The following is a 57,671-nucleotide window of genomic DNA, read 5'->3' as shown; positions in this document are numbered from 1 at the left end:
GGATCCCGGTGGTCACAAGGTCTACGCCAAGGTGCTCGCCGAAACCTTCAGCGAGCTGTCGGGCGGCCGACTGAAATATCTGTTCCTCTCGCACCAGGACCCGGACATCGTCGCAGCCATCAACGGCTGGCTGATGACCACCGATGCCGACGCCTACATCTCCTCGCTGTGGACGCGCTTCGTCCCGCATTTCGGCTTCGACCATATCGTCGCCGACCGGCTGAAGCCGATTCCGGACGAGGGCATGGTGTTCGACCTCGCCGGTGCGAAGCTCTATGCGCTGCCGGCGCACTTCCTGCACAGCGAAGGCAATTTCCAGCTCTACGATCCGATCTCCAAGATTCTCTACAGCGGCGACCTCGGCGCATCGATCGGCATGGACTACATGGTGGTTCGCGATTTCAGGGCGCATCTGCACTACATGGAAGGGTTCCACCGGCGCTACATGGCCGCCAATCGCGTGATGAAGGCCTGGGCCGATATGGTCCGGCAGCTCGATATCGAGATCATCGCCCCGCAGCACGGCGCACTGTTCCCCGATGCGGCAATGAGCCGGCAGTTCATCGAATGGTGCGCGCGTCTGGAATGCGGCGTCGACCTGATCACGCCGACATTCAAGATTCCCGTTGGCTAGAGATGCTGGCTCCTCCTTCCCGAGCGACACCGCCGTCGCCTGACGGGCTGACCCAGCGCGTGCCGTTCCCCCGCCGGCACGCCGGCGGGATCAATCCCTGCGCGGTGGCCGGCGAGGACGCTCCGGCGTGGCTCGCCACGGCCTTTGCGATCGCCGGCACGATGATCGCGGTGGCATCCGCAGAGCTCTGGCTGCAAAGCGCAAGCGGGCCGATCCGAGCCGCCGCGGTCACGACCATGGCGGCCCAGCGGCCGCGCCCGCGTGTCGAGCGACCGGCTGAATCGCAGCCTGCGGCGGTGCCGCGCCAGGACAGTCAACCTTCCGAGCGCCCGCAGCCGCCGCAACCGGCGGACATCCGTCCCACACCTGCGCTTGCCATGTCAGCGGTCGCGATCGAGCCCCCCAAGCCGCCAGCGGCCTCGCCTGAGGCAAAGACAACCCAAGGTCCGGTCGAGCCGCCTGCCCCCAAGCCGACAGCGACGGAATGTTTCCAGCCGCTGACGATCGCCTTCGATCACAACAGTGCCCGGCCGAACCCGAGCGATGTCAGGCGATCGATCGAGATGCTGCATCGCTGGCTGCCCCGGCATGGCGATGCGACCGTGCTGATCGACGGCCATTCCGACACGACCGGGACCGAGGACTACAATCTGCTGCTCAGCTATGCGCGCGCCAAGGCCGTCGCGAGCGAGCTCAAGCGCGGCGGAGTTCCCGCGAAGCAGATCTCGGTTCGCGCCGCCGGAGCCGGCGAGACGCCGGCCGACGCCAGGAGCGTCGCAGGCGAGCGGAGCGCCGTGCTGCGCATTGCCGGCGTGGAGGATTGCGGCCGAATAGAAGCAGCGAAAAAACCATGACGATCTTTGCCATCGTGAGCGGCCTCGGGGCCGCCATTCTGCTCCTGAGCGCCGGATACCTGTTCGGCGCCCGCAGAGGCGCCTTGGCGCGCGACCTGTTGCGCCGGCAGGCGCAGCTGCAGGCGGCGAGCCTCGATCAACTGCGCGAGCAGAGCCGACAGAAGGTGACGGAGCAGGAAGCAAGCCTCCGAACCACGATCCAGGACGTGCTCGCGCCGCTGGTCGAACGCGAGCGCATCTCGCTCGACCTGGCGCAGCTCGCGAGCGAGGCCGGAGAGCGGCGCGAACTGGTGCCGCTGCTCGACAAGATCGCCGAGGTCGGCCGCTTCGAGACGGTGCTGCTGACCAACGAGGAAGGCTTGCCGCTGGCGGCCAATTCAGCCGCCCATCATCCGGAGCGGCTCGCTGCCGCAGCCACGCGCATGGCGCTGGCGGCGGAGAAGATCGCCGATGCGCATGGCGTCGCGCCGCTCTCGGTGATGCTGCGCGATTCCTCCGATGCCACCACGCTGTGCCGGATCTTCCGCGTGCAGGACCAGAAGCTGATGCTGACGGCACTGTCCAATGATTCTCGGCTCGCCTCGGTGGCGCTGGATCCCGCGGTGACGAAGATCGAACTGTCGCTGGCGACGCCGGCCTGACGCGCGCGAGGCGCCATCGATCATCGCAATCGGACCGGCGAGGCCGGGCCATCGAAGCAAAGCAAAGGGCGCGACGCCCCGGCCGAGGCGCCGCGCCCTTCACCCGACCTCATTGTCAGGGGATGAGGTCGTACTACACTCGCCTGCGTCCGCGGGCCACGCCGACCACGGCGGAAACCAGGAACAGCACGACGGCAATGAAGAAGATGATCTTGGCGATCTCGATCGAGGCGCCGGCGACGCCGCCGAAGCCGAGGATGCCAGCGATCAATGCGATCACCAGGAAGGTGACAACCCAACCTAACATGACACGACCTCTGTCTTGCGAATCTGTCTCTCGATAGCGGCCTGCTGCGATGAGCGCTGGCGCCGTTGCCAGAACAATCCGCCTCGGGAACATTGGTTCCGAAGTTGAAAAGGGCTAAAATTTACAAGGCGACAGGAACAAAATCGGCAATCGCGGGCGCCGTCCCGTGCCGGCGCCTTGATTTAGGGCTGTAAAACAGAATGAGCGGCCCCATATAGCCCTGAATCCCTGCTATGAGGCTCCCCTTTGCCCCTTCACGATGTCATCGTGGGGATGAGATTGATTCGCTGATGACCGAGCCGAACAGACTGAGCCCATTTCCCGCACCCGACCACCAGCCGCTCGCCGGCGGTATCGCGGCGCGTGCCCGCGCGGCTGCGACCGGCGGCGCGCGCTATCTCTCAGGCCTCAATCCGGAGCAGCGCGAGGCGGTAGAGACGCTGGATGGCCCGGTGCTGGTGCTGGCGGGCGCCGGCACCGGCAAGACGCGCGTGCTCACCACGCGCATCGCGCATATCCTCAGCACCGGGAGGGCGCGGCCGAGCGAGATCCTGTCGGTGACCTTCACCAACAAGGCCGCGCGCGAGATGAAGTCGCGCCTTGCCGAGATGCTGGGCCAGGCAGTCGAAGGCATGCCGTGGCTCGGCACCTTCCACTCGATCGCCGGCCGCATCCTGCGCAGCCATGCCGAGCTGGTGCAGCTGAAATCCAATTTCACCGTGCTCGACGTCGACGACCAGATCCGGCTGTTGAAGCAGCTGCTGCAGGCCGAGAACATCGACGACAAGCGCTGGCCGGCGCGCATGCTGGCCGGCCTGATCGACGGCTGGAAGAACCGCGGACTGATGCCCTCGCAGGTGCCCTCGGGTGAAGCCGCCGTGTTCGGCAACGGCAAGGGCGGCAAGCTCTATGCGAGCTATCAGGAGCGCCTGAAGATTCTCAACGCCGCCGATTTCGGCGATCTGCTGCTCGAGAACATCCGGCTGTTTCGTGAGAACCCGGATGTGCTCCGGCAGTATCAGAGCCGCTTCAAGTTCATCCTGGTCGACGAGTACCAGGACACCAACGTCGCGCAATATCTGTGGCTGCGGCTATTGGCGCAGGCGCCGAGCTCGTCGCGCGCGCCCACTACGCCCGCCGCCGTACCCTCTCCCCTTGTGGGAGAGGGTGGATCAGTTGAGCGAAGCGAAACTGAGCCGGGTGAGGGGTCTGTCTCCGCGGATCGAGACCCCTCACCCGCCTCGCTTCGCTCGGCCCCCTCTCCCACAAGGGGAGAGGGTGGAGACGTGCCCGCGGCTGTAACGCCTCCCAAGAACATCTGCTGCGTCGGCGACGACGACCAGTCGATCTATGGCTGGCGCGGCGCCGAGGTCGACAACATCCTGCGCTTCGATCATGACTTCCCGGGCGCCAAGGTGATCCGCCTGGAGCGCAACTACCGTTCGACCGGCCATATCCTCGCCGCCGCCTCGCATCTGATCACTCACAACGAAGGCCGGCTCGGCAAGACGCTGCGCACCGAAGATACCGAGGGCGAAAAGGTCACGGTCACCGGCGCGTGGGATTCGGAAGAAGAGGCGCGCGGCATCGGCGAGGAGATCGAGGATCTGCAGCGCAAGGGCGAGAAGCTGAACGAGATCGCGATCCTGGTGCGCGCCTCCTATCAGATGCGCGAGTTCGAAGATCGCTTCGTCACCCTCGGCCTGCCCTATCGCGTCATCGGCGGCCCGCGTTTCTACGAGCGCGCCGAGATCCGCGATGCGCTGGCTTATCTGCGCGTGATCAACTCGCCGGCCGACGATCTCGCCTTCGAGCGCATCGTCAATGTCCCGAAGCGCGGGCTTGGCGACGCCACCGTGCAGATGCTGCACGACCACGCCCGCAAGCGCCGCATCCCGCTGTTCGAGGCCGCGCGCGCCGTGGTCGAGACCGACGAGATGAAGCCGAAGGCGCGCGGCAGCCTGCGCCAGCTGCTTTTGCAGTTCGAGCGCTGGCGCAAGCAAAGCGAGGTCACCCCGCACACCGAGCTCGCCGAGATCGTGCTCGATGAGAGCGGCTATACCGAGATGTGGCAGAAGGACCGCTCGGCCGACGCCGCGGGCCGGCTCGACAACCTCAAAGAACTGATCCGCTCGATGGAGGAGTTCGAGAACCTGCACGGATTCCTCGAGCACATCTCCCTGGTGATGGACCGCGAGGGCAACGCCGATGAGGAAGCGGTGTCGTTGATGACGCTGCATTCGGCCAAGGGACTGGAATTCGATAACGTGTTCCTGCCGGGCTGGGAGGAAGGGCTGTTCCCAAGCCAGCGCACGCTCGACGAACAGGGCCGCGCGGGCCTGGAGGAAGAGCGTCGTCTGGCCCATGTCGGGCTGACGCGCGCACGCCGCCGCGCCAAGATCTATTTCGCCACCAACCGCCGCATCCACGGCACCTGGACCACGACGATCCCCTCGCGCTTTCTCGACGAATTGCCGGCAGCGAGCGTGGAGATCACCGAATCCAAAGGCGGCTCGGGCTGGGGCGGCGCCGGCGGCTATGGCCCGTCACGCTTCGACAATGTCGAGACGTTCGGCTCAAGCTATTCGACGCCCGGCTGGCAGCGCGCCCAGGCGCGCGGCCGCGGGCAAGGCGGGCCCGGTCAAGGCGGGCGCGGCCCCGGTCAGGGTCAAGGCGGCTTCAACGAGGAGCAGTCGCCCTTCGGCGGCCGCGGCGAGTTCGGCGGCTTCTCGTCGCGCAACCGGCGCGGTCCGCTGACGATCGAAGGCGAGCTGGTGGCAAAATCCACCGGCACCACGTCGGAATTTGCCCTCGACGACCGCGTCTTTCACCAGAAATTCGGCTACGGCCACGTGGTGAAGATCGACGGCAATAAGCTTACCATCGCCTTCGACAAGGCCGGCGAGAAGAAGGTCGTCGACAGTTTCGTGCAGCGGGCCTGAGCCGGCCTCGAGACACGTCGCGCAACATTCGCCCACAGCTCCGCCTTTGTTAGGCCTTGACCGTGGCGGCCGCCATCGTATGAGATGCGGCCATGGTCCGGGGAGGCACTCTCATTTTCGCGGTCGCGCTCATCGTGCCGTCGCTTGCGGCGGCCGAGACGATCAGCTTTGCCGACGCGGCCGCGACGATCGCGGCGAACTGCGCAGCAGACATCACCGCCAATTGCCGCGGCGTCAACCTCGACTCATCGCGTCTGAAGGAATGCCTCAGCCGTAACCAGGATGTGATCTCGCCACAGTGCAAGGCGACCTATTTCCAGGCCTTGGATGCGATCCAGAAACGAATTGCCGCCAGGGTGACGGTGGCCAATGCCTGCCAGCGCGAAATCGTCAAGCTTTGCGCGGGCTCGACCAAGGAGACCAGCAAATCGATTCCCTGTCTGGTGGCCAGCAACGGCGTCAGCGCGCGCTGTCAGCAGGCGATCGGGGACGCGGGGTATCGCTGATGCGTCATCCGGCGACAGCTTGGTTCGGCGCCGTCGCGGCTGCCCTTCTCGTCTGGCTCAGCTATGACGCGCCGGCGCGCGCTCAGGAAGCGACGCGCGACACCATCGTCAGCCAACTCGACCATCTTGACGCCGCGCCTGCGCTGGACCTGCCAGCCCTCAAGCAACAGATTCAGGAGCGATCGAAATCGCGCAGCCGCAACGAGCCGCCACCGCAGAAGCGCCCGCCGATCGCGCCGGAATTGATGAACCTGCCGACATTCAATGTCGACATCGCCTTCGACGTCGACACGCCGATCGTGAAGCCCGAATCCTACCAGAGCGTGGGGCGCATCGCGGATGCGATGGTGCATTCCTCGCTGCTGCCCTACGGCTTCCTGATCGTCGGCCATGTCGAGGCGAACGGCAAGCGCGAGGCGAATGTGATCTTGAGCCAGCGCCGGGCGGATGCGATCCGCGATATCCTGGTCAACACGTTCAAGATCTCGGCAAAGCGGCTGCAATCGATCGGGCTCGGCGAGGAGCAACTGCTCGATCCGGCGCGCCCGACCGCGCCGATCAACCAGCAGATCCAGATCATCACGATCGCCAAGGCCGAGGACACCGCACCGGCTGCGACCCCTGTCGTCGCGCAGCCCGCCGCCAAGAGCGAGGGCTTGAGAAAGCATCACAAATAAACGCGGCGCGCCGGCTCAACCTCGCAGGCGGACAGCGCGACAGTGCCTATGTGACCAGGCCCAGCTGCGAAATACCGCTTTCCGGCACGCTGCATTTGAGGTTCCCGACCGGCAGCGCCCCGATCAGGCGTCGCACTAAAACCGTACTGGAATCATGGATTTGCCGGTGCTCCGCACGGCTGATCTCATGCCGACGCTGCCGATCCGAAATCTCCGCGCTGGCCGAGATCCCTTGACGGACATCCGAAGTCCGCAAACAGTGGGAGGCAATATTGGACGGACTTCAGGCACGAGAACCAGCCAAATGTCTGTGAGACTCCTGACACGCAGCGCCGGACCGGGAACCCCGGGGGGTTGGCGGCACTTCTTGCCGTCGGTGAGCCGCGACAAATGGCCGGTTTGACCAGCGACGATTCGCGGTTTGTCGGCGTTGCGGCTTGATGGTATAGGCCCATCTTTGCGGCCGTCGATTGCGCGGTCATCGATGTCATCATTGACGAGCGAGTCCGACATGAACGCCCTGTTTCGACGCCAGATGATCGATTACGTCGAATACCATCGGGATCCCCGCAATGGCCTGATGCATGTGTGCGGCATCATTCTCTTGTTTACGGGTGCGGTCCTGCCGCTCAGCCTGTGGCATTTCGATGCATTGGGCTTCCGAATCAGCCTTGGCGCCATTCTGGCGCTGCCGGTCCTGTTCTACTGGCTGCTGCTCGATGCCGCGCTCGGCGCCGGCATTCTCGCTTTCGCGGTCCTGCTCCTTGCTACCGCCATGATGATTGCGGACCACGTCCACGGAGCGGCGCTCTGGGCCCTGTTTGCCGGACTTGTGATCCTTGGCTTCGTTTCGCAGACCGTGGGTCATAAGGTGTTCGAGCGGAACAATCCTTCGCTGTTGGACCACCCGGCTCATCTGTTTCTTGGACCGATGTTTGTGATGGCGAAATTATACATGGTCTTCGGTTTCCGGCCCTCCGTGGCCGATCTCATCGCGCCCAACTGGTCGCAGGATCAGGGGGCATCGAACCGGCTTCAAGGCGACCAGCACTCGCATCCCTAAATGAAAGTCCTCGTCACCGGCGGTAGCGGCTTTATCGGACACCACCTCGTCTCTGCGCTGGCAGCGCGGGGCATGGACGTGCGCGTGCTCGACATTCGTTGCCCGACGCACATGATTGCCGATGTGCATTATGTCGAAGGCTCGGTGCTCGATGCGACCGTCGTTCGCGAGGCCGTGAACGACGTCGATCAGGTCTACCACCTCGCCGGCCTGCCCGGGATGTGGATGCCCGATCGCGACGATTTCTACCGCGTGAACTGCGTCGGCACCGAAACCGTGCTCGCTGCCGCGCGCAAGGCCAATGTCCGGCGCTTCCTGCACTGTTCCACCGAGTCGATCCTGTTCGACTATCCGGGCACGAAAGGCACCGCGACGGCACCGACCGCCCCGCCGGCCACCGCGATGCCCGGCGCCTATACGCGCTCGAAGGCGCTCGCCGAGGCGCGCGCGATGCAGGCGGCCGCGGAAGGCTTCCCGGTCGTGATCGGCACCCCGACCATGCCGATCGGACCGCATGACAGCAACCTGACGCCGCCGTCGCAGATGCTCCGGCTGTTCCTCGATAATCGGGTCCAGCTCTACCTCGATTTCATCGTCAATCTGGTCGATGTCCGCGACGTCGCGGCCGGGCTGATCCTGGCCATGGAGCGCGGCAAGATCGGCGGCCGCTACGTGTTCGGCGGCGAAAGCCTGCGGCTGCGCCGCATCCTCGACCTGGTCGCTGCGATCAGCGGCCGCAGCCATTTCGCGGTTCCCGTGCCCGGTAGGTTCGCTGAGTTCTCCGCCGGCATGCTGGAATTCATTTCCGACCATATTACCGGACGGGCACCATCCGGCACCGCCGAGGGCGTGCGGATCGCGCTCTACGCCTCGGACCTGTCGATCGACCGCGCCCGGCGCGAACTCGGTTATACGCCCCGCCCGATCGAGCCGACCTTGAGGGAGACCATCGCCTTCCTGCTCGCCGCCGAAGGCGGCACTGGGCTCGACGTCAAACAACACCCTTTTCGTACAGCGGCCGAATAGGTAAGAGCGGCCGCATCTAACAGAGATAACGGTTTCAAGACATGTCTGGCGATTTCAGCCACATCATCGCGTTTGCGTTCAGCGGGTGGACCACGACCTGGCCGACCTCGCTGTTGGCCATCATCTGGCTGATCTGGCTGGCGAGCTGGGTCGGGGCCTCATTCTGGTCCGGCCAGACCCGCAAGCATGTCACCACGCTGCATGCGAGCCGCTATCACATCCTGATCGTCGCCGGCGGCATCCTGTTCACGCCGTGGACGGCGCGCGCGCTCGGCGAAAAGCCGATCTGGAATCCCGGCGAGACAGGCGTCTACCTGCTCACCGTGGTGACGCTGGCCGGCATCGCTTTCACCTGGTGGGCCCGGATTCATCTCGGCCGCTTCTGGTCGAATGCGATCACCCACAAGGAAGGCCACAAGGTAATCGACACCGGGCCGTACGGCATGGTCCGACACCCGATCTATACCGGGCTCATCCTTGGCATGCTGGCGACGGGGGTCGCGGTCGGAACGATAAGCGCGATTGTCGGTGCGATCCTGATCTCGCTCGGCATGAGCCTGAAGGCGAAGATGGAGGAGGTCTTCCTCTCCGCCGAGCTCGGCCCGGACTACAGCGACTACCGCCGGCGGGTCCCCATGATCATCCCATTCTTGCCGCCGGGTTGAGCTGGACGGGGCGTCGCATCGGCGCCCTGCCCCGGCGGGAGATTGGCTTGCGCAGCGCTGGCCGTGACCGGCAAGAGATGCCGCGGAATCACGATGCGCTCGCCCGGAACCAGCGGCCCGCTGCCCGCGCCGGGATTGGCCTGCTGTACCGCCCATAGCGGCAGACCATAATTGGCAGCAATCTGCTCCAACGTGTCGCCCGGCCGCACGAACAGCGGGCTCCCGCTATCCCAGAGCTCGAGCGAGGCGCTGGGCGGCACAAGGTAGCGCAACGGCACCGGATCGGCATCCGCCGTCGCCGGCGTCTGGTTGAGCTGGCTGATCATGTTCACGAGCTGGGCGTGCACATCGTTCATCTTGTCGATGTTGATGTGGGTCACCTCGTCATGATCCTTCATGTCGAAGCTCGCGTAATGGCCGTGATAGCCGGGCTCGGGCTTCACATCGCCGCCGCCCAGCACATTGTCCGACAGGAATATGTTGATGAAGCGCTCGACATTGAGCGGGACGCTCTTGGTCGCGTGCGCAGGATCGATCGCCACCACCAGGCTGACCGGAATATGCTCCTCCTGCAGCGTGATCGCGATCCGCACGCTGCAGAGCCCGCCCATGGAATGGCCGATCAGCACGATCGGCCCGGGCTCGGCACGGTAGGCCTTCTCGACCTGGAGCGCGATCAGGTCGCACAGCGTGAATTCATAGACACGAGCCCAGAAACCAGCCTTCTCGATCTTTTCAGCCAGACGGTCCATGCCGGTCGAAAAGATCGGGCCGAGCGCGCCGCGAAACAGATAGACCTTCGGAGGAAACTGGGGAGCGGCCGGCGCCGCTTCGGCTGGCGTCACCGCCGCAGGCGCGACCGCCGCGGTGCGTGCAATGGGCTTACTTCCCTGAGCGGCGGCGGGTGCAGGGCCGGCGAGGCACACCTCCGATCCGAAAGTCATGCCACCGCAAAGAAGCAGTGCACCGGCAAGCCACACCGCACCTCTGGAGGCGCGAACCTTGACGGAATCCTTGGAAGTTGGTCCCGGACCGATCATGGGCGCCTTCTCGCAACCTGAAACGCAGGCAAGACGGTATCTGCCTGCGCTGCGCTTGTCGCCCTTGAATCGGCGCAAATTTGAGGCGACGCCGGTATCGGGATATAATCGGAAATCAGTTCCGCAGGCCTAAGGCACTCGCCGCGCGCTGCGGGCGGGTCACCGTGGTCGGTTGGACCGGCCGGCCCCTGTTGCCGAACACCACGGCATCGATCGCGCCGATCACCTTCTGCTGCATGATCTGGTTCTTCTCGATGGTGATATGGCCGACGCCCGGCACGGATTCGACGTCGACGTTTTCCAGCTTGCCGCGGAAACCATCGTCGCGGCGGACCGGCTCGCCGGCACCGTTGGCGATGTAGAAGTTGATGTAGCGCTCGGCATTGCCGGCGACCAGCTTGGTCTTGAATACCGAATCAAGCCCGATCGCGAGCTTCACCGGCACGCCGAGCTGGCCGAGCTTGGCGATCATGTCCGGCAGCGCGGTGGCGCCCGATGAATGGCCGACCAGGATGATCGTCTTGATTTGCCCGGACCGGTAGCCGGCCGCGGCCTCGTCAGCGAGCGAGGACCAGGACACGAAATTGGCGATGGTGACCGGGATTCCCTGCGCCTGCAGCTTGGCGGCGATATCATCCAGCCCGAGCGAGAAGATGTTGAGCACGCCGCGCAGAAGGTAGACGTGGGTCGTGCTCGCCGAGATTGCCGTCGCGGTCGGTGCAGCCCGAGCGGCTCCGGGACCGAGCGGCAGCAGCAACAGCAGTGCAAGCGCGCCTGCGCTCAACCACCGGATCACAGGAGACATCCTGGCATCCGTTGCAATGGTGCGGCTTCCTGGCGTCATCGGTCTTCCTCCGCGGCGAAAAGATGTCGCGACGGCGCGACCGTAGTCTCACGATGCTCGCACACGCAACATGAACGAGCGGCTCAAGCCACGTTACCGCCGAATCGTGTCGTACCCGCAACACCTTACCACATTCGACCCTCAAAAGGCCCCGAAACTGACCGAATTGCCCTACGACGCACGATTGCGGGCGACAGGACGCCTTCCTATCTCTCGCCTGCCCTCCGGCGGCGTCCACGAACAGCTTCCTCCCTGAGCGCCGTCCATTCTGCTCCAGCTCAACCTGCCCTTATGACCCCCGTGATTTCCGTCTCCGGTCTGTCGAAGACCTACGCGTCCGGCTTCACCGCGCTGAAGAGGATCGATCTCGATATCCGCCGCGGCGAGATCTTCGCACTGCTCGGCCCCAATGGCGCCGGCAAGACAACGCTGATCAGCATCATCTGCGGCATCGCCAATCCGAGCACCGGCAAGGTCGCGGTCGGCGGCCATGACATCATCGGCGACTACCGCGCCGCCCGCGCGATGATCGGGCTGGTGCCGCAGGAGCTGCACACCGATTCGTTCGAAAGCGTCTGGGCCACTGTCAGCTTCAGCCGCGGCCTGTTCGGGAAGCCGAAGAATCCAGCTCTGATCGAGAAGATCCTGAAAGACCTCTCGCTGTGGGACAAAAAGGACTCCAAGATCATCACCCTGTCGGGCGGCATGAAACGGCGCGTCATGATCGCCAAGGCGCTGGCGCACGAGCCGCAGGTGTTGTTTCTGGACGAACCGACCGCCGGTGTCGACGTCGAGCTGCGCAAGGGCATGTGGGACGTGGTCCGCGAGCTCCGCGCCGCGGGCGTGACCATCATCCTGACGACCCATTACATCGAGGAAGCCGAGGAGATGGCCGACCGCGTGGGCGTCATCAACAGAGGCGAGATCGTCCTGGTCGAGGACAAGGCCAATCTGATGCAGAAGCTCGGCAAGAAGCGGCTGACGCTCTATCTGCAGAACAAGATCGATGCAGTGCCGGACAGCTTGAGCGCCTACCATCTCGTCCTGTCCGAGGACGGCTGGCGCCTGAGCTATGATTACGACACTAAGGGCGAGCGTACCGGCATTACCAGCCTGCTCGGCGATCTCAGGACCGCCGGCATCCGTTTCGCCGATCTCGAGACCGAGCAATCCTCGCTCGAGGACATCTTCGTCAGTCTGGTGCAGCAATGAATCTTCCGGCAATCGGCGCGATCTACAAATTCGAGATGGCGCGCACCTGGCGCACGATCCTGCAGAGCATCGTGTCGCCGGTGGTGTCGACATCGCTCTATTTCGTCGTGTTTGGCGCGGCGATCGGCTCGCGCATCAGCCAAGTCGAGGGCGTGAGCTACGGCACCTTCATCGTACCGGGGCTGGTGATGCTGTCGGTTCTGACGCAGAGCATCGCCAACGCCTCGTTCGGGATCTACTTCCCCAAATTTATCGGGACGATCTATGAGATCCTCTCGGCGCCGATCTCCCATTTCGAGATCGTGCTCGGCTATGTCGGCGCCGCCGCAACCAAGTCCATCATTCTCGGCCTGATCATCCTGGCGACCGCCAGCCTGTTCGTGCCGCTCCACATCCATCATCCGGTGTGGATGCTGACTTTCCTGGTGCTGACCGCAGTCACCTTCAGCCTGTTCGGCTTCATCATCGGCATCTGGGCCGACGGCTTCGAGAAGTTGCAGATGATCCCGATGCTGGTGGTGACGCCGCTGACCTTCCTCGGCGGCAGCTTCTACTCGGTGAATATGCTGCCGCCCACCTGGCGCTCGATCGCGCTGCTCAACCCGGTGGTCTATCTGATCTCCGGCTTCCGCTGGAGCTTCTACGAGATCGCCGATGTCGACGTGGTCGTCAGCATCGGCATGACGCTCACGTTCCTCGCCATCTGCCTGGCGATCGTCTGGTGGATCTTCAAGACCGGCTACCGGCTCAAGCGCTGAGCCGCTGCCAGGCGATCTCGCCGATTTTACCGATAACAGTGAAAGCGACCGTAGCGGTCGCGATACCCACGGCAGCGGTAGTGCCGGTGGTAGTAGGACCGGTGCGGGACGCCAAACACGCCTTCGACGGCACCGACCGCTCCGCCCACGCCGGCGCCAACTGCACCGCCGACGACGCCGCCCACCGGGCCGCCGATCCGATTGCCTTCATGGGCGCCTTCCCGCGCACCGCCCACGATGCCCTGGGCGTGGGCGACCGGCAGTGAGAGCCAGGCCAGCGCGAGCGCCACGATCGCGAGCGCCGCGAGAAGACAGGTCACGCGTTGTGACGAGCGGTCGCGGAGCGCTGCCGCCTTGGCTCTTGTTTTCAGCATTGTCATCCCGATGGGTCTTCGGCAGGTGGACGAGGAAGGATCTGTATAACACGGATGCGGCCAAATGGTTGCAGCTCCGTGACGTCCCTCGCTAACGCCCACGCCGCCTCGGGGCAACTCGCGAATAGTTAACTCGCGAAAATGTCACTCGGCGTCAGCGGTCACGGCTTGCCTGCATTGCGCCGGCCGTTAATGATGTGCTGCTCGCGCTCCTGGAACAAATGCTCAATTTCGGACATATTGCAGGCCGAGGGAAAGAGCCGCGGCGGGACTGAAATTGCAGAGGCCAGAGGTCACATGCGTACCACTCTTCTTGCGCTTGCCGGATTGATGCTGCTTGCCGGCACGCCGGCGTTGGCAAAGGTCGACATCACGGTCGACAAGAACAACCAGATGATGACGGTCGCGGTCGATGGCGTGGAGCGCTATCACTGGCCGGTCTCGACCGGCATTCCCTCCCGCGAGACGCCGAGCGGCAGCTTCCGCGCCTTCCGCATGGAAGAGGACCACTACTCCAAGGAATTCGACGACGCGCCGATGCCGCACTCGATCTTCTTCACCAAGATCGGGCATGCGATCCACGGCACGGATTCGGAAGGCCGGCTCGGCACGCCTGCGTCGCATGGCTGCGTGCGGCTGTCGAAGGCCAATGCCACGACACTCTATGAGCTGGTCCAGAGAGAAGGCGTCCTCAACACCACCGTGACCCTGACCGGCTCCGCCGAGGTTGCGCTGGCGCGCAATCCGCGCCGCGGCACAGCAGTGGCGCGCCGCGACACCCAGCAATATGACAGCGCCGGCGAACCGGTCGTGCTGACGCCGCAGCCGCAATACTTGCCCGGACGGCAGCTCGTGCCGCAGCAGCGGGCCGACGACGGCTACATCTATCCGGCCGACGGCAGCGACGACGGCACGCGCTATCCCGCGCCGCCGAGCGCCACACGCCGTGTCTACGATGCTCAGGCCTATCCGCAGCAGCGGTACCAGTATTACGGCAACAGCGCCCCGAGCTACCAGCAGCCGCAGCGTTCCTACCAGCCGCGCCCCTATCAGCCGCGGGACTACTTCGGCAACACCTATCAGGACTGAGATGCCCTGACATTGACAGGTGAAGGCGGGCCTCACGCCCGCCTTTCATTTTGCATTTTGCCGAATTGGTGTCGTTGCAAGGAGCGGCGGACGAAGCAATCCAGATCTTCGTCCTGATCCCGGATTGCTTGATCCCATTGCCTGGGCGAAGCTCGACATCCCACTACTCTCCGTCGCGCAGGCGACGATAGACCGCGCCGAGAATGTTGGAATAATCGTCGGTCCAGACCCGCTCGCCCTCGGTCGGCTCGGTTTCGGTCCATTTGTCCGACGAGGCGAGATTGCCGACATCGGCATCGTCGCGCGCGGACACCACCACGTCGGTCGGGAAGATGTATTCGTCGTCGCGGCCGGAATCCTCGTTGTAGACCCAGCTCTTCAGATCGTTGGCGTCGGCGATGCCGACCACCACGCTTTCCAGCGCGAGGTGGCGGTTGGAGACGTGCATCACGACGGCGCCCTGCGGGGCGAGCTTGGCCTTGTAGATCGCCATTGCCTCTTCGGTCGCAAGATGGATCGGGATCGCATCCGAGGAGTAGGCGTCGACGATGATGAGGTCGTAGATGCCATCCGGTTCCTTGGCGAAGGTCAGCCGCGCATCGCCGATCACCGGCTTGAAGTCGGGCGCACAATTCTTGATGTAGCTGAAATATTTCGGGTCGCTCGCGGTATCGACCATGGTCTGGTCGATCTCGAAGAACTTCCAGCTCTCGCCCGGCTCGGCGGCGCAGGTCAGCGTGCCGGCGCCGACGCCGATCACGGCGACCTTCAGCGGCGCGCCCTTGCGCTCGCGGACCGCGGTGATGGCGCGACCGATACCACCGTCCTTATGGTAGTAGGTGATCGGTTCGGGCCGTCCGGTGACCGGTGAGCCGTCGTCGTTCTGATATTTCTGCGCGCCATGGATGGTCGTGCCGTGCATCAGCACGTGGTATTGGCCGTGTGGGGTGACCACGATCTTGTGCACGCCGAAGAAGCTGCGAACCGTTTCGACCCGACCGTCATCCGCCGGATAAAGCCGGATCAGCACCAGCGCGACCACGACGGTTGCGAAGATCTTCCAGCGATCGACATTGAGCAGCAGTGCGAGTAGCGCCGCGAACACGCCAACCACACCGGCCACCCAGACCCGATGCTCCTGTAGATAGGCCGTGACCGCGCCGGTGGTCTCCCCCGGTACGATCAGCGCAATCGCGATCGCAGCAAGCACGAGCCAGTACCACCGGGTCACAGAGGGCAAACGCTCGCTCTTCTGCGCCGGCCGGCATAGCGCGGCAAGCGCGAGCAGGATCGGATATTCGGCGACCCAGGAGAAGGTGAACGGCGCGACCAAGCCTGCGAAAAGGCCGCCGACCATGCCGCCGAATGACAGCGCGACGTAGAAGCCGGTGAGATATCTGGCAGCCGGCCGGGTCCGCGCCAGCTCGCCGTGACAGGCCATCGCGATCAGGAAGAAGCAGAGCAGATGGCCGCCCAGCGTCAGGAGCAGGTTCTGCTCGCCGCCGACCGCCAGCAGCACCACGATGCCGGCAATCGCCAGCGGCTGCAGCGCCAACATCCATGTGTGCGGCAGCAACGGCCGGGACTGGAACACCAGCACCCAGGTCAAGAGATAGAGCGACAGCGGCAGCACCCAGAGCAGCGGCGCGGCGGCAACGTCGGTCGAGATATGCGCGGTGACCGCGATCAGAAGGCCCGAGGGCACCGCCGCCAGGAAGATCCAGCGCGCACGCAACAGCCAGCTCGGCGGCGGCGCGTCGCCCTCTTCCGCCTGCAGCTCGATTGACAGCTGCGCCGGCGCGCGCAACAGCAGCAGGCCGCAGGCCGCGATCAGCACGATCAAGAGCCCGTAGCCGGCGGTCCAGATCAGGTTCTGCATGCGCAGGCTGAAGATCGGCTCGATCAGCAGCGGATAGGACAACAGCGCCAGGAAGCTGCCGATATTGGACGACGCATAGAGGAAGTACGGATCGGGCGCGGCCGGGTGGCCGGTGCGGACGAACCAGGCCTGCAGCAGCGGATTGTTGGCGGCCAGCGCGAAAAACGGCAGGCCGATCGAGACCACAAACAGCCCAAGCAGCCAGAGCGCATAGCCCGAGGTCGGCGGCTCGCCCCAGCTATTTGCGATCGACAGCGGCAGGGTGAGGATGGCGACGACGAGTAGCAACAGGTGCGCGACCACCGGCACGATACGGTTGCGCAGCTGCATCAGAAAATGCGCATAAGCGTAGCCGGCGAGCAACAGCGTCTGGAAGAAGACCATCGCCACCGACCACACCGCCGGCGAGCCGCCGAGCCGCGGCAGCACCATCTTGGTGAACAGCGGTTGGACCGAAAACAACAACAACGCGCTGACGAAGATCGCGGCGGTGTAGACCACCAGGATCAGGCTATTCCGCGCACCAGCGGTTTGGTCGGCTGCGGGCGATGCGAGCGAGGTCATGAAAACTCCGGCGTTGTTCCGGCCAGCATCGGAAAGCGCATGGCCCGGCCGCGACACGCGGACCAGACATAACGGATGGAAGGGCGGTACGGCCAGCAGCGGCCGCAGACTTTCCCTTGACGGCATAAGGCTCCGGCGCGACAGCACTGTCCATCACCGGTTCCCGGTCGTCCGACCGCGCTTGCTTTAACCAGGGCTTTTTGAAGCGGACATGAACGAAACCGACGTCGTCGTCATTGGAGCCGGCCATAACGGCCTGACCTGTGCCGCCTATCTGGCCATGGCGGGCCTGCGCGTGCACGTCGTGGAGCGGCGCAAGGTGGTCGGCGGGGCCGCCGTGACCGAGGAATTTCATCCGGGCTTTCGCAATTCGGTCGCATCCTACACGGTCAGCCTGCTCAATCCGCGGGTCATCGCCGATCTCAAGCTGCATGAGCGCGGGCTCACGATCGTCGAACGGCGGGCGCAGAATTTCCTCCCCGCCCCCGACGGCCGCTATCTCCTGACCGGCGAAGGCCGCACACAGGAGTCGGTGGCCAGGCTGAGCGCGCATGATGCTGACGCGATCGGCCCGTTCTCGCAGCGGCTGGAGGCGATCGCGGACGTGCTGCGCAGCTTCGTGCTGCGCGCGCCGCCAAACCTGGTCGAAGGCTTTGGCCTGTCCGCGATCCGCGAGGGCTTCAATGCGCTGGCGGCGGCCAACACGCTGCGCGCGCTGACGATCGAGCAGCAGCGCGATCTCTTGGATCTCTTCACCCGCTCGGCCGGCGAGATGCTGGACGAGGTGTTCGAGACTGATCTCGTGAAGGCGCTGTTCGGCTTCGATGCCATCGTCGGCAACTATGCCAGTCCTTACGCTGCAGGCTCGGCCTATGTGATGCTGCATCACGCCTTTGGCGAGGTGAACGGCAAGAAGGGGGTCTGGGGCCACGCGATCGGCGGCATGGGCGCGATCACGGAAGCGATGGCGCGCGCGGTGCGCGACTACGGCGCGCTGATCGACGTCGATGCCGGCGTACGCGAGGTGATCGTCGAGCAGGACCGCGCCGCAGGCGTCGTGCTGGAGGACGGCCGGACCATTCGCGCCAAATATGTCGTGGCCAATGTGAATCCCAAGCTGCTCTATACGCGGCTGGTGCCGGGCAGCGCCTTGCCCGATGCATTTCTCGCCCGCATCAAGACCTGGCGCAACGGATCAGGCACGTTCCGTATGAATTTGGCGCTGAGCCGCCTGCCCTCTTTCACCGCGCTGCCCGGCGAAGGCGACCATCTCTCGGCGGGCATCATCCTGGCCCCGAGCCTGGCCTATATGGACCGCGCCTATCTCGATGCGCGCGAGCATGGCTGGAGCCGCGAGCCTGTGGTGGAAATGCTGATCCCCTCCACGCTCGACGACAGCCTGGCGCCGGCAGGCCGGCACGTCGCCAGCCTGTTCTGCCAGCATGTCGCGCCGGAACTGCCCGACCACCGGTCCTGGGACGATCATCGGGACGAGGTCGCCGATCTCATGATTGCGACCGTCGACCGTTACGCGCCGGGCTTTGCTTCGACCGTGCTCGCGCGGCAGATTCTCTCGCCGCTGGATCTGGAACGACAGTTCGGCCTGCTCGGCGGTGACATCTTCCACGGCGCGCTCAGCCTGAACCAGCTGTTCTCGGCACGGCCGATGCTCGGCCACGCCGACTACCGCTCGCCGCTGCCCGGCCTCTACCATTGCGGCTCCGGCAGCCACCCCGGCGGCGGCGTCACCGGCGCGCCCGGCCACAATGCAGCGCATGCGATTCTGTCCGATCACAGGGCGCTGTTTGCCCGGAGATAAGCGGTGGACAGAGCTGTGGACCGCCGGTGGCAAGGTCTGGGCACAAACCTCCTGCAAGCTTGGGACAGGTCTTGCTACGGCCTTGGGACAGTTTTGGGACAAGCCTTGGGACAGGTCCGGGACAAGACCTGTATGCGCATTGGACATCCTGTGGATGGAAGCCGCGACCCCAGAACGGCTGGTTCCAGCCGTGCGCGTCGCAAAAAGAAAGGCCGGGGCGCGAACCCCGGCCTGAGACCACCGCTGCAGAAGCGCTTACTTCAAAGACGTGTTGATCGAGTCGAACTTGCTGCTCAGCGATGAGCCGAGCCCGTTGACCGCGGCGATGATCGCCAGCGAAATGCCGGCCGCGATCAGGCCGTATTCGATGGCGGTGGCGCCGGATTCATCGCGTAAGAACTTAAAAATCTTGGATTTCATGCTGACCTCTATACCCCTGTCATTGGACCAGAGCCGCTCAGTTCCACGGCCGGGAACATACCGGCTGAAACCTAAAGTCACCTAAATACGCGCCTGATAAATTGTCTTGATAATTGTCTGCAATTTTCACGCGATATCCGACCCTAGACGGATGCAGATCCGAGTGGCCCAAGACCCACCTCAAAATGCAATCGCGCTTGCCTTGGGGCCGAAAACGCTTAACCACGCTGACCAATTGCCCCCGCGGATCCCCTGATGACCTCTACGCTCACTCCGGCCACCCACCGCGCCAGCTTCAGCTTGGCTGGCGAAACTGACGCGAGACGCGCGGTCGATACCCTGACTGAGGTCTTTTTCGAGGGGGATGCTGCGGTGGCCGCCTTCGAGCGACCGGACGGGCGCTGGGACGTAACGGTGCATTTCGCGCAAGAGCCGGATCGCGATCTGGTTCGCGAGCTCGTCGCAGGGGCGGCCGGCGCGGACATCGCACAAACCATCAGTTTCGACGTGGTCGAAGCCAAGGATTGGGTCAAGGCCAGCCTCGACGATCTGGTGCCGGTACCTGCTGGCCGGTTCGTGGTTCATGGCAGCCATGACCGGGCCCGGGTGCCGCCGAACAAGCTTGGCATCGAGATCGAGGCGGCGCTCGCCTTCGGCACCGGCCATCATGGCACCACCCGCGGCTGCCTGCTGCTGCTCGACCATTTGTTGAAGTCGCGTTCGCCTCGCCGCGTGCTGGATCTCGGCACCGGCACCGGCGTGCTCGCCATCGCCGCGGCCAAGTCTTGCCATGCCAAGTCCTGCCGTCAGTCCCGGCATCAGCCGATCCTGGCCAGCGATATCGATTCTCCTTCGGTCGCGGTCGCCCGCGACAACATGCGGATCAACAGCGTTGCACCAGGGGTCCGGGTTATCCGCGCCACCGGCTTTGCCGCGCCCGACTTCGCCCGCGAGGGTCCGTTCGATCTGGTCTTGGCCAATATCCTGGCCAATCCGCTGCGCCAGCTCGCCGGGCCCATGCGGCGCCATCTGGCGCCCTCGGCACACGTGATCCTCTCCGGCCTTTTGACACCGCAGGCGCGCGCCGTCGTCGCAGCCTATCGTGCGCGTGGACTTGTGCCGGTCAGGCAGCTGAGGATCGACGGCTGGAGCAGCCTGTTGCTGCGATATGAGGGATAGGCCGGGATCAATCCGGCAGAGAGAGACGCGCGGGTCGCTTACTTCGACTTGCTCTGGGTCTGGCGACTATCAGAATCTGGATTCATCGGCCGGTCCCGCTTCGTCCGCGGCGCCGTCAAACGACTTACGAGCTGACCCAGCGTGCTGCGCTGCTTCTCGGCGGGTGTGGGCACCGTCTCTTGCGATGCGGGCGCCGATAATTTCTCGAAGGTAAAAGCAGGCATGTGCGTCCCCTCGCCGTTGAGTTGAGGCACTCCTAGAACACACGACCATAGCAGCTATTCGACCTTGGTCGTAGCATTCCGAACGTTTCCCCGGTTCATCTCTTTCGGATGACTGGCAAACGACAGCAAATCGTTTTGCACAGGCGAATGCAAGGAGATTCTTCATGCGCTGCACGCGTCGACTGGGGAAGGTCGATTGCAGACGCTCATGCTCGACCTTAGACTAATCGACTATGTTCGAAGCTCACTTCCAGACTTTCGAGGATCCCGAGACCGGGGTTGCTCTCACCGCACGCCTGTCCGCCTTCCGCGAGGAACTCGCCAGGCGCAAGCTGACCGGCTTTATTGTGCCGCGCGCCGACCAGCAGCAGAATGAATATGTTCCCGGCTCCGAGGAACGGCTGGCATGGCTGACCGGCTTTACCGGCTCGGCGGGCGCAGCCGTCGTGCTGCCACGCGAGGCCGCACTCTTCGTCGATGGCCGCTATACATTGCAGGCGGCCAAGCAGGTCGACAGCAAGGCCTGGACCGTGGAATCGCTGGTCGAGCCGCCGGTGGAAAGCTGGCTCACCGCGCATTTGAAACCGGGTGACCGGCTCGGCTTCGATCCATGGCTGCATACCGCGGCCGCCGCCGAACGGCTGGCCTCCGCCTGCACCAAGGCCGGGGCCGAACTGGTTGCAGTCGACAGCAATCCAGTCGATGCGATCTGGACCGAGCGGCCGCAGCCTCCGGTGGCGCCCATTGCCGTCCATGCCGCAGAATTTTCCGGCGAGAGCGAGACCGACAAGCTCGCCCGGATCCGAAAGGAGATCGACAAGCTCGGCGTCGAGGCGCTGGTGCTCTCCGATTCACACAACGTCGCCTGGACGTTCAACATCCGGGGCGCCGACGTCGCCCACACGCCGCTGCCTTTGTCGTATGCGCTGGTGCCGAAGAGCGGCCGGCCGACCATCTTCATCGATCACCGCAAGCTCTCCAATCTCACCCGCGACCATCTCGAACAATCCGCCGATGTCGCCGAGCCCGACGCGCTGGGTCCGAACCTGACCAGGCTCGCGCAGACCGGGGCGGCCATCGCGCTGGACAGTGCGACCGCGGCCGATGCGCTCACCCGGCTGATCCAGACGGCCGGCGGCAAACCCGTACGCTCCACCGATCCGGTGAGCCTGCTCAAGGCCGCCAAGAATGCCACGGAAATCGAAGGAACCAGGCGCGCGCACCGGCGCGACGCGGTCGCACTGGCGCGCTTTCTGGCCTGGATCGACCGTGAGGCCCCCAAAGGCGCGTTGACCGAGATCGACGCGGTAGAAGCGCTGGAGACGTTCCGCCGCGACACCGGTGCGCTGAAAGATGTCTCGTTCCCGACCATCGCCGGCACCGGGCCGAACGGCGCAATCGTGCACTACCGCGTCACCCGCAAGACCAACCGACGCATCATGCCCGGCGATCTCCTGCTGATCGATTCCGGCGCGCAATATCAGGATGGTACCACCGACGTCACGCGCACAATTGCGATCGGGACGCCGACCGACGAGATGCGCGACCGCTTCACCCGCGTGCTGCGCGGGCATCTGGCGATCGCGCGTGCGGTCTTCCCGGATGGCGCCACCGGCGCGCAACTCGACACGCTGGCGCGGCAATTCCTGTGGCAGGCCGGTGTCGACTTCGAGCACGGCACCGGACATGGCGTCGGCAGCTACCTCTCGGTGCATGAGGGGCCGGCGCGGATCTCCAAGCTCGGCACCACGCCGCTGAAGCGCGGCATGATCCTGTCGAACGAGCCCGGCTACTACAAGACCGAGGCCTTCGGCATCCGGATCGAGAACCTGGAACTGGTGGTGGCGAAGGATATTGCCGGCGCGGAGAAGCCGGTGAACGGTTTCGAGGCGCTGACCCTGGCGCCGATCGACCGCCGCCTGATCGATGTCGCGATGCTGAGCGCGGACGAACGCGCCTGGCTCGATGCGTACCACGCGAAGGTCGACGCCGCCGTGCGCGGCGCGCTCGATGAATCTGACCAGCGCTGGCTCGACGCCGCGACCGCGGCGCTTTAGCCGCAACCTCCGTCATTCCGGGGCGACGCGAAGCGTCGAACCCGGAATCTCGAACTGAGAAGCACGCAAGCCAAGTTCGAGATTCCGGGCTCGAGGCCTTCGCCTCGCCCCGGAATGAGGGGGTTTAGCTGCCGAATTTTCGTCACCGCCTGCAACACCCTTCGGCACGTTATAATAACAGTCCCGCTCCCGGCATGGGCGTATGCCGAAACAAGCGTTTTCGCGGCGCGGCAGGCCGCTACATTCGCCCTCGTTCGAAACGATGTGAGCGCGCCCGGCACATGCACGGAATGATCAGCAAGCCGCCAGAGGCGGTCTCGCAAGCGGGCGTCGCGCATTCGCGCGTGGTCCTGGTGCTGCTGGTCGTGATGACCGGGCTTGCGCCGATCTCGCTCTATTTGCTGGTCCCGGCGTTGCCAATGCTGGCCACGACCTTCGGCCGCGACGCCTCGGTCGTGCAGATGACCGTCTCCTGCTACATGGTCGGCATCGCGCTGTCGCAGCTTCTGCTCGGACCGTTGTCGGACCGTTACGGCCGCCGCCCGGTGATGCTGGCCGGTCTCAGCCTGGCAATCGTGGCGAGCTTCGGCTGCATCCTTGCGCAAAGCCTGCCGCAGCTGATCCTCGCGCGCTTCCTGCAGGCCCTGGGCGGGGCCAGCGGCATGGTGATCAGCCGAGCCATCATCCGCGACCTTTATCCACGCGAGCGCGTCGGCGCGATGATCAGCCTGGTGATCGCCGTGATGATGATCGCGCAGATGCTCTCGCCGCTGACCGGCGGCCTGATCGAGATCACGCTCGGCTGGCACGCGATCTTCTATGTCGTCACGGCGCTGTCGGTTGCGATCGCGATCGCCGTGACGCTCGCGCTGCCGGAGACGCGGCGTGCACGCGCCGAGGGCGCCAGCTTCGGCAGCGACGTCACGGTGCTGCTGAAGAGCCGCGCCTTCATCGGCTATGTGCTGTGCCAGGTGCTGGCCTCGCAGATCATCTTCGCCTTTGCCGGCGGCGGTCCCTATATCGTCGAGGTCCAGATGGGTCGCTCCTCGGCCGAGTATGGCGCCTGGTTTGCGACGACTGGCTTCGCCTATTTCGTCGGCAATCTGTTCTGCGTCCGCTTCTCGCCACGCCATTCGCTGGACAAGCTCATCTGGTTCGGCCTGGCGCTGCAGCTTGTGGGCAGTCTGCTGAATTTCGGTTGGAGCCTGCTCGGCCTCAACCAGGTGCCGAGCGTCCTGTTCGGCACCCAGATGCTGGTGATGTTTGCGAACGCGGCCGTGATGGCCAACTCCGCTGCGGGCGCGATCAGCGTGCGCCCCAGCGCGGCCGGCACCGCCTCCGGCGCGATGGGTTTTCTGCAGATGGGGCTTGGTGCATTGACCTCGCAGCTCGGCGCCTATCTCGGCGGGCACTATGCTTCAACGCTGCCTCTGACCTCGGCGATCCTGATGCTCTCGCTCGCCTGCGCCAGCACGATGATCTTCCTGGTGCCGCGTGGCAACGCGATCGTGAGTGAGGACATGATCAGGCAGGCGGAGGAGGATGAGGCCGGGGTGATGTAGGCTCGTTATTGCGAGCAAGCCGGACAACAAACCAACAGCCGTCATGCCCCGCGCAGGCGGGGCATCCAGTACACCGCAGCCTATCGGCTCTATAACAGCTGCCTCTGGACTACTGGATCATCCGCTTTCGCGGATGATGACCGCGGTGTGGGGTGCGGGTGCGGAGCGAAGTAACTCCTACTCCCCGACCAGCTTCAGCCACTCATCCTCGGTCAAGACCTGCACGCCGTGCTTCTGCGCGTCCTTGAGCTTTGAACCCGCGCCAGGGCCGGCGACGACGTAGTCCGTCTTCTTCGACACCGAGCCCGATACTTTTGCACCGAGCCGCTCCGCGGTCGCCTTCGCCTCGTCGCGCGTCATCTTCTCCAGGGAGCCCGTGAACACCACGGTCTTGCCGGCGACCGGCGAATTGCGCTTCGGCCGCTCCGCATCGAGGATGGTGACCTCCCGCGTCAGCCGCTCGACGATGCCGCGGTTGTGGCTTTCGCCGAAATAGGAGGCGATGCTCTTGATCACGGTATCGCCGATCTGGTCGAGCGCATCCATCTCGGCAATCGCTTCCTCGTCGCCATCAGCCACCTTCAGGCAGGCTTCGTGGAAGGCGTCCCACGAGCCATAGCCGCGCGCCAGCGCCAGCGCGGTGGTCTCGCCGACATGGCGCATGCCGAGCGCGTAGATGAAGCGCTCCAACGCGATGTTGCGCCGCGCCTCAATCGCGTTGAACAGGTTGCGCACCGAGGTCTCGCCGTAGCCTTCGATGTCTTCCAGCTTCAGCTTCGCGTTCCGCGCGGCAAGCGTGAAAATATCGCCCGGCTCCTTCACCCAGCCCTGGTCGAAGAAATATTGAATCTGCTTTTCGCCGAGCCCGTCGATATCGAACGCGCGGCGGGACACGAACAGGAGCAGATGCTGGATCTTCTGGAACGGACAGGCGAACTCGCCGGTGCAGCGGGCGCGAGATCCCTCCTCACCCGTTGCCGTCTCCTCGCGCACGACATCGGTGTGCAAGGGACACGGGCACGTCTTCGGGAAGTGGAATTCGGCCGCGTTCTTCGGCCGCTTGTCGATGATGACGTCGACGACCTGCGGAATCACGTCGCCGGCGCGCTGGACCACGACGGTGTCGCCGATCCTGATGTCGCGGCCTTCCCGCAGCACTTCACCCTTGTTGCCGATGCCCTTGATATAGTCCTCATTGTGCAGGGTGACATTCTGCACGATGACGCCGCCGACGCCGACCGGCTCCAGCTTGCCGACCGGCGTGAACGAGCCGGTGCGGCCGACCTGGATCTCGATGTCCTTGAGCACAGTCATGGCGCGCTCGGCCGGGAATTTGTGCGCGATGCCCCAGCGCGGCGTCCGCGAGACGAAGCCGAGCCGCTCCTCCCAATCGATGCGGTCGACCTTGTAGACCACGCCATCGATGTCGTAGTCGAGCTCGGCGCGCCGCTCCTCGATCTGGTGATGGAAGGCGAGCAGTTCCTCGACCGAGTGGCAGAGCTTCGTCAGCGGATTGGTCGTGAAGCCGCAATGCTCAAACCATTTGATCATGCCGCTCTGGGTCTGGGCCGGCATCGCGCTCATCTCGCCCCAGGCGTATGCAAAAAAGCCGAGCGGCCGCGAGGCGGTGATGGTCGGGTCCTTCTGCCGCAGCGAACCGGCGGCGGAGTTGCGCGGATTGGCGAAAACCGTATCGCCTGCTGCCTTCTGGCGCTCGTTCAGCGCCAGAAAAGCCTGCTTGGTCATGTAGACCTCGCCACGCACTTCGCAGATGTCGGGAATGTTGCGGCCCTTGAACTTTTGCGGCACGTCCTTGAGCGTGCGGATGTTGGCGGTGACGTCCTCGCCTTCGGCGCCATCGCCGCGCGTCGCCGCGGTCACGAGCTCGCCGCCCTCGTAGCGCAAGGACATCGAGAGCCCATCGATCTTCGGCTCGGCCGAGAAGTCGATCTGATCATCGGGCAGCTTCAGGAAGCGGACAATACGGCCGACGAAGTCGCGCACGTCCTCTTCAGCGAAGGCGTTGTCGAGCGACAGCATCGGCACCGCATGGCGCACCTTCTTGAAGCGGCCGGAGGGCGCGGCGCCGACTTTCTGGGACGGTGAGTCAGCCGAGACGAATTCCGGAAAGCGCTTCTCGATCGCGTTGAAGCGCTGACGCAATGCGTCATATTCGGCATCGGTGACGCTCGGTGCGTCGTCCTGATAATAGCGCTTGTCGTGCCCTTCGAGTTCCAGCGCCAAACGCATCCATTCCACCTTGGCCTGCGCCTTGGTGAGGTCGGCGATGTCTGTGGGTTTCTTTGCTTTTGCTGCTCTGGCCATTGCTTACTACAGTCCGTCATTCCGGGGCGATGCGGACGGCCTCACGTAAAACGTCGGGCCTGTGACTGGTTCCGTATCGAACCCGGAATGGCGGAGCAAGGGCTCTAAGCCGCCACCTCGAGCAGCCGGGCCGCCGCGGCGCGGGCTTCGGCGGTGATCTCGGCGCCGGCGAGCATGCGCGCGATCTCCTCGCGGCGGTGCTCGGCCGGGAGCGCGTTGACCCGCGTGGCGACGCGTTTGCCCTTGTCGAGCGCGGCCTTGGAGATCAACAGATGCTGGTCGGCGCGGGCTGCGACCTGCGGCGCATGGGTCACCGCCATCACCTGGACCTGGCCGGCCAGCCGCGCCAGCCGGGCGCCGATGGCATCGGCAACCGCACCGCCCACACCGGTATCGATCTCGTCGAACACCAGTGTCGGCGCCGAGCCGCGATCGGACAGCACCACCTTGAGCGCCAGCAGGAAGCGCGACAGCTCGCCGCCTGACGCCACCTTCATCATCGGCCCGGGCCTGGTGCCCGGATTGGTCTGCACCCAGAACTCGACACGGTCGATCCCCTGCGGTCCCGGAATCTCGGCATCGGCCTCGACCTGGGTCATGAACTTGGCACGTTCGAGCTTGAGCGGCGCGAGCTCGGCGTTGACGGCCTTGTTGAGCTTGTCGGCCGCCTTGGTGCGCGCGGCCGACAGTTTGGCAGCCGCCGCGGCATAACGCGCGTCGGCCTCTGCGGCTGCGGCTTCCAGCTGCTTCAATTGCTCGGCGCCGGCATCGATCAACACGACGTCGGCGGCATATTTCGCCGCCAGCGCGGCAAGCCCGTCCACGGGCGTGGAATATTTCCGCGCCGCAGCGCGCAGTGCGAACAACCGCTCCTCGATCTGCTCCAGCTCGAATGGATCGAAATCGGCGGCGCGGAGCGCCGCCGTCAGATGCTGATCGGCCTCCTCCAGCGCGTTGATCGCGGCATCGATCGCCTTCACCGCCGGCTCGATCAGAGCCGGCGAACTGCCGGCACGCCGCTCCAGCCGCCGCACCGCAGCCGAAAGGCTGGCGATCGGCGACTGGTTGCCACCGACCGCGTCCTGGGCGTCGTGCAGATCGGACGCGATCTTCTCGCCCTGCATCATCGTGGTGCGGCGCGCGGCAAGCTGGGTCTCCTCCCCATCCTTCGGTGCCAGGGCCTTCAACTCGTCGGAGGCATGGCGCAGGTAGTCCGCCTCGCGGGCGGCGCGCTCCATGCCGGCCCGATGCTCCTCCAGCGCCGTGCTCGTGGTGCGCCGCGCCGCCCAGAGCATTTCGACCGCCGCGACGTCTTTCTCCAGCCCCGCAAAGGCATCGAGCAGGCGGCGATGGGTAGCGGCATCGACGAGGGCACGCTCATCATGCTGGCCATGGATCTCGACCAGCACCGCGCCGACGGCCTTCAGAGTCTGCACGCTGACCGACTGATCGTTGATGAAGGCGCGGGTGCGACCGTCGCCGAACTGCACCCGACGCAGGATCATCTCGCCGTCGTCGTCTAGGCCGTTGTCGGCCAAGATCTTCGCCGCGGGATGGTTCTTGGCCACTTCGAACACGGCGGTGACCTGGCCCTGCTCGGCGCCATGGCGGACGAGGCTGGCGTCGCCCCGCCCTCCCAGCGCCAGCGCAAAGGCGTCGAGCAGGATCGACTTGCCGGCGCCAGTCTCACCGGTCAGCACGGCAAGTCCCTGAGAAAACTCGATATCAAGCCGCTCGATCAGAACAATGTCACGGATCGACAGACGCGCCAGCATGGAGATTGAGTCCTCGTTGAGGGCGAGAGCCCTGAATCGATCGACTCGATCTTATCAGCGATATGAGAACAAAACAAGAACATGCGTTTGAGGAGACGGCTCGAGCTGCGGAGACGCCTCGTCGGCGTCACGCCCTGCCGGACTTCAGCCCAGCCCCAGCTTTTTAAACGCCTTGGAGATGTAGGAGCCCTTGTTCTCTTCCGGTTCCACGCCGCCGGTCTTCACGAGATTATAGGCGTCCTTGTACCACTTGCTGTCGGGGAAATTATGCCCGAGCACGGCGGCTGCGGTCTGCGCTTCGCCGACGATGCCGATCGCCATATAGGCCTCAGTCAGGCGAAACAGCGCCTCCTCGACGTGGCGCGTGGTCTGGTACTGCGTGACCACGGTCTTGAAGCGGTTGATGGCCGCCGTGTAGTCGCGCTTCTCCATGTAGTAGCGACCGATATCCATCTCCTTGCCCGCGAGCTGGTCGCGGGCGCCTTCCAGCTTGACCTTGGCGCTGGTGGCATATTCGGAGGTCGGATATTTGCGAATCACCTCTTCCAGCGACGCGATCGCCTTTTCGGTGCGCCCCTGGTCACGGCTGATGTCCGGGATCTGGTCGTAATGCGAGGCCGCGATGAGATATTGCGCGTAGGCCGCATCAGGACTGCCGGGATGCAGGGTGATGTAACGCGTCGCCGAGCCGATGCAGCCGTCGAAGTCTCCGGCCTGATAGGAGGCATAGGCCGACATCAGCAGCGATTTGCGGGCCCAGTCGGAATAGGGGTGCTCGCGGTCGACCTCCTCGAACTTCTTGACCGCGCCCTTCGGGTCCTTCTTCTCGTTCATCATGAACAAGCCCTGGTTGTAGAGCTTGTCAGCCGGCTCATCGACGAAGGTGTCGTCCTTGGCCAGGAACTTGTCCCACAGCCCGCCGGTGCCGCAGCCGCTCAACGGCAGCGCGAGCACAATCAGCGACATGGCCAGCCTGATGCGGCCGGTCAGAGGGATGCGGAGTTCGGGCGAAAGACGTTGTGTCGACATGAGCTTTGAGAACCTGACGCCTGTGATCCGGTGTGTGCCGCGCGCTTATGAGTTTGCCATCATGAACGCTGGGATGGGCCTGTCCGTGGCGCCTGCCATGCAGCCATCGCCTCTTTAACCGAAAAACCCTCGTTAACCAACCGCATAGGCAGGCATTTCGCCCGCATTAAGGCGGCACCGGAGTGCAGCAATCCGACGTGGTTACCACGGCAAAAGCCTTGGAGACACTTGCGAAGTTCGGATCAACCGACAACGGCGCAAGCGGCCCGGTAACAAGCTGTCATGAAATTTCAGTGGAACGGAACGCGTCCAATGAGCGCATGCTTGAACCTGGCGCCCCAGCCTGATGGGCTGCGAAGAGCTGCAGGCGTTTCAACACATCAGTTTTTAGGACACATCCGGGCCGTAGGCCGGGGCGATCATGCCGCCGACCATACCACCCACCGCAACCTCGGTCGTGACGCGAGGACGGCGCACTGCAGGTTCGCCTTCGACCACCCGCCAAGCAGTGCGGTCGGCGAGAAGCGCCGTCAGCACGGCATGGTTGAGCTTATGGCCACCACGAACCGAGCGATAGGTTCCGAGCAGCGGCAGCCCGGCAAGCGCGAGGTCGCCGATTGCGTCCAACACCTTATGGCGGGCGCATTCATCAGCGTAACGCAGGCCTTCGGGATTCAAGAGTCGTTCCTCGTCGAACACGACCGTGTTCTCGAACGAGGAGCCCAGCGCGAAGCCAGCGCTCCAGAGCTTCGCCACATCGCTCATGCAGCCGAAGGTGCGGGCGCGAGCAATCTCGCGGCGGAAACGCTCCGGATTGAGGTCGAAGTGATAGGACTGGCGGCCGATCACGGGATTGGTGAAGTCGATCTCGATCTCAAGCCGGAACCCGGTCGCGTTCGGCCGCAGTTCGCCGGCACAGGCGCCGATCGCGACCTGCACAGGCTTCAGAATTTGGATGTAGCGACGCGCTGCCGACTGGGAAACGATGCCGGCCTGCTCAATCGCAGCCACGAAGGGCGCAGCCGAGCCGTCCATGATCGGAACTTCGGGACCATCGATTTCGATGGTGGCGTTGTCGACGCCCATGCCGCGCAGGGCGGCCAGCACGTGTTCGGCGGTCGAAACCAGCGGACCTTCGCGGTCGCCCAGGACGGTTGCGAATTCGGTGGCGATCACGCCGCCGGCGGTAGCCTTCACCTCGCGATCCGGCCCCTCAAGACCGGTGCGGACGAACACAAGGCCCGCGTCGATCGGTGCAGGCCCGATCGTCAGACTGACCGGCGCCCCCGAATGGACACCAACACCGGTCACGGTGGCCTGCGAACGAAGCGTGGTTTGCCGGCTGAATTTCATCGACTTATCGCCCAAGACCCCACCTAAACACCCCCTCGGCAGCCCCTGCGCGCCGACTCAGTGTTAGGTATCCCCAAGTCACGGTAGACCATAACCACGGGCTCCAAAGCGCGCCAACTCACGCTTCTTTACGGATTGTTACCCTATCTCTGCCGCATTCGCGCCAACGCTTAACCATTTTGGAACGCGGCCTTTACCCTCCTGGTTCCCGGATCACACCACCAAATAGATAATTAAGCATTTAAAATCAGTTAGTTGAGGCACCTTGAGTCGCTCGGTCCAGGAAAGCAAAGAGGCCCGGCTCCATCGAGCCGGGCCTCTTGTCCACAGCCTGGGCTGTAACAATTGTCAGGTTGCCTGGCGCCGCAGGAAGGCCGGGATATCCAAATGATCATCGCCCTGTGGCGCTGGCGCCACAGGAGCGGAACGGCCATGGACATCGAGACCTTGCGGCGCCGGACGGCGTGCATACTCCGATACCGGGTCGGCAGCAGCCACTTGCTGGGCCACCGTGCGCTGTGGCTTGCGCTCAGGGAGCGGCGGCATGGTCGACATGGCCGGTCCGGGTCCACGGCCGGCGAGCGGAGGCTCATTCTCCTCGTCGCGGCGGCCGAGGCCCACATGGGCAAGCCGCTGCAGCAGCGACATCCGGGACTTCTGCGGATGCTCATCGCCCTCGTCGCCGCGCGCCTGGCGAATCTCCGCCTGAGCCGGCATCGGCAGATCCTCGAACTTCGGCATCCGCGGCGCGCGGGGCGGCAACCGCTCTGCCGCCTGTGGAATGAAGGTCTCAGGCAGAACCGCCGCTTCCACCGGCGGCGGGCGGACGGCCTCCGGCTCCGGGAACAGCGACGGCTTTTGAGCGATCGGGCGCACGGTCACGTCGCCATAGGCGACGGGCTGTGCGGGCGCGGCCGGGGGCTCGTTCGCCATCGCGGCAGCGACCGCGGCCAGCGTGTCGCGTTCGAGATTCGGCGCCGGCCGGGGCGCCGGCGCGATCGGCGCGGGTGCGGCAGGCGCCATCTGCGCGGCCTGGGCTTCGAGCTTGGCGGCGCGCTCGGCGAGCCGCTGATTGTCGGCGCGCAGCCGCGCGGTGAGATCGGCGAGCCGGCTTTCGGGGGCACCGGTCGCAGCTGACGGAGCCGGCGCGACGGCCGCCTGGACCGTTGCGGAAGGCGGCGCCACGCCGCGATTGAACTGCGCCTGCTCGATGCCGGTGGCGACCACCGAGACCCGAATCAGCCCGTCCAGCGATTCGTCGAAGGTTGCGCCGACGATGATGTTGGCGTCCTGATCGACCTCCTCACGGATGCGGGTGGCGGCCTCGTCGACCTCGAACAGGGTCAGGTCCTTGCCGCCGGTGATCGAGATCAGCAGGCCCTTGGCGCCCTTCATCGAGGAATCATCGATCAGCGGGTTGGCGATCGCGGCTTCGGCGGCGGTCAGCGCACGCTTCTCGCCCGACGCTTCGCCGGTTCCCATCATCGCCTTGCCCATCTCGCGCATCACCGCTCTCACGTCGGCGAAGTCGAGATTGATTAGACCTTCCTTGACCATCAGGTCGGTGATGCAGGCGACGCCCGAATAGAGCACCTGGTCGGCCATCGCGAAGGCGTCGGCGAAGGTGGTCTTCTCGTTGGCCACCCGGAACAGGTTCTGGTTCGGGATGATCAGGAGCGTATCGACGACCTTGTGCAGCTCGTTGATGCCGGATTCCGCCGTGCGCATCCGGCGCTGGCCTTCGAAGTGGAACGGTTTGGTGACGACACCCACGGTGAGAATGCCCATTTCGCGCGCGGTCTTGGCAATCACCGGAGCAGCCCCTGTGCCCGTCCCGCCCCCCATGCCGGCGGTGACGAACACCATGTTGGCGCCCGAGAGGTGGTCGCGGATCTCGTCGATCACCTCCTGCGCGGCGGCCGCCCCGACGTCCGGCTGCGAGCCGGCGCCGAGCCCCTGCGTCACCTGCGTGCCCATCTGGATGATGCGCTGCGCCTTCGACATGGTCAGCGCCTGGGCGTCGGTGTTGGCGACGACGAAGTCGACGCCCTGCAAGCCCGCGGTGATCATGTTGTTGACGGCGTTGCCGCCCGCGCCACCGACGCCGAACACAGTAATCCGCGGCTTCAGCTCATGGATATCAGGAGGTGTAATTGTGAGTGCCATGGTTGCCTCTCGCTCACGCGCGCGTGGGTTCGCCACGGCCTGTGGCCGCGGGTGTTGGTGAAAATCGCATGGGAATGTCTTTGGGGCGGAAATGATTCATCAGAAGCCCTCGCGTAGCCATCGTCCGACCTTTCCGAAATAGCCGTCGGTCCCTGTTGCCTGCTGCCGCGTATGCCGCGGTTCGACGTGTTCGAGGTGCGCGTATTGCGGATAGACCAGAAGCCCGGTGGGCACCGCGAAGGCGGCGTTCTTGGCCTCGTTCGGCAGCCGGCCGAAGCCGAGCGGACGACCGACGCGCACAGGGCGGCCGAGGATTCGGGTGCCAAGCTCGACAAGGCCGGTCAGCTGCGAAGCCCCTCCGCTCAGGACGACGCGCGCTTTGGGTTCTGCCGCAAAGGGAGAATCCTTCAGCCGGTCGCGGACCATTTCAAAAATCTCCTCAGCGCGGTGCCTGACAATGTTCGCGATGGTGGCGCGGGAGACGATTTGCGGGAGATCCCGCTCATTGTCCCCTGCCGTCGGAACGGACATCAACTCACGCGCGTCGGACCCGCCGGTCAGCACCGTGCCATATAACGTCTTGATTCGCTCGGCATCCGCAATGCACGCCGATAATCCGCGCGCAAGATCCATGGTCACGTGATGCCCGCCGAGCGCAAATCCGCTCGCATGGATGAAGCGGCCACCGGAATAGATCGCGATCGTCGTAGTACCTGCCCCCATCTCGACGACGGCGGCGCCGAGATCGGCCTCGTCATCGGTCAGGACCGACAACCCGGCAACATACGGGCTCGCGGCCATGGCCTCGACATTGAGGTGGCAGCGCTCAACCACCAGCATCAGGTTCCTGGCAACCGTGGCATCAGTGGTCACGACGTTCATGTCGACGCCGAACTGGCGGGCCAGCATGCCGCGCGGGTCGCGGATGCCTTTGACGCCATCCAATGTGTAGCCGACGGGAAGCGCATGGAGCACGGCGCGGCCTTCGCCGGTGGCGTGATGCATGCCGGTCGAGGTGACGCGGCTGACATCGGCGGGGGTGACCGCCCCGCTACGGATGTCCGACGTCGCCTCGATCAGGTGACCCATCACGCGGCCGCCGGCCACCGGGAGAAGCACTGACTCCACCCGCACCTTCGCCATGCGCTCGGCGAGCGCCACCGCCTGGCGCACCACCTGCTCGCAGGCAACGGGATCGACCACCGCGCCGGCCTTGACCCCGCGCGACTGGATCTGGCTGTAGCCGATCAGCTCGATGGCGTGACTGCGGCCGCGCAGCGCGTCGCTCGGCGGCGCCGGCCTCAGCCGCGCAATCATGCAGGCGATCTTGCTGGTGCCGACGTCGAGCGAGGCCACCAGCGCAGTGCGCTTCTGCGACATCGGCCGGGTCTTGGGAGTCTGGCGATCGAAGCCGGTCATGCGTCACCGGCCTTCTTCTTGGATTTCTTGTCCTTGAACAGGTCCTCGCGCGCCTTCGCCGCGTCGTCGGAGAGTTGCACCACGAGCCGGTCCGGCAGGCGCATGTCGATCGCGACGATGTCGCGGGAGAACAGATGATCCTCCTGATCGAGCTGCGACAGTTCGGTCAGCGCGTTGCCCACGTCGTGTTCCGGCAGGCGGATGTCGAGCCCGTCCTTGGTCCGCAGGTTCCAGCGGCGCTCGCCGACGAAGACGGCCGCCTTGGTCACGGCACGCACCTGCGGATAGCGCGCCAGCAGCGCCAGGAAATCACGCGCCCTGCTCTCCGCGCCCTTGCCGACCACCAGCGGCAGGGTCAGGAAACGGTGCGACACATAAGGCTCGAGCACCGCGCCGTCGTCGGCGATGACGGACAGTCGCCCGTTCTCCTGCCACAAGGCGAAGGCCTGGCGCTCGACGATGTCGATCCGGAGCTGGTTCGGAAAGAACTTCTGCACGGTCGCGTCAGCGATCCAGGGATTGGCCTTGAGCCGGTCACGCACGGCGGCGGCATCGAGGAACAACAGCGACGAGCGGCCGGTGACGCCGCCGATCGCCAGCACTTCATCCTGGGTCAATTGCTTGCGGCCGTTGATGGCGAGAGCCGTGATGCGGAAGCCGACCGAATTGGCGAGCGCGTTGCGCGCATCGCTGAACGCGGTGCTGAACTCCTCGACATGGCCGCCCTTGACGACGCCGAGCCAGATGCTGCCGAACAGCAGCAGCACGGTCATGGCCGGTCCCAGGCGCCGCGGCAGATAGCGCTCCACCCACTCCACGATGCGCGGCGGCGCCTCGCGCTCGACAAGCGGCTGGAGTGCGATGGGTCTGACCTGCTTTGCGGCACGCGCCGATCTGGCGCGAACGAATCGCGCAGACAGATACTCGCGCAGCAAGATCGCCGCGCCAAGGGCCGCGGCTCTCAGGTCAGCTTGAGGCCTCTGCGAGTGAGCGAGGCGTCCTGCACCATCCATTGCACGAGCTCATCAACTGTTGCGCCCGCAGATACGTTGCGGACCGCTCCCCTCGGCCGCTCGAACCGACCGGCGCGCTGAGGTGGATTCGCCGGAAGCGGATCACGACAGCGCGGGCCGGCGGCCGAGCACCGCTGGGTCGCCAGCGTTAACCTTCGGACGTCCTGGTAAACAAAAGGTAAAGCCGGTCCGGTGAGGCGATTTTTTTCGCCGATTTATGAGCACCTTGAGCCGGATTCTTAAGGATTTTACGGATTCTGGGAACTTCGCCCCAGGGAACCCGGACGGGAACTCCCCGGCGATATGACGTCCCTTGTTAACGAATGCGCCGCTCGGCGAGCGCGATCTGTTGATGCAGGAAGTCAACGAAGGCGATGCCGTGAGCCTTGAGCGCCTTGGGATAGAGCGAAGCCGCGGTCAGTCCCGGCAAGGTGTTGGTCTCAAGATAAACCGGGCCGTCGGCCGAGATGATGAAGTCGCTGCGCGAATAGCCGCCGCAGGACAACGCCCGATGCGCCTTGACGGCCTCGGTCTGGATCGCCGCCGTGACCTCGGGGCTGAAGCGGCCCGGACAAATCTCCTGCGTGGTCTTGGCGAGATATTTCGCAAAATAGTTGAAGGCGCCCTCGGCTGGCACGATCTCAATCGGCGGCAATGCGATCAGCGAGCCGTCGAGCTGCTCGAGCACGGCGCAGGTCGCCTCAGTACCGCTGACGAACGGCTCGACCAGATAGTCCTCGCTCTCGGCCGCGCTGCGGATTGCGACCAGATCCTGCTTGGCATTGACGAAGATGAGTCCGTAGCTCGACCCGTCCTTCACCGGCTTGGCGATCAACTTTCCATAGTGCGCAAGTGCAGCTTCCATTTCCTCGAGCGCCACGCCTTCGACCGCGCGGACGCCACCGAGCACGGCGAAGCGCTTGGCCGCGATCTTGTCGAAGGCGAGATGCGAGGACGCGGAGCCCGAGCCGGTGAACGGAACGCCGCGCATCTCGCACATCGCCTGAAGCTCGCCGTTCTCGGCGCGTCCCCCGTGCAGGCCGAGCACCAGGACGCGCGCTTCGGCCTTGGCGCGATCCAGCGCCTCGGTCAGGCCGCCGAGCTTGTTGCCATCCGCCTTGAACGGCTCCTCGAACGGCTTGGCATGGGACGTCAGCGCCTTGCCGCTCGCCGCATGGACTGTGTCGTCGGCCTCCCAGAACCACAGATCGGCTTCAGGGAGCGCGGCATGCAGCGCCTGCGCGCTCGCCACTGAGACGAGCCGTTCCTTGTTGGAGCCGCCGAACAGAATCGTGATGCGCATCAATACGTTCTCGGGTTGATCTCACCTTGCCGCCACCGCTTGGTCGCAACGGCTGACGAAATGCACGAATTAGCTCGCGCTGAGTCCAATGCGTTTGATCTCCCACTGCAGTTCGATTCCGGAGGACGCCTTGACCCGTTCGCGCACGGTCTCGCCGAGCGCCTCGATGTCGTAACCGGTGGCCTGCCCGGTGTTGATCAGGAAGTTGCAGTGCATCTCGGACACCTGCGCACCGCCGAGCTTCAGGCCGCGACAGCCGGCGGCGTCGATCAGTTTCCAGGCGCTGTGGCCGGAGGGATTCTTGAACGTCGAGCCGCCCGTTTTCTCACGGATCGGCTGCGCCATCTCACGATGCGCCTGCACCTCGGCCATCCGCGCCCGGATCGCTTCCGGCGCCGAAGGCCTGCCGCGAAAGCGCGCCGAGGTGAAGATCAGCGCGGGGTCTGTGCCGCTCGCGCGATAGGTGAACTTCATCTCAGCATTGCTGAAGCGATGGGTATTGCCTTGCCGGTCGACGGCCGTCGCCTCGACCAGAACGTCCTTGGTCTCGCCGCCATTGGCGCCGGCGTTCATGCGCAGCGCCCCGCCGATCGTGCCGGGAATCCCGAACAGGAATTCGAGGCCGGACAGGTTGGCGCTCGCGGCCACCTCGGCGACGCGCTTGTCGAGCGCGGCGGTGCCGGTGGTGACGATATCGCCCTCCGCTGCGACCTCACCGAAGCTGCGCGGCGCGAGCCGAATCACCACGCCCGAGACGCCGCCGTCGCGCACGATCAGGTTGGAGCCGACGCCGATCACGTAGATCGGCAGCTCGTTGGGAAGATGCTTGAGGAAATAGGCGAGGTCATCGGCATCGGCCGGCGTGAACAAAACTTGCGCCGGGCCGCCGACGCGAAACCAGGTGAGCGGAGCCAACGGCTCGTTGGCGAGCAGCCGCCCGCGAAGCTCCGGCATCGCGGCTTTCAGCTCGGGTGTGATGTCGGGGAAGGTCATGCGATGAAGAGCCGGGCTCGAGAAAGTGCCGATGCTGTTGCTACACGGCACACTCGGCTCTCTCCCCCACGCAACCGAGGTTTACCTCGGTTGCGCATATCTAGTTTGCGCAAGTCGGGCAGGCCCGACTTGCGATGGGGGAGAGCTGGAGAGGGGGGTACCACGAACGCCGGCGCTTGCGGCTTACCCCCCTCCCTAACCCTCGTCCACAAGGGGGAAGGGAACGGAGTTGGCCGTGCAGCTGAGCAGGAGATCACCACGTCCATACTCACCCCAGCGCCTTCAACTCGTTCGGCAGCGCATAGGCCCACTGCGTGATGTTGCCTGCGCCAAGACAGACGACGAGATCGCCCGGCTTTGCCAGACCCTTGACGATACCGGCGAGATCGGCGGCCTTCGGCAACGGCACCACTTCGCGATGGCCATGAGTGCGCAGGCCCAGCACGAAATGATCGCGGTCGATGCCCTCGATCGGCGCCTCGCCGGCCGCGTAGACCTCGGCGACGACAACGGCATCGGCGTCGTTGAAGCAGGTACAGAATTCCTCGAACAGCGACTGCAGGCGGGTGTAGCGATGCGGCTGCACGACCGCGATGATCCGGCCGTTGGTGGATTCGCGCGCCGCCTTGAGCACGGCCGCGATCTCCACCGGGTGGTGGCCGTAATCGTCGATCACGGTGATCCCGTTCCATTCTCCGGTGCGGGTGAAGCGGCGCTTGACGCCACCGAAGCCTGCGATCGCCTTGCGGATCGCGTCGTTCGAAATCCCAAGCTGATGCGCGACCGCGATGGCGGCCGTGGCGTTCGAGGCGTTGTGGCGGCCGGGCATCGGCAGCACGATGTCGGGGATTGCGTGGGTGGCATCCGTCTTACGATCGCGAAAGACGACGGTGAAGCGGGAGCCGCCGCCCTCGGGCCTCAGATCGACCAGCCGGGCATCGGCCTGCGGATTCTGGCCATAGGTGATGATGCGACGATCCTCGATCTTGCCGACCAGGGTCTGTACCACCGGATGATCGATGCACATCACGGCGAAGCCATAGAACGGGACGTTCTCGACGAAGGCGCGGAACGCCTCCTGCACGGCGTCGAACGTCTTGAAGTGATCGAGATGCTCGGGGTCGACATTGGTGACGATCGCCACATCCGCCGGCAGCTTCAGGAAGGTGCCGTCACTCTCGTCGGCCTCGACCACCATCCAGTCGCCGGCGCCGAGCCGCGCATTGGTGCCGTAGGCATTGATGATACCGCCATTGATCACCGTCGGATCGAGGCCGCCGGCATCGAGCAGTGCGGCCACCATCGAGGTCGTGGTGGTCTTGCCATGGGTGCCGGCGATCGCGACGCAGCTCTTCAGCCGCATCAATTCCGCCAGCATCTCGGCGCGCCGCACCACCGGAATGCGTTGGGCGCGCGCGGCCATCAATTCCGGATTGTCGCGCTTGATCGCGGTCGAGACCACGACCACGTCGGCGCCCGCCACGTTCTCGGCCTTGTGGCCGACGCTGACGGCGATGCCCTTCTCGCGCAGCCGCCCGACATTGGCATTGTCGGCGGCATCGGAGCCCTGCACCGTATAGCCGAGATTGCAGAGCACCTCGGCGATGCCGCTCATGCCGATGCCGCCGATCCCGACGAAGTGGATGGGTCCGATCTCGCGCGGCAGTCTCATGGTCAAAGTCCTTGCGTCATCGCCCGCGCAGGCGGGCGATCAGTATTCCGCGGCTCCCCTGCTCACGCGCAAATCAGGCCGCTCCGGGTACTGGATGCCCCGCCTGTGCGGGGCATGACAAGGGGATATTTCGGTGCTGCAGGCCTAAATTCCGGCGGTTTTGACCACCAGATCGGCCAGCCGCTCGGCGGCATCGAGCCGGCCGACCGCGCGGGCGGCCTCCGACATCGCAGCCAGCCGCGCCGGCTCGGCAGCCAGCGCGGAGATCTCCGAGGCGAGCCGAGCGGGCGTGAAGTCGCCCTGCACGATCCGGATCGCGCCGTTCACCTGTGACAGCACGCCGGCATTGGCGAACTGGTCCTGATCGATCGCGCCCGGCAGCGGCACCAGGATCGAGGGGCGGCCGATCGCCGCCAATTCCGCCACCGTGCCGGCACCGGAGCGCGAGATGACGAGGTGATTGGCCGCGAGCCGCGCCGGCAGATCGGTGAAGAACGGCGCGAGTTCGGCGTTGATCTTGAGCCGATCGTAGACCGCGCGCACCCGCGCCATGTCCTCCTGGCGGACCTGCTGGGTCAGCACCAGCCGGCCCCACAGTGCCGGCTCCAGCCGCTCGATCGCGCCGGGCACCACATCGCTCATGACCCGGGCACCCTGGCTGCCGCCGGTCACGAGCAGCCGGAATGGTCCTGACGAGGCCGGCGGGGCGTAGGGCACCGCAGCGGCCTCCAGAATCGCCGGACGCATCGGCGTCCCGACTGTGGTGGCCTTGCCGGCGAGCGCGGGATCACGGTCGAGCACGCCGGGCAGCGAGGTCGCGATCGCCTTCACCCGTGACGACAGGAAACGGTTGGCGCGGCCGAGCACCGCATTGGCGTCATGGATGATGCCGGGCACGCCGGCGAGCCGCGCCGCGACCAGCGGCGGCACGGTCGGATAACCGCCGAAGCCGACCACGGCCGCGGGCTTGAGCCGACGGATCAGGTTGAATGCGGCAATCGTGCCGGCTCCGAGCATCACCGCGGTGCGCGCCAGCGCAATCGGCGAGCGGCCGCGCACCGTCTCGCTTGGCACTACGTCGATCATGTCCTTGGTGAACAGGCCGCTGTAGTGCAGCGCGCGGGCATCGGTGACCAGGCGAACACGGAAGCCGCGCTTGATCAATTCGACGCCGAGCGCTTCCGCGGGAAACAGATGGCCGCCGGTGCCGCCGGCCGCGAGCAGGATGAGAGGCGCTGTATCGTTCATGCGCGCCTGTTTACAGACAAACCGCCATTATTGCGAGGAGCGTGAGCTCCGACGAACACTCATGCGTAGCTGCGCACGCCGCCCGCCGCATCCGTGATCTCCATGCGCGGCCGCTGCCGGGTCAACGCCAGCATCATGCCGACGCCATAGGCCAGCGACACCATCGACGACCCGCCATAGGAGATGAACGGCAACGTCATGCCTTTGGCAGGAATCAGTTGCAGATTGACCGAAATGTTGATCGCGGCCTGCACGCCCATCAGGATCGCAAGCCCGGAGGCGCCAAAGCGAGCGAAGCTGTCCTCGGTCGCGTAGGCGCGCGACAGCGTCCGAATGACGATGAAGGCGAAGAGCGCCACCAGCGCGAGGCACAAGACGATACCGAATTCTTCGGCTGCGACCGCGAACACGAAGTCCGTATGGCTGTCAGGTAGGCTGCGCTTGGCGATGCCCTCGCCCGGCCCGAGCCCGAACCAGCCGCCGTTAGAAAAGGCTTCCATGGCGGTGTCGACCTGGAAGGTGTCGCCCGAGGCCGGGTTCATGAAGCGCTTGATACGGCCGGCGACATGCGGGACGAACAGATAGGCGCCGAACAGGCCGGCGGCGGCCGCGCCGGCCAGGCCGGCGACCCAGATCATCCGCATGCCCGCGATGAAGAACAGCGCGCCCCAGACCATCAGGATCAGCATGGTCTGGCCGAAATCCGGTTCCATCACCAGCAGCGAGACCAGCGTCAGCAGCAGCACCAGCGCCATCGAGGTCGCGGGCATGTCGGGCCGGCGCGCCGATTCCGAAAATAGCCAGGCGGCGACCACCACGAACGCCGGCTTTGCTGCCTCGGAGGCCTGAATGTTGACGCCGAGCAGCGTGATCCAGCGCCGCGAGCCCTTCACCTCAGGTCCGATCGCGAGCGTCACCACGATCAGCGCGAGGCTGATCACCAGGATGACCAGCGCGCTGCGGCGAATCTGCCGCGGCGACAGGAAAGAAACGCCGATCAGCACGACGAAGGACGGCAGCAGGAACAGGACGTGGCGATTGAAGAAATGGAACGCATCGAGCCCGATGCGGGTCGCCACCGGCGGACTTGCCGCCAGCGACAGGATGACCCCGCACAACATCAATCCGATGATGGCACCAAGCAGCGGGCGGTCCACCGTCCACCACCAGTCGGATAGCGGATTGCGTTCTTCACGGGAGAGCATGGGTGGTCCCTTCGGCCAAAGGCAACTCCCATTGGTCGCCGATGATGGTTATCGAAGGGTTAAGGAACCGTTTGGGTTTTGAAGTATCACGGTCCCAAGCCTTTCCTCCCGCAAGCCCCGCTTAGAGTTGCGGAGGAGCTAGCCCGCTTTGGAGGACAACTTCAGGAATGACCGACACTCGATCGCGAGCTGCGCGCAGGAGCTCCTGATCACTCTTTGGAAGAGTAGGCAGATCGCCATCCTTAAAGAAGCCGAGAGCCCTGAGCGGGAGCGCAGGATCCCTTCCATACATTTTGGCAAAGGCTCCGAGACTCGTTGCAAGCGAAGTCCCCGCGGAGAGCATGGCCGCAATGTCACGGTAATCCTTGGCCTCAGCCCGATCCAGGATCGCCTTCAATTTGGTGGCAAGGAGATCTTCGCGCGAGGCAACCAGCAGAACTCCGTCTGTTGTCAGCAGCGGGTCGCTGACGCGCCCCAATGCAAGGCGGCCAAAGAAGGATATCTTGACATGTCCCGCCGGCAGCGCCGCGTCGACGACCAGCGTATTCTGGTCCTCTTGAAGCGTTCGCGCTTGGCGCATGAACGCGAAGGCTTCACCGATCTCGTCTTTGTCCAAGGGCTCTGCCTTAAAGAAATCGAAATCGATGGAGGTCCGGTGGCCGAGGTGCAGGGCCACGGCCGTACCGCCGTATAAGACGAAGCCTAGGTTGCGCGCCGGAGCAAGCTGCGGCCAAATGCCTTGCTGCGCAGCCGGCAAAATATCGATGCAGGGATCAAACTGTCCCGACATCGAATGACCTGACCGGCGGCTCAGCGGGAATGTCGCGATTTGTCGCGCGCATCAAACGGCCGCGCCACAACTCCCAGGACCTCGCGTCGATCCAGCCCGGCTCGGCCTTGAGCATGATCTCGGCAAGAAAATCGGAACCGAATTCTTTCTCCAAGCGCACGATGTCGTCAAAACCTGCAAGGCTCATCGCTTGCGCGATAATCCTCGCCGCTGAGCGCGGCTCCGATCCAACTGGCTCCCACCAAAAATATGCTCGCTCCAGCTCAGCCAGCAGTCGCGGGGAGATGTTTTGGTCCAGCAGCGTGTCCATGCCGATCTTATAGCACGACGAGGCTTTTCGGACCAGCAACGGGACAGGATCGGAGACGGTGTCAGGCGGCCTCACACTACCGGCGTCACGCCTGGCAGGGCCTGGACCAATTCGCGGAACTTGGCGCCGCGGATTTCGAAGTTGCGATATTGATCGAACGAGGCGCAGGCGGGCGACAGCAGCACCACCGCGTCCTTCAGGCCGGAAGCTTCGGCGTCCGCAGCCGCCCGGGCCACCGCGACGTCGAGCGTGCCCGACATCTCATGCGGCACCTGATCGCCGAGGGTCTGTGCGAACTCCGCCGCCGCCTCACCGATCAGATAGGCTTTGCGGATGCGCGGGAAGAAGGAGGTCAGGCTGGTGATGCCGCCGGCTTTCGGCTTGCCGCCGGCGATCCAGAAGATATCGGCAAAGGACGACAGGGCGTGCGCCGCTGCATCGGCATTGGTGCCCTTGGAGTCGTTCACGAACAGCACGTTCTCCACACGCCCCACCTGCTCCATGCGATGCGCCAGCCCAGGGAAGCTGCGTAGGCCCTGCTGCAGCACGTCCTCGCGCACGCCCAGCGCAAGGGCGCAGGCGGCCGCGCAGGCGGCGTTCTGCGCATTGTGCAGGCCGCGCAGCGAGCCTATGCCGCCGATCCGGGCGATCTCGCTGCGCGCACCGCCGCTCGCGCGCACGATGGTTTCGTGCTCGACATAAATGCCGTCCGGCAGCGGGTTCTTGACGGAGATGCGGACCACGCGCTTGCCGGTCCGATCGAGCCGATCCGCCGTGGCGCGGGAGAAATCATCATCGACGCCGACGATCGCAGTTCCCTGCGGCTGCACGCCCGCGACTAGCCGCTCCTTCACGGCAGCGTAGTTGCCGAGCGTGCCGTGGCGATCGATATGATCCTCGCTGACATTAATGAGGATGCCGACGGTCGGATCAAGCGAGGGCGTCAGATCGATCTGATAGGACGACATCTCGATCACGTGAACGCGCCCCATGCGCGGCGGCTCCAGCGACAGGATCGCGGTGCCGATATTGCCGCCCATCTGGGTGTCGAAACCCGCGACCCGCATCAGGTGCGCGATCAGCGCGGTCGTGGTCGACTTGCCGTTGGTGCCGGTAATCGCCACGAACGGCGCATCCGGCGCATGGCGCTTGCGCTCGCGGCAGAACAGCTCGATATCGCCGATCACCTCGACGCCCGCCTCGCGCGCTTTGAGCACGCTCCAATGCGGTGCCGGATGCGTCAGCGGCACGCCGGGTGCGAGCACCAGGGCTGCGAAATTCGCCCAGGAGACGGTGCGCAGATCGGCGGTGGTGAAGCCGGCTTTCGCCGCCTCTGCCAGCCGGTCGGCGCCGTCGTCGCCGGCAATCACCTCGGCGCCGCCGGCACGCAGCGCATGACAGGACGCGAGGCCCGAACCGCCGAGGCCGAATACCGCGACCGTTTTTCCGGCGAAGGAGGTGACGGGGATCATGAGCAAACCCGTGTCGTTCCGGGGCGCGTGAAACGGGAACCCGGAACCTCAAGATTCCGGGTTCGATGCTGGCGCATCGCCCCGGAATGACGTTGCAAGATCGTAGCCTTCATCAGCGCAGCTTCAGCGTGGACAGCCCGGCGAGCGCGAGCATCACCGAGATGATCCAGAAGCGGATCACGATCTGCGGCTCGGTCCAGCCGAGCTGCTCGAAATGATGATGGATCGGCGCCATCTTGAACACGCGCTTTCCGGTCAGCTTGAACGAGACCACCTGCACGATCACCGACACCGCCTCCAGCACGAACAGCCCGCCGATCACCGCCAGCACGATCTCGTGCTTCACCGCGATGGCGATCGCCCCCAACATGCCGCCGAGCGCCAGCGAGCCGGTGTCGCCCATGAAGATCGAGGCCGGCGGCGCGTTGAACCAGAGGAAGCCGAGGCCGGCGCCCAGCACCGCGCCGCAGAGCACCGCCAGTTCGCCGGTGCCTGCGACGTAATGGATCTGCAGATAGTCGGAGAACACGGCATTGCCGGCCAGATAGGCGATCAGGCCGAAGCTGGCGGAGGCGATCATCACCGGCACGATGGCGAGACCGTCCAGGCCATCGGTGAGGTTCACGGCATTGCCGGCGCCCACGATGACGAAGGCGCCGAAGATCACGTAAAGCCAGCCGAACTTGATCACCAGCTCCTTGAAGAACGGAATGGCAAGGCCGGTCGATGACGGGTCTCGACCGAGCCGCACCAGCGCATAGCAGGCGACCAGCGCGATCGCCGCCTCGATCAACAAGCGGAAGCGGCCGGCAAAGCCCGAATGCGACTGCTTGGTCACCTTCAGGTAATCGTCATAGAAGCCGACGAAGCCGAAGCCGAGCGTGACGGCGAGCACGATCCAGACATAAGGGTTGAGCGGATTGGCCCACAGCACGGTCGAGACCACGAGCCCTGACAGGATCATCAACCCGCCCATGGTGGGCGTGCCCTTCTTGGAAATGATGTGCGATTGCGGACCGTCCGTGCGGATCGGCTGGCCCTTGCCCTGCCGCAGCCTGAGGTGGTCGATGATCCAGGGACCGAACAGGAACACGAACAGAGCACCGGTGACCACGGCGCCGCCGGTGCGGAAAGTGATATAGCGGAAGACGTTCAGGACAGTGCGGAACATCCCGAGGCTGGGGAACGTGTTGCTCAGCTCGATCAACCAGTAAAACATACAATCCGCCTGTGCCGTCCCGCCGTGGCCGGGCCCGTCAGCGCCCGGTGTTCCCCGCACGAATCCACGTCGGCGCCCCTTTAACCACGATCAGGGTCCGCGTGCGAATCGTCGCATTCAGCCGCTATGGCCCGCTCGGGCATACCTGCCCCGCCGGTCTGAGGGAAGAGAGCAGCTCGCGATGCCGCGATATCGCCCAATTCTACGCGTGGGCCTGCAACGCAGCGGCAAGTCTTGGAACGAACTTGTTCACCCAGAAGATCTTCTTGCTGCCCTTGACGACGACGACGTCATTGCGCTCCAGCAGCGCCGCAACCGATTGGGGATCCAGCGTCGCCGGATCGCCCTGCCAGCCGAGCCGCTTTGCCTCCGGCAACAGGTCGAACAGGTGGCGCATCAAAGGGCCGACGCAGTAGACCGCATCGATACCAGCCAGATGCGCGGCGAGCCCCTTGTGATACGCCCGCGCTTCAGCGCCGAGTTCCAGCATATCACCGATGATGGCGATTCGCCGTCCAGCGACGGGGCGGGCCTGCAGGCTGTCCAGCGCGGCGGCCATGCTCGCGGGATTGCCGTTGAAACTGTCATCGATGAGAACCACGCCGCCTGCGGTCTGCTCGACGCCGCGGCCGGTCATGATGCCGACATGACCGAATTCCGGGGCGAGCAGCGCCGGATCGAGGCCGGCAGCTTGCACGGCTGCGAGCGCAGCCAGCGCATTCTGCACGCGGTGCGGCGCACCCGGCGTCAACGCGAAATCGATTCCGCGGCCGCACACCTCGGCGCTGACATCCCAGCTTTCGCCGCGCGGGGTGTGCGTGAGCTCGCGCACCTCGCCGCCTTCGCCGAAGCGCAGCAACTTACCGCTCCATTCAGGCGTAGAGAGCTCTGCCGGCAGCACCAGGATTCCGTCGTCAGGCAGGCCGCGCGCGATCGAGACCTTTTCCTGACGGATCGCCTCTAGGCTGCCGAGCTTCTCCAGATGCACCGGCTTGACATTGACGACCAGCGCGACCGTCGGCCGGGTCAGCTCGGTCAACCGGGCAATCTCGCCCGTCTGGTTCATGCCCATCTCCACCACCCACACCGACGCGTTCGGATCGGCGTTGCAGAGCGTCAGCGGCACGCCCCAGAAATTGTTGAAGCTGGAGGGACTGGCGGACGCGTGCGGATAGGCGGCGACGAATTCCTTGGTCGAGGTCTTGCCGGCGCTGCCGGTCAGGCCGATCACCGGGCCCTCAAAACGCGCACGGGCCGCGCGGGCCAACGCCCAAAGTCCGTCGATGAGCGTATCCGGCACGATCAGTTGCGGCACGCTGATGCCGTCGATGGCATGCGGCACGATCATGGCCACCGCGCCGGCCGCTTGCGCATTCGCGGCAAACTCCCAACCGTCGCGGCTCGAGGCAAAGCTCGAGATGAAGCCGCCGCTCGGCGTTCCGCTCAACGCCACGAACAGGCTGCCGGGCTTCACGGCACGGCTGTCCTGGGTGACGAAATCGATCGGCGTTTGCGGAAACTCGCCGCTCAGATTTAGCGCACGCGCCACCTCGGCGACAGTCCACAATGGCGCTTTCGTCATGTCGTCCTCGATGCAAGTACCTTGGCGAGTGCTTCCGCGACCGCTTCATGGTCGCTGAAATGCAGAACCTTGTTGCCGACGATCTGGCCGGTCTCGTGGCCCTTGCCGGCAACCACGAGCGCGTCACCGGCTTCGAGTTGCTCGACCGCCAAGCGGATCGCCTCGGCGCGATCGCCGATCTCACGCGCGCCTTTGGCCGCAGCCAAAATTGCCGCACGGATCGCAGCCGGGTCCTCGCTGCGCGGATTGTCATCGGTGACGATGACGCTGTCGGCATTCTCGACTGCGATCGCGCCCATCAACGGTCGCTTGCCGGCATCGCGATCGCCACCGGCACCGAACACGACGGTCAGTCGCCGCTTCGCATAGGGCCGCAGCGCCTGCAGCGCCTTTGCCAGCGCATCGGGCTTGTGCGCATAGTCGATGAAGACCGGCGCGCCATTATGCTCGCCGACCAGCTCGAGCCGGCCCTTGGCGCCTTCGAGCGCGCCCAGCGCATCGAATACGGCGTCGGGATCGCTGCCGGTGCCGATCGCAAGGCCGGCGGCAACCAGCGCATTCTCGATCTGGAACGCGCCAACCAGCGGCAGGCGGATGACGCGCGTCCGACCGCGGTGCTCGATCTCGAGCGTTTGCGCGAAACCTTCGACCGCCGCGCTGACCAGCCGAATGCCCTCGCCTGCTCCGTCACCCCTGATGCCGACCGTCATCACGCGCAGTCCGCGCGCCGCGGCCGCATCGATGACCTGCTGCGAGCAGTCATGATCGGCCGAGATCACCGCCGCGCCGCCGGGCGGGATCAGATCGCGGAACAGGCGGAGCTTGGCGTTGAGGTAATGCGCGACGTCGGGATGATAATCCATGTGATCGCGCGACAGATTGGTGAAGCCCCCGGCTGCGACGCGCACGCCGTCGAGGCGAAACTGATCGAGCCCGTGGGACGACGCCTCGAAGGCGAGATGCGTGACGCCATCACGCGCGATCTCGTCGAGCTGGCGATGCAGCGCGATCGGATCCGGCGTGGTCAGCGAGCCATAGACGGTGCGCTTGTCCGACACGAGGCCGATGGTGCCGATGCTTGCGGAGCTGTGGCCGAGCCGTTGCCAGATCTGCCGCGTGAAGGCCGCAACCGACGTCTTGCCGCTGGTGCCTGTGACGGCGGCGATCGTGGCCGGCTGCTGCGGAAAGAAACGGGCCGCGGCGAGCGCCAGCGCAAGCCGTGCATTGGAGAGTGCAACAAAGGGAACGGCAAGCTCACCGGCCGGCGCGTGCTCGGCCGCAACTGCGACCGCGCCGGCCGCAATCGCAGCATCGATGAAACGTGCTCCGTCGGTCTTGACGCCGGCCAGCGCAAAGAACAGATCGCCCGGCTTGACCGCCCGGCTGTCCACAGCAAGCCCGGTGACATCGATCGCAGTGATGCGCGGATCGATCGGCGCGTCGTCGCGCAGGAGGTCGCCAAGCTTCATCGTCATCCCATGCGGCACCGCGGAACCTGCGGCGCCTTCGCGTCAGGCTTACTGCGTCAGCCGCGATGCCGCAAGAATTTGGCGGTCGGACGGCGGCAGGTCGAAGCGCGGCTCGATCCCCAGCAGCGGCCCGATCCGCGAGATCACGTTGCCGGCGGTCGGCACCGCGTTCCAGCCGGAGGTGATGAACCCGTAGGTCTCCTTCAGCGGCTGCGGCTCATCGAGCATGATCAGGAGCTGATAGCGCGGCTTGTCGGCCGGGATGATCGCGGTGAAGGCGGTCAGCACCTTCTTCTTGGCGTAGCGGCCGTTGATGACCTTCTCCGCGGTGCCGGTCTTGCCCCCGATATAGTAACCCTTGACGTCGGCATGGTGCGCGGTGCCGATCTCGGCATTGAGCCGCATCAGATAGCGCATCTTCTCGGAGGTCTCCGGCTTGATCACGCGCTTGGCGATCGCCCGCGCCTCTTCTTCGCTCCGCTTCATGAAGGTGGGCGGAATCAGGAGGCCGCCATTGGCAAGCGCGCTCACGCCCATCACGGCCTGCAGTGGCGCCACGGCAATGCCGTGACCGAAGGAGATCGTGATCGTATTGAGGTCGCCCCAGTGTCGCGGCACGATCGGCGATGCGCTCTCCGGCAGCTCAGTCCGCAGACGATCGAGCTGGCCCATCTTGCGCAGGAACGCCTTGTGGGCTTCCACGCCTTGCGACAGCGCGATGCGCGCCGCGCCGACGTTGGAGGAGAACGTGAAGACCTCCTTCATGCTGAGGAAGCGGCCTTTCGGCTCGTCATCATGGATCGCGAACTTGCCGTAATGCAGCGGCCCACGCGCGTCCCACATCGAATCGAGGCCGTATTTCCCGGTGTCGAGAGCCATCGCCAGCGTGAAGGCCTTGAAGGTCGAGCCCATCTCATAGACGCCGGTGGTCAGGCGGTTGATACGATCGGGATCGTGCGCCTCCTTCGGGCTGTTCGGATCGAAATCCGGCAGCGATACCATCGCGACGATCTCGCCGGTGTTCACGTTGGCGACAAGTCCGGACGCCGCCTTGGCGTGGAACTTGTCCTTGGCCTTGAGCAGCTCGTCGCGCAGGGCGTGCTCGACGCGCAGATCGATCGACAGCTCGATCGGCCGCTGCAGGCGGTCGGTGGCGAAGCCCGCGCGATGCAGGTCGGCGAGCCCCTGATTATCCAGCCACTTCTCCATCCCGGCGATGCCCTGGTTATCGATGTTGACCAGGCCGATCAGGTGCGCGACCTCGTTGCCGGTGGGATAGACGCGCTTGTTCTCGCGCAGGAAGCCGACGCCGGGAAGTCCGAGCTTATGGATATCGAGCTGTTGCTGCGGCGAGATCTCGCGCTTCAGCCAGACAAAGCCCTTCCTGGACGACAGCCGGTCACGCACCTCGGCATTGTCCAGATCAGGCAAGGTGGCGGTCAGAAGCTCGATCGCCTCGTCCTTGTCGATGAGGCGGCGCGGCTCGGCGAACAGGCTCGGCGTCTTGACGTCGGTTGCCAGCACCTCGCCGTTGCGATCGACGATATCGGGCCGTGCGGTGGCGATCGCGTCCTGCTGCGCCGCGCGCCGCGCGCTCGGGCCGTCAGCGCCGAGCGCGAACATCACCAGCCGCCCGCCGATGATGGCATAGACCGCGGCGAAGGCGATCATGGCGAGCCCGACGCGCGCGCGGGCCTTTGCCGCGCGGTCGACGTTACGGCCATAGAGCAGCGTGCGCACCAGCCGCTGGTGCCAGGGTTCCTTGCGGACCGGTGGCTGCGGCACCAGAGCGCGGCTTGCTGGACCGGTCATTGCTGATCCTCCGGCTGAGGCACCGACCCGGTTACGGCGTCGTCCCGCTTGGCGGCATCGATGGCGTCGATCATGGAACCGATCGGGTCGGGACTGCCGGAGCGGGCAAAACTCGGCGGCCGCTCCGGGAGATTTTTCAGGTTGTCGTATTGGTTGGCGTTGAGCGGCTTGAGCGGCAGGTGCCGTTCGACCAGCCCCTGCAACCGAAGCGGCGCATCGAGCTTGGCCCATTCGGAGCGCAGCACCGCGATCGCCTCGCGCTGCTCGCGAATTTCCGCGCGCAGCTGCAGCACCCGTTCGACCCGCGCCGTGGAGTCCATCTTGATCCGATAGACATAGGCCGCAGCAAAGATCAGCGCGCCGATGACAAGGAGGTGGATCAGCCGCACGGGTCAGCCTCCCCGCATGATGTCGGCGAGCCGCGGCCAGGACGTCTGGTCCGTGGCCGCATGCGCGGGCGCAAGGGTGCGTTCGGCGGCGCGCAGCTTGGCCGAGCGCGCCCGCGGGTTGGCGGCGATCTCGGCCTCATCGGGCGTTACCGGACGGCGGGTGAGCAGCTGAAAGCTCGGCGCAGACTGCGCGATTTCCGGCAGATGCCGCGAGCCGCCGCCGGTCTTGCTGCGCTCCGCGAGAAAGGTCTTGACGATGCGGTCTTCCAGCGAATGAAACGAAACCACGGCGAGCCGTCCGCCCGGCTTCAGCATCCGCTCGGCCGCCGACAAGGCAGACTGCAGCTCGTCCAGCTCTTCATTGACCAGAATGCGCAGCGCCTGGAAGGTCCGCGTCGCCGGATGGATGTCACCGGGTTTTGAACGCACGACGCGGCCGACGATATCGGCGAGCTGCCGCGTTGTCGTGATCGGCTGCTCCTTGCGCGCCGCGACGATGGCGCGGGCCACGGCGCGTGAGTGCCGCTCCTCACCGAAAATGTAGATAACATCGGCGAGGCCGCGCTCGGAGGCGTGCGCCACGATATCGGCCGCTGTCGGCCCGTCATGGCCCATGCGCATATCGAGCGGCCCCTCGAGCCGGAAGGAGAAGCCGCGCCCGGCCTGATCCAGCTGCATCGAGGACACGCCGACATCCATCACGACGCCGTCAACGGCTTCGATCCCCTGTGCGGCGCAGATCTCGGCAAGCTCCGAGAAACGCCCCTCCACCAAGGTCAGGCGACCCGCCGCTGCGTCGACCATGGCGAAGCCGCCCGCAATGGCGGTGCGGTCGCGATCGATGCCGACCAGGCGGGTTCCCGCAGTCGAGAGAATCAGGCGGCTGTAGCCGCCGGCGCCGAAGGTGGCATCGACATAAATGCCGCCCTCACGGGGGGACAGCATCGCCACCGCTTCCGGCCCGAGAACGGAGACATGGCGCTGGCCAGCCGCGCTCATCAGCCGGCTCCGGTCATGGAGCGGCGAGACAAACAGCCAGTGGTCGGCAGCGAGTCCATCGCGCCCTCGATCCTTACGCCAAATCCATCCGTCAAGCTGCCAGGCAGCGCCGCAAGCCGAGCAACGTTCCCGGCACGCTGGCGACGATCCCGGGCTCGCCGACGGCAATTCCCAGAGATTTCGCGCGTGAACGCGGTCCCATCGCCCGGATTCGGGTGTCCCCCACACCTCGAACTATCCTTCCTTCGCGTGCAGGAACGTCAATCATTGCGGCTTGCCGACCCTCGACCCGGCCCGGCTCTTGACCTCTGAGTAACGGCCGTCAACGTTAAGAAACGGTTGACGATCTCGGGCGGATTTTTGGCATCATGGGGGAACCAATAGCCGGCCTCATGTCCCACGACCACCTGCCGACCGCCCGACACACGGTGCGCCAATACAACGCTAACACATGCAATTTCCGATTGCGGGCAGGACATGCAAAGGAATAGTGGCAGGCGTGGTCCGATCTGAGTTATGGCCGTCGTCCAGTTTTCGCGCTTTGAGTCGTTCCATGCCGCCTCCTTCATCAGACAAATCCGATTCGAAGCGTCAGCGCGCATTACCGATTCCGAAGGACAGCGAGGGCGTGACGCCGTTCACGCCGGATTCCTCGATCGCCTCCGACGTGATCCCCTCGCCGAATTGCGGCGAGCGCAAGAACGGCCGCCAGCCCGATATGATCCTGCTGCACTACACCGGCATGCCCGAGGTGGAAGCTGCGATCACCAAGCTATGCACCACCGGCAGCGACGTCTCCGCGCATTATATCGTCCTGGAAGACGGCCGTATCGTCCAGAGCGTGCCGGAAGCCAAGCGCGCCTGGCATGCCGGAACGTCGTCCTGGGCCGGCGAGGAGGACATCAATTCCTGCTCGATCGGAATCGAGATCGCCAATCGCGGGCATGAATGGGGATACCCCGATTTTCCGTCGCGCCAGATCGCAGCCGTGATCGCGCTCTGTCGTGGCATCATGCTGCGCCGGACCATCCCGCCGCACCGTGTGCTCGGCCATTCGGACGTTGCGCCGGCGCGCAAGAAGGACCCGGGCGAGAAGTTTCCCTGGCATTCACTGGCCAATTCCGGTGTCGGGCACTGGGTGCAACCGGCACCGATCAAGAGCGGGAGGTCGTTGAAGCTCGGCAGCATCGGCGACGACGTCCGCGACATGCAGAAGGCGCTTGCCAAATATGGCTACGGTGTGCCGATCAGCGGCAAGTTCGACGGCACGACGATGGAGGTGGTGACCGCGTTCCAACGCCATTTCCGCCCGGCGCGCGTCGATGGCATCGCCGATCATTCCACGCTTCTCACTCTCGGGGCGCTGCTGGCGAGCCTGCCGACCGAGGCGGCCGCGCGCTAAGGAATTAGTATGTCTGGCTCAGTTCGGCGAGCCGGCGCGCATAGAGCCGCTTCAGTGGCGCAAGTTGCGTCGCCTCGGACGCGGCCAGATAGGCCTCGCGCGCCTCCTCCCTTCGGCCCAGGCGCCGCAACAGGTCGGCGCGGACGGCCGGGACCAAATCATAATCCTTCAGTCCGCCGCGCGCGACCAGCGCGTCCACCAGCGCCAGCGCCCGCGCCGGACCATCGACCATGGATATCGCAGCCGCGTGATTGAGCTCGATCACCGGCGATGGCGCGATGCGCAGCAACACTTCGTAGAGTCCCGCGATCTGCGGCCAGTCCGTCGCCTCGTAGCTCGACGCACGGGCGTGAAGGGCTGCAATCGCCGCCTGCACCGCATAGGCCTGAGGTCGGCTTTTGATCTGCAGGGCCTGGTCGACCAGCCGCAGCCCCTCCTCGATCTGCCCATGATCCCACAGGCTCCGGTCCTGTTCCTCCAGCAGCACGATGTCGCCTGACGCCGTTGCGCGGCCCGCCCGGCGCGCATCATGCAGGAGCATCAACGCCAGCAGCCCCTTGATCTCTCCCCTTGCCGGCATCAGACGATCGAGCAAGCGCGCGAGCCGAATCGCCTCATGCGCGAGGTCCGGACGCATCAAATCATCGCCGGACGTGGCAAGGTATCCCTCCGTGAAGACAAGATAGATCACGGTGAGCACGCCGCCAACGCGCTCCTCGAGCGCTTCGCGGACGGGCACCTCGTAGGGAATGCCGGCCAGCCGGATCTTCTGCTTGGCTCTCACCAGCCGCTGCGCCATCGCCTCCTCGGTGACGAGGAAGGCGCGCGCGACCTCCACCGTCGCCAGGCCGCACACCGTGCGCAGGGTGAGCGCGACCTGAACCTCAGGCGCGAACGACGGATGACAGCAGGTGAAGATCAATCGCAGCATGTCGTCATCGATCTGCCTGTCATCAACGGCCTCCTCGTCAGCCGCCGCATTGAGCTCGATCGTGTGCGCCAATTGCTGCTGCTTGTCGCGAAACGCGATCTGACGGCGGATGCGATCGATGGCCTTGTTGCGGCCGACATTGACCAGCCATGCCCGCGGATTTTGCGGCAGGCCGCCGTCTTGCCAATTTTCCAGCGCTGCTGCGAACGCATCCTGCAACACGTCCTCGGCCAGATCGAAATCGCCGACGAGACGGATCAGGGTTGCAAGCGCCCGGCCGGCCTCGTCGCGGAAGATGTGTTCGATGGCGGCTGGGGTCATGCGCATACGCCTTCAGCACTCGTCATTCCGGGGCGTCCGAATGACGAGTCCGGAATCCATAACCGCGATCGGGACTATGGATTCCGGGCCTGCGCCTGACAGCGCAGCCCGGAATGACGACGGAGAGAGCTGTCTAATTGTATACCCAGATCGGTCGCACCTCGATCGAGCCGATCCGAGCGCTGGGAATCCGCGCCGCAATGCCGATCGCGGTGTCGAGATCTTTGGCTTCGACCAGATAGTAGCCGCCGAGCTGCTCGCGCGTCTCCGCGAACGGACCGTCGGTGGTCATGAGCTTGCCATCGCGGACCCGCACCGTTGTTGCCGTTGTCGTCGGCCGCAGCCGGTCGCCGGCCTTGAAGTTGCCGCTCTGGATGATGGACTGGGTGAAGGCCTGATATTCGGCGAGCGTTTTCTCGGCTTCGGCCGGGGGCCGCTTCGCGTATTCGACCTCGTTCTGATAGATCATCAGCAGATACTGCATGGGGCTTGCTCCTTGTGATCGGCTGGATTGCCGACATTCGGTCGAATGGCGCACGCCTGAAACGACAATTTCAGGATAAATTATTTTCGGCGGTTCGCGACGACTTGACGCCCGCGGCTTGAGCCCCCATGCAAGAGCCGTCAGTCGGCCGGACGGCCGCTCCGGCAGGTGCCGAAAGGCCGCCGGGGAGGAAAGTCCGGGCTCCATCGACATGCGGTGCCGGATAACGTCCGGCGGGGGCGACCCCAGGGACAGTGCCACAGAGAACGAACCGCCCGCCTCGTCCATATGGGCTTTGGCGTGGTAAGGGTGAAAAGGTGCGGTAAGAGCGCACCGCGGGTCCGGCAACGGAACCGGCATGGTAAACCCCACCGGGAGCAAGACCGAATAGGGACGGCAACGCGGGCAGTTCGTGAAAACGACAACGCCTGCGGAAGCGGTGTCAGGCTCGCCGTCCGGGTAGGTTGCTCGAGGTTGCGCGCAAGCGTGATCCCAGAGGAATGGCCGTCACGTATCGCCCGTGCGCAAGCACGGTCGGTGCCCTACAGAACCCGGCTTACAGGCCGGCTGATATGTTCACGAGGGGTTCGGCGCCACCAGCGCCGGACCCCTCGCCATTTTGCCTCACTTATCAACTTCGGCATCTCAACTTCGGCATCGCCAGCAGCGAAGTCGGCCTTCGTCCTGCCTACACGACCGCCGAGAGCTTGCCGATCTCGGTGGCCTGCCGCTCGAACAGGGCGCGATAGAGGCCGCCCGGCCGCGCAACCAGCGCGGCGTGGCTGCCCTGCTCGACGATCCGCCCGCGATCGAACACCAGGATCCGATCGAGGCTGCGCACGGTGGCAAGGCGATGCGCGATCACGATCGACGTCCGCCCCTTCATCAGCCGTTCCATCGCCTCCTGAATCAGTGCCTCCGATTCCGAATCCAGGCTCGATGTGGCCTCATCCAGGATCAGGACCGGCGCATCCGCCAGGAAGGCGCGTGCCAGCGCCACGCGCTGCCGCTCGCCGCCCGACAGTTTCACGCCGCGCTCGCCGACCAGGGTGCCGTACCCCTTGGGCAGCCGCATGATGAAGTCATGCGCGTTGGCAAGCTGCGCCGCCTGCTCGATCGCGGCCTGGCTCGCGCCCGGCCGGCCATAGGCGATGTTCTCCGCAAGCGAGCGGTGAAACAGGATCGGGTCCTGCTGCACGATCGCGATCTGGCTGCGCAGCGAGTCCTGCGTCGCGTGAGCGATGTCCTGGCCGTCGATCAGGATGCGGCCGCCAGTGACGTCGTAGAGCCGCTGCACCAGCTTGACGAAGGTGGTCTTGCCGGAGCCGGACCGGCCGACCAGGCCGATGCGCTCGCCAGGACGGATGTCAACCGCCAGCCGGTCATACAGCGGTGCGCGATGGCCGCCATAGTGGAACGTGACCTCGTCGAACACGATGTGCCCGCCGGTGACGCTGATCGGCTTGGCATCGGCGGCATCGACGATGCCGATCGGCTCTTCGTGGATCGCAACCAGCTCGTCCATGTCATTGACGGCGCGCTGTAGGTTGTTGATGTGCATCCCGACATCGCGCAAATAGGCATGGATGACGTAATAGCTGGTGAGCACATAGGTGACGTCGCCCGGCGAGGCGCGTCCTGCGATCCACAGCAGCACGGAACCGCCGATCACGGAGGCGCGCAGGCAGAGCAGCACGCCCAGCTGCACCGCAGCCGTGGTGTTGTAGCGCAGCCAGGTCCGGTTCACCCGCCGCCGCCAGCGGCTGATCACGCGGTCCAGCCTGTCATCCTCGCGCGCTTCCGCGCCGAACGACTTCACCACCGCGTTGCAGGTGATGGAATCGGCCAGCGTGCCGCCGACCTTGGTGTCCCAGGCGTTGGAGACACGGGCAGCCGGCGCGATGTAGCGGGTCGAGAATGCGACCGTCATCGCGACATAAAGCACCGCGCCGACCGCGATCACCGCACCCAGCGAGGCCCAATGCAGGCCGAGCAGCACCATCGAACCGATCAGCACGGCGAGCGAGGGCAACAGCGCCAGCAGGATGGTGTCGTTGTAGAGATCGAGCGCCCACATGCCGCGGGTGATCTTGCGCACCGTGGAGCCGGCGAAGCTGTTGGCGTGCCAGTCGGTCGAGAAGCGCTGCACGCGCACGAAGGCGTCGCGCGCGACATCCGACATGATGCGCAAGGTGAACGGCACGATCAGTTGCAGGCCGCCGAGTCGCAGCACGATCGAGGCGAAGCCCAACGCGACGATGGCGCCGAAGGCCGTGAGCGCAGCCCGCCGCGCGGCGGAATCGACCGGGCCTAATGTCAGCGCGTCGACCAACCTGCCGGAGAACACCGGCATGAACAGGTCGGCAACCGTCGCGCCCAGCAAGCCAACGGCGATGGCGAGCGTCATGCCCGGCTGGTTCAGCCAGTGCCGGAACACGAACGGCATCACGACGCGGATGGCGGCGGGCCGCTTCTTGGCTTTCAATTTGGTGATCTCAATGGTCATGGCATCATCCGGCCACGCAGCGCGGGCCTGCTCCATCTCAATGCAGACGTGCCAGCGGCAAAGACCGCGCACGCATCATGCGAACAATCAGTGACTTATCGGGAAGTGCGGCGGCCGCGATCAGCTTGATGAACTTGATCTCGGTCGA

At 65.1% G+C, this 57,671-nt stretch carries 47 protein-coding genes and 1 other RNA gene (1 of these 48 cut by a window edge); 18 read left to right on the top strand and 30 right to left on the bottom strand.

Annotated elements, in window-relative coordinates; genetic code table 11:
- The 3 genes in view from ACQR1W_RS22565 to ACQR1W_RS22555 are tightly spaced (at most 2 nt apart) and all read left to right on the top strand, a layout consistent with a single transcriptional unit that may run on beyond the window.
- Positions 1-634, top strand: partial view of an MBL fold metallo-hydrolase gene (locus ACQR1W_RS22565; RefSeq protein ID WP_434852846.1) — the 3' portion only. Its footprint begins 128 nt before the window's first position; only the last 634 of its 762 coding nucleotides appear in the window; the start codon falls outside the window, past its left edge; its stop codon occupies positions 632-634.
- Between the two features lie 2 nt (positions 635-636).
- Positions 637-1,488: an OmpA family protein gene (locus ACQR1W_RS22560; protein ID WP_434852845.1), complete on the top strand. Its 852-nt coding sequence runs from the start codon at positions 637-639 to the stop codon at positions 1,486-1,488.
- Positions 1,485-2,129, top strand: a complete 645-nt coding sequence (locus ACQR1W_RS22555) for a hypothetical protein (RefSeq protein WP_434852844.1) — start codon at positions 1,485-1,487, stop codon at positions 2,127-2,129. The genes ACQR1W_RS22560 and ACQR1W_RS22555 overlap by 4 nt, the downstream gene beginning before the upstream one ends.
- 133 nt (positions 2,130-2,262) lie before the next feature.
- Here ACQR1W_RS22555 and ACQR1W_RS22550 read toward each other — a convergent pair whose 3' ends face one another.
- The gene (locus tag ACQR1W_RS22550; protein WP_008974473.1) at positions 2,263-2,436 is read right to left on the bottom strand and encodes a DUF1328 domain-containing protein; all 174 of its coding nucleotides are present in this window, start codon (positions 2,434-2,436) and stop codon (positions 2,263-2,265) included.
- A 290-nt stretch (positions 2,437-2,726) separates the two neighbouring features.
- On the opposite strand from ACQR1W_RS22550, the gene ACQR1W_RS22545 reads away from it, so the two are divergent.
- From ACQR1W_RS22545 to ACQR1W_RS22520, 6 genes are all read left to right on the top strand, one after another.
- Complete coding sequence (locus tag ACQR1W_RS22545; protein ID WP_434852843.1) at positions 2,727-5,378, top strand: ATP-dependent helicase; 2,652 nt, start codon at positions 2,727-2,729, stop codon at positions 5,376-5,378.
- A 92-nt stretch (positions 5,379-5,470) separates the two neighbouring features.
- A complete protein-coding gene (locus ACQR1W_RS22540; RefSeq protein WP_434852842.1) occupies positions 5,471-5,884 on the top strand; it encodes a hypothetical protein in 414 nt (137 codons plus the stop codon).
- Complete coding sequence (locus ACQR1W_RS22535) at positions 5,884-6,561, top strand: OmpA family protein (protein WP_434852841.1); 678 nt, start codon at positions 5,884-5,886, stop codon at positions 6,559-6,561. Before ACQR1W_RS22540 ends, ACQR1W_RS22535 begins: the two co-directional genes overlap by 1 nt.
- Before the next feature lie 511 nt (positions 6,562-7,072).
- Entirely contained in the window at positions 7,073-7,624 is a 552-nt protein-coding gene (locus tag ACQR1W_RS22530; RefSeq protein WP_434852840.1) for a DUF962 domain-containing protein, read from the top strand.
- The gene (locus tag ACQR1W_RS22525; protein ID WP_434852839.1) at positions 7,625-8,650 is read left to right on the top strand and encodes an NAD-dependent epimerase/dehydratase family protein; all 1,026 of its coding nucleotides are present in this window, start codon (positions 7,625-7,627) and stop codon (positions 8,648-8,650) included.
- Between the two features lie 41 nt (positions 8,651-8,691).
- Positions 8,692-9,315, top strand: coding sequence for a methyltransferase family protein (locus tag ACQR1W_RS22520; RefSeq protein WP_008970009.1), 624 nt, complete (start codon positions 8,692-8,694; stop codon positions 9,313-9,315).
- Here ACQR1W_RS22520 and ACQR1W_RS22515 read toward each other — a convergent pair.
- Both ACQR1W_RS22515 and ACQR1W_RS22510 read right to left on the bottom strand, forming a co-directional pair.
- Positions 9,267-10,355, bottom strand: a complete 1,089-nt coding sequence (locus ACQR1W_RS22515; RefSeq protein ID WP_434852838.1) for an alpha/beta fold hydrolase — start codon at positions 10,353-10,355, stop codon at positions 9,267-9,269. The genes ACQR1W_RS22520 and ACQR1W_RS22515 overlap by 49 nt on opposite strands.
- A gap of 115 nt (positions 10,356-10,470) precedes the next feature.
- Entirely contained in the window at positions 10,471-11,199 is a 729-nt protein-coding gene (locus tag ACQR1W_RS22510; protein ID WP_434852837.1) for a hypothetical protein, read from the bottom strand.
- Between the two features lie 291 nt (positions 11,200-11,490).
- Between ACQR1W_RS22510 and ACQR1W_RS22505 the strand changes: the two genes are divergently transcribed.
- Together ACQR1W_RS22505 and ACQR1W_RS22500 are read left to right on the top strand one after the other, a co-directional pair.
- Positions 11,491-12,411 (top strand): ABC transporter ATP-binding protein, encoded by a 921-nt coding sequence (locus tag ACQR1W_RS22505; protein WP_434852836.1) that lies wholly within the window; start codon positions 11,491-11,493, stop codon positions 12,409-12,411.
- Positions 12,408-13,169 carry an ABC transporter permease gene (locus tag ACQR1W_RS22500; protein WP_008969217.1) on the top strand — a complete coding sequence of 254 codons (762 nt, stop codon included), beginning with the start codon at positions 12,408-12,410 and terminating at the stop codon, positions 13,167-13,169. The genes ACQR1W_RS22505 and ACQR1W_RS22500 overlap by 4 nt, the downstream gene beginning before the upstream one ends.
- Before the next feature lie 26 nt (positions 13,170-13,195).
- Here ACQR1W_RS22500 and ACQR1W_RS22495 read toward each other — a convergent pair whose 3' ends face one another.
- Positions 13,196-13,543, bottom strand: coding sequence for a hypothetical protein (locus ACQR1W_RS22495; RefSeq protein WP_434852835.1), 348 nt, complete (start codon positions 13,541-13,543; stop codon positions 13,196-13,198).
- A gap of 297 nt (positions 13,544-13,840) precedes the next feature.
- Between ACQR1W_RS22495 and ACQR1W_RS22490 the strand changes: the two genes are divergently transcribed.
- Positions 13,841-14,632, top strand: coding sequence for a L,D-transpeptidase (locus ACQR1W_RS22490; protein WP_434852834.1), 792 nt, complete (start codon positions 13,841-13,843; stop codon positions 14,630-14,632).
- 163 nt (positions 14,633-14,795) lie between these two features.
- Here ACQR1W_RS22490 and ACQR1W_RS22485 read toward each other — a convergent pair whose 3' ends face one another.
- Positions 14,796-17,075: a spermidine synthase gene (locus tag ACQR1W_RS22485; protein WP_434852833.1), complete on the bottom strand. Its 2,280-nt coding sequence runs from the start codon at positions 17,073-17,075 to the stop codon at positions 14,796-14,798.
- A gap of 211 nt (positions 17,076-17,286) precedes the next feature.
- Between ACQR1W_RS22485 and ACQR1W_RS22480 the strand changes: the two genes are divergently transcribed.
- Positions 17,287-18,894, top strand: coding sequence for a phytoene desaturase family protein (locus ACQR1W_RS22480; protein WP_434852832.1), 1,608 nt, complete (start codon positions 17,287-17,289; stop codon positions 18,892-18,894).
- A 255-nt stretch (positions 18,895-19,149) separates the two neighbouring features.
- Here the strand turns inward: ACQR1W_RS22480 and ACQR1W_RS22475 are convergent, their stop codons facing one another.
- Positions 19,150-19,314, bottom strand: a complete 165-nt coding sequence (locus ACQR1W_RS22475) for a Flp family type IVb pilin (protein WP_008969224.1) — start codon at positions 19,312-19,314, stop codon at positions 19,150-19,152.
- Between the two features lie 255 nt (positions 19,315-19,569).
- Between ACQR1W_RS22475 and ACQR1W_RS22470 the strand changes: the two genes are divergently transcribed.
- The 3 genes from ACQR1W_RS22470 to ACQR1W_RS22460 all read left to right on the top strand — a co-directional run bounded on the left by ACQR1W_RS22470 (position 19,570) and on the right by ACQR1W_RS22460 (position 24,336).
- Positions 19,570-20,493, top strand: coding sequence for a 50S ribosomal protein L11 methyltransferase (locus tag ACQR1W_RS22470; RefSeq protein ID WP_434852831.1), 924 nt, complete (start codon positions 19,570-19,572; stop codon positions 20,491-20,493).
- 457 nt (positions 20,494-20,950) lie between these two features.
- A complete protein-coding gene (locus ACQR1W_RS22465; protein ID WP_434852830.1) occupies positions 20,951-22,774 on the top strand; it encodes an aminopeptidase P family protein in 1,824 nt (607 codons plus the stop codon).
- A 281-nt stretch (positions 22,775-23,055) separates the two neighbouring features.
- Complete coding sequence (locus ACQR1W_RS22460) at positions 23,056-24,336, top strand: multidrug effflux MFS transporter (protein WP_434852829.1); 1,281 nt, start codon at positions 23,056-23,058, stop codon at positions 24,334-24,336.
- 177 nt (positions 24,337-24,513) lie between these two features.
- Here ACQR1W_RS22460 and ligA read toward each other — a convergent pair whose 3' ends face one another.
- From ligA to rsmH, 21 genes are all read right to left on the bottom strand, one after another.
- Complete coding sequence (gene ligA, locus ACQR1W_RS22455) at positions 24,514-26,661, bottom strand: NAD-dependent DNA ligase LigA (RefSeq protein WP_434852828.1); 2,148 nt, start codon at positions 26,659-26,661, stop codon at positions 24,514-24,516.
- Between the two features lie 104 nt (positions 26,662-26,765).
- Complete coding sequence (gene recN, locus ACQR1W_RS22450) at positions 26,766-28,436, bottom strand: DNA repair protein RecN (protein ID WP_434852827.1); 1,671 nt, start codon at positions 28,434-28,436, stop codon at positions 26,766-26,768.
- A gap of 144 nt (positions 28,437-28,580) precedes the next feature.
- On the bottom strand, positions 28,581-29,465 hold the full coding sequence (locus ACQR1W_RS22445; protein WP_434852826.1) for an outer membrane protein assembly factor BamD: 885 nt from the start codon (positions 29,463-29,465) through the stop codon (positions 28,581-28,583).
- Positions 29,466-29,852: 387 nt separating this feature from the next.
- Positions 29,853-30,818, bottom strand: a complete 966-nt coding sequence (gene lpxC / locus ACQR1W_RS22440) for a UDP-3-O-acyl-N-acetylglucosamine deacetylase (protein WP_008971451.1) — start codon at positions 30,816-30,818, stop codon at positions 29,853-29,855.
- Between the two features lie 348 nt (positions 30,819-31,166).
- The gene (ftsZ, locus tag ACQR1W_RS22435) at positions 31,167-32,984 is read right to left on the bottom strand and encodes a cell division protein FtsZ (protein WP_434852825.1); all 1,818 of its coding nucleotides are present in this window, start codon (positions 32,982-32,984) and stop codon (positions 31,167-31,169) included.
- Positions 32,985-33,083: 99 nt separating this feature from the next.
- The gene (gene ftsA, locus ACQR1W_RS22430; RefSeq protein ID WP_434852824.1) at positions 33,084-34,403 is read right to left on the bottom strand and encodes a cell division protein FtsA; all 1,320 of its coding nucleotides are present in this window, start codon (positions 34,401-34,403) and stop codon (positions 33,084-33,086) included.
- The gene (locus ACQR1W_RS22425; RefSeq protein ID WP_434852823.1) at positions 34,400-35,416 is read right to left on the bottom strand and encodes a cell division protein FtsQ/DivIB; all 1,017 of its coding nucleotides are present in this window, start codon (positions 35,414-35,416) and stop codon (positions 34,400-34,402) included. Before ACQR1W_RS22425 ends, ftsA begins: the two co-directional genes overlap by 4 nt.
- A 316-nt stretch (positions 35,417-35,732) precedes the next feature.
- Positions 35,733-36,719, bottom strand: a complete 987-nt coding sequence (locus tag ACQR1W_RS22420; RefSeq protein WP_434852822.1) for a D-alanine--D-alanine ligase family protein — start codon at positions 36,717-36,719, stop codon at positions 35,733-35,735.
- Positions 36,720-36,788: 69 nt separating this feature from the next.
- Positions 36,789-37,712 carry a UDP-N-acetylmuramate dehydrogenase gene (murB, locus tag ACQR1W_RS22415; RefSeq protein ID WP_434852821.1) on the bottom strand — a complete coding sequence of 308 codons (924 nt, stop codon included), beginning with the start codon at positions 37,710-37,712 and terminating at the stop codon, positions 36,789-36,791.
- Positions 37,713-37,980: 268 nt separating this feature from the next.
- Positions 37,981-39,384: a UDP-N-acetylmuramate--L-alanine ligase gene (gene murC / locus ACQR1W_RS22410; RefSeq protein WP_434852820.1), complete on the bottom strand. Its 1,404-nt coding sequence runs from the start codon at positions 39,382-39,384 to the stop codon at positions 37,981-37,983.
- Positions 39,385-39,528: 144 nt separating this feature from the next.
- Positions 39,529-40,632, bottom strand: coding sequence for an undecaprenyldiphospho-muramoylpentapeptide beta-N-acetylglucosaminyltransferase (gene murG / locus ACQR1W_RS22405; protein WP_434852819.1), 1,104 nt, complete (start codon positions 40,630-40,632; stop codon positions 39,529-39,531).
- A gap of 59 nt (positions 40,633-40,691) precedes the next feature.
- Positions 40,692-41,837: a putative lipid II flippase FtsW gene (gene ftsW, locus ACQR1W_RS22400; protein ID WP_434852818.1), complete on the bottom strand. Its 1,146-nt coding sequence runs from the start codon at positions 41,835-41,837 to the stop codon at positions 40,692-40,694.
- Between the two features lie 121 nt (positions 41,838-41,958).
- Positions 41,959-42,627: a nucleotidyl transferase AbiEii/AbiGii toxin family protein gene (locus ACQR1W_RS22395; RefSeq protein ID WP_434852817.1), complete on the bottom strand. Its 669-nt coding sequence runs from the start codon at positions 42,625-42,627 to the stop codon at positions 41,959-41,961.
- Positions 42,611-42,937, bottom strand: coding sequence for a hypothetical protein (locus ACQR1W_RS22390; protein ID WP_434852816.1), 327 nt, complete (start codon positions 42,935-42,937; stop codon positions 42,611-42,613). The genes ACQR1W_RS22395 and ACQR1W_RS22390 overlap by 17 nt, the downstream gene beginning before the upstream one ends.
- A 71-nt stretch (positions 42,938-43,008) precedes the next feature.
- Positions 43,009-44,409: a UDP-N-acetylmuramoyl-L-alanine--D-glutamate ligase gene (gene murD / locus ACQR1W_RS22385; RefSeq protein WP_434852815.1), complete on the bottom strand. Its 1,401-nt coding sequence runs from the start codon at positions 44,407-44,409 to the stop codon at positions 43,009-43,011.
- Between the two features lie 112 nt (positions 44,410-44,521).
- Complete coding sequence (mraY, locus tag ACQR1W_RS22380) at positions 44,522-45,628, bottom strand: phospho-N-acetylmuramoyl-pentapeptide-transferase (protein WP_008971441.1); 1,107 nt, start codon at positions 45,626-45,628, stop codon at positions 44,522-44,524.
- A 202-nt stretch (positions 45,629-45,830) separates the two neighbouring features.
- Positions 45,831-47,210 carry a UDP-N-acetylmuramoyl-tripeptide--D-alanyl-D-alanine ligase gene (locus tag ACQR1W_RS22375; RefSeq protein ID WP_434852814.1) on the bottom strand — a complete coding sequence of 460 codons (1,380 nt, stop codon included), beginning with the start codon at positions 47,208-47,210 and terminating at the stop codon, positions 45,831-45,833.
- Complete coding sequence (locus ACQR1W_RS22370) at positions 47,207-48,679, bottom strand: UDP-N-acetylmuramoyl-L-alanyl-D-glutamate--2,6-diaminopimelate ligase (RefSeq protein ID WP_434852986.1); 1,473 nt, start codon at positions 48,677-48,679, stop codon at positions 47,207-47,209. Before ACQR1W_RS22370 ends, ACQR1W_RS22375 begins: the two co-directional genes overlap by 4 nt.
- A gap of 48 nt (positions 48,680-48,727) precedes the next feature.
- Positions 48,728-50,491, bottom strand: coding sequence for a peptidoglycan D,D-transpeptidase FtsI family protein (locus ACQR1W_RS22365; protein WP_434852813.1), 1,764 nt, complete (start codon positions 50,489-50,491; stop codon positions 48,728-48,730).
- Positions 50,488-50,880: a cell division protein FtsL gene (ftsL, locus tag ACQR1W_RS22360; protein WP_008971437.1), complete on the bottom strand. Its 393-nt coding sequence runs from the start codon at positions 50,878-50,880 to the stop codon at positions 50,488-50,490. Before ftsL ends, ACQR1W_RS22365 begins: the two co-directional genes overlap by 4 nt.
- Positions 50,881-50,883: 3 nt before the next feature.
- Positions 50,884-51,879, bottom strand: coding sequence for a 16S rRNA (cytosine(1402)-N(4))-methyltransferase RsmH (rsmH, locus tag ACQR1W_RS22355; RefSeq protein WP_434852812.1), 996 nt, complete (start codon positions 51,877-51,879; stop codon positions 50,884-50,886).
- Positions 51,880-52,432: 553 nt separating this feature from the next.
- On the opposite strand from rsmH, the gene ACQR1W_RS22350 reads away from it, so the two are divergent.
- Positions 52,433-53,281, top strand: a complete 849-nt coding sequence (locus ACQR1W_RS22350; RefSeq protein ID WP_434852811.1) for an N-acetylmuramoyl-L-alanine amidase — start codon at positions 52,433-52,435, stop codon at positions 53,279-53,281.
- A gap of 4 nt (positions 53,282-53,285) precedes the next feature.
- On the opposite strand, the gene ACQR1W_RS22345 is transcribed toward ACQR1W_RS22350, so the two are convergent.
- On the bottom strand, positions 53,286-54,533 hold the full coding sequence (locus ACQR1W_RS22345) for an RNA polymerase sigma factor (RefSeq protein ID WP_434852810.1): 1,248 nt from the start codon (positions 54,531-54,533) through the stop codon (positions 53,286-53,288).
- Positions 54,534-54,666: 133 nt separating this feature from the next.
- Positions 54,667-55,017 (bottom strand): YciI family protein, encoded by a 351-nt coding sequence (locus ACQR1W_RS22340; RefSeq protein WP_434852809.1) that lies wholly within the window; start codon positions 55,015-55,017, stop codon positions 54,667-54,669.
- 140 nt (positions 55,018-55,157) lie between these two features.
- Between ACQR1W_RS22340 and rnpB the strand changes: the two genes are divergently transcribed.
- Positions 55,158-55,592: RNase P RNA component class A (gene rnpB, locus ACQR1W_RS22335), an RNA gene on the top strand.
- 113 nt (positions 55,593-55,705) lie between these two features.
- Here the strand turns inward: rnpB and ACQR1W_RS22330 are convergent.
- Entirely contained in the window at positions 55,706-57,523 is a 1,818-nt protein-coding gene (locus tag ACQR1W_RS22330) for an ABC transporter ATP-binding protein (protein WP_434852808.1), read from the bottom strand.
- Positions 57,524-57,671: the final 148 nt, after the last annotated feature.

Source organism: Bradyrhizobium sp. HKCCYLS1011 (genome assembly GCF_051167795.1).
In the GTDB taxonomy this organism is placed as follows: Bacteria; Pseudomonadota; Alphaproteobacteria; order Rhizobiales; family Xanthobacteraceae; genus Bradyrhizobium.
The sequence above is the reverse complement of the archived record's forward strand: the minus strand, read 5'-3'. Positions and strand labels throughout refer to the sequence as shown.

Bases quoted from the DNA above. Each gene is read 5' to 3' on its own strand.
- ACQR1W_RS22560 (WP_434852845.1), top strand. From the start codon at position 637: ATGCTGGCTCCTCCTTCCCGAGCGACACCGCCGTCGCCTGACGGGCTG.
- ACQR1W_RS22555 (WP_434852844.1), top strand. From the start codon at position 1,485: ATGACGATCTTTGCCATCGTGAGCGGCCTCGGGGCCGCCATTCTGCTC.
- ACQR1W_RS22550 (WP_008974473.1), bottom strand. From the start codon at position 2,436: ATGTTAGGTTGGGTTGTCACCTTCCTGGTGATCGCATTGATCGCTGGC.
- ACQR1W_RS22545 (WP_434852843.1), top strand. From the start codon at position 2,727: ATGACCGAGCCGAACAGACTGAGCCCATTTCCCGCACCCGACCACCAG.
- ACQR1W_RS22540 (WP_434852842.1), top strand. From the start codon at position 5,471: ATGGTCCGGGGAGGCACTCTCATTTTCGCGGTCGCGCTCATCGTGCCG.
- ACQR1W_RS22535 (WP_434852841.1), top strand. From the start codon at position 5,884: ATGCGTCATCCGGCGACAGCTTGGTTCGGCGCCGTCGCGGCTGCCCTT.
- ACQR1W_RS22530 (WP_434852840.1), top strand. From the start codon at position 7,073: ATGAACGCCCTGTTTCGACGCCAGATGATCGATTACGTCGAATACCAT.
- ACQR1W_RS22525 (WP_434852839.1), top strand. From the start codon at position 7,625: ATGAAAGTCCTCGTCACCGGCGGTAGCGGCTTTATCGGACACCACCTC.
- ACQR1W_RS22520 (WP_008970009.1), top strand. From the start codon at position 8,692: ATGTCTGGCGATTTCAGCCACATCATCGCGTTTGCGTTCAGCGGGTGG.
- ACQR1W_RS22515 (WP_434852838.1), bottom strand. From the start codon at position 10,355: ATGATCGGTCCGGGACCAACTTCCAAGGATTCCGTCAAGGTTCGCGCC.
- ACQR1W_RS22510 (WP_434852837.1), bottom strand. From the start codon at position 11,199: ATGACGCCAGGAAGCCGCACCATTGCAACGGATGCCAGGATGTCTCCT.
- ACQR1W_RS22505 (WP_434852836.1), top strand. From the start codon at position 11,491: ATGACCCCCGTGATTTCCGTCTCCGGTCTGTCGAAGACCTACGCGTCC.
- ACQR1W_RS22500 (WP_008969217.1), top strand. From the start codon at position 12,408: ATGAATCTTCCGGCAATCGGCGCGATCTACAAATTCGAGATGGCGCGC.
- ACQR1W_RS22495 (WP_434852835.1), bottom strand. From the start codon at position 13,543: ATGCTGAAAACAAGAGCCAAGGCGGCAGCGCTCCGCGACCGCTCGTCA.
- ACQR1W_RS22490 (WP_434852834.1), top strand. From the start codon at position 13,841: ATGCGTACCACTCTTCTTGCGCTTGCCGGATTGATGCTGCTTGCCGGC.
- ACQR1W_RS22485 (WP_434852833.1), bottom strand. From the start codon at position 17,075: ATGACCTCGCTCGCATCGCCCGCAGCCGACCAAACCGCTGGTGCGCGG.
- ACQR1W_RS22480 (WP_434852832.1), top strand. From the start codon at position 17,287: ATGAACGAAACCGACGTCGTCGTCATTGGAGCCGGCCATAACGGCCTG.
- ACQR1W_RS22475 (WP_008969224.1), bottom strand. From the start codon at position 19,314: ATGAAATCCAAGATTTTTAAGTTCTTACGCGATGAATCCGGCGCCACC.
- ACQR1W_RS22470 (WP_434852831.1), top strand. From the start codon at position 19,570: ATGACCTCTACGCTCACTCCGGCCACCCACCGCGCCAGCTTCAGCTTG.
- ACQR1W_RS22465 (WP_434852830.1), top strand. From the start codon at position 20,951: ATGTTCGAAGCTCACTTCCAGACTTTCGAGGATCCCGAGACCGGGGTT.
- ACQR1W_RS22460 (WP_434852829.1), top strand. From the start codon at position 23,056: ATGCACGGAATGATCAGCAAGCCGCCAGAGGCGGTCTCGCAAGCGGGC.
- ligA (WP_434852828.1), bottom strand. From the start codon at position 26,661: ATGGCCAGAGCAGCAAAAGCAAAGAAACCCACAGACATCGCCGACCTC.
- recN (WP_434852827.1), bottom strand. From the start codon at position 28,436: ATGCTGGCGCGTCTGTCGATCCGTGACATTGTTCTGATCGAGCGGCTT.
- ACQR1W_RS22445 (WP_434852826.1), bottom strand. From the start codon at position 29,465: ATGTCGACACAACGTCTTTCGCCCGAACTCCGCATCCCTCTGACCGGC.
- lpxC (WP_008971451.1), bottom strand. From the start codon at position 30,818: ATGAAATTCAGCCGGCAAACCACGCTTCGTTCGCAGGCCACCGTGACC.
- ftsZ (WP_434852825.1), bottom strand. From the start codon at position 32,984: ATGGCACTCACAATTACACCTCCTGATATCCATGAGCTGAAGCCGCGG.
- ftsA (WP_434852824.1), bottom strand. From the start codon at position 34,403: ATGACCGGCTTCGATCGCCAGACTCCCAAGACCCGGCCGATGTCGCAG.
- ACQR1W_RS22425 (WP_434852823.1), bottom strand. From the start codon at position 35,416: ATGGATGGTGCAGGACGCCTCGCTCACTCGCAGAGGCCTCAAGCTGAC.
- ACQR1W_RS22420 (WP_434852822.1), bottom strand. From the start codon at position 36,719: ATGCGCATCACGATTCTGTTCGGCGGCTCCAACAAGGAACGGCTCGTC.
- murB (WP_434852821.1), bottom strand. From the start codon at position 37,712: ATGACCTTCCCCGACATCACACCCGAGCTGAAAGCCGCGATGCCGGAG.
- murC (WP_434852820.1), bottom strand. From the start codon at position 39,384: ATGAGACTGCCGCGCGAGATCGGACCCATCCACTTCGTCGGGATCGGC.
- murG (WP_434852819.1), bottom strand. From the start codon at position 40,632: ATGAACGATACAGCGCCTCTCATCCTGCTCGCGGCCGGCGGCACCGGC.
- ftsW (WP_434852818.1), bottom strand. From the start codon at position 41,837: ATGCTCTCCCGTGAAGAACGCAATCCGCTATCCGACTGGTGGTGGACG.
- ACQR1W_RS22395 (WP_434852817.1), bottom strand. From the start codon at position 42,627: ATGTCGGGACAGTTTGATCCCTGCATCGATATTTTGCCGGCTGCGCAG.
- ACQR1W_RS22390 (WP_434852816.1), bottom strand. From the start codon at position 42,937: ATGGACACGCTGCTGGACCAAAACATCTCCCCGCGACTGCTGGCTGAG.
- murD (WP_434852815.1), bottom strand. From the start codon at position 44,409: ATGATCCCCGTCACCTCCTTCGCCGGAAAAACGGTCGCGGTATTCGGC.
- mraY (WP_008971441.1), bottom strand. From the start codon at position 45,628: ATGTTTTACTGGTTGATCGAGCTGAGCAACACGTTCCCCAGCCTCGGG.
- ACQR1W_RS22375 (WP_434852814.1), bottom strand. From the start codon at position 47,210: ATGACGAAAGCGCCATTGTGGACTGTCGCCGAGGTGGCGCGTGCGCTA.
- ACQR1W_RS22370 (WP_434852986.1), bottom strand. From the start codon at position 48,679: ATGAAGCTTGGCGACCTCCTGCGCGACGACGCGCCGATCGATCCGCGC.
- ACQR1W_RS22365 (WP_434852813.1), bottom strand. From the start codon at position 50,491: ATGACCGGTCCAGCAAGCCGCGCTCTGGTGCCGCAGCCACCGGTCCGC.
- rsmH (WP_434852812.1), bottom strand. From the start codon at position 51,879: ATGAGCGCGGCTGGCCAGCGCCATGTCTCCGTTCTCGGGCCGGAAGCG.
- ACQR1W_RS22350 (WP_434852811.1), top strand. From the start codon at position 52,433: ATGCCGCCTCCTTCATCAGACAAATCCGATTCGAAGCGTCAGCGCGCA.
- ACQR1W_RS22345 (WP_434852810.1), bottom strand. From the start codon at position 54,533: ATGACCCCAGCCGCCATCGAACACATCTTCCGCGACGAGGCCGGCCGG.
- ACQR1W_RS22340 (WP_434852809.1), bottom strand. From the start codon at position 55,017: ATGCAGTATCTGCTGATGATCTATCAGAACGAGGTCGAATACGCGAAG.
- ACQR1W_RS22330 (WP_434852808.1), bottom strand. From the start codon at position 57,523: ATGACCATTGAGATCACCAAATTGAAAGCCAAGAAGCGGCCCGCCGCC.